This is a genomic window from Pseudomonas sp. TWI628 (genome assembly GCF_039673865.1).
Taxonomy (GTDB): domain Bacteria; phylum Pseudomonadota; class Gammaproteobacteria; order Pseudomonadales; family Pseudomonadaceae; genus Aquipseudomonas.
This window is the reverse complement of the sequence record NZ_JBDJMM010000004.1, coordinates 1-56,818: the sequence shown is the minus strand read 5'-3', so window position 1 is coordinate 56,818 and position 56,818 is coordinate 1. Positions and strand designations below refer to the sequence as shown.

Below are 56,818 nucleotides of genomic sequence, written 5' to 3'. Positions count from 1 at the left end.
CCAGCTCCCCTCCGGCCTTGAGCGCTGCGTACAGGTACTGCGCGCGCAGCCAGTCGTCCTCGGTGTCGATGTCCTGCACCAGGTGCCGGGGGATGATCACTGGCAAGCTGCGTTCGGAATAAAGGACCTCGTTCTGCAACCAGGCCTCCACCCGCCCCCAGTAGAACTGGCCGGCATCCTGGTAGGCCGGCGCCAGGTCCTGCGAGCGGGTCTCGCGGAACTGCGGATTCAGGGGCACTAACGCGCCCTCGGCATCCAGGGTCAGCGCCCGCTGGACAGGGAAGCCGAAACCGCTCACCGAAAAGGCGAAAGCGCGCTCAGGGTGCTGGCGCAGCAGCGCCAGCCCCTCGTGCAGGAAACGCTGCTGCAGGAAAGGCGCAGTGGCATAGATGCAACAGGCATGGGTCAGCACCTGGCCCTGGCGGGTCAGCACCTCCAGGGCATGGCTGACCACCGCATGGGTGGTCGCATGGTCGTCAGCCAGGTGCGCGGGGCGACGAAACGGCACCTGCGCGCCATGTTCCCGTGCCACCGCCTCGATTTCCGGGTCGTCAGTACTGACCACCACCTGATCGAACAAGCCGCTGGCGAGTGCCACACGGATCGAATGGGCAATGATCGGCAGCCCGGCAAAGGTCTTGAGGTTCTTGCGCGGGATCCGTTTGCTGCCGCCCCGGGCCGGAATGATCGCGACGTTGTTTTCCCTGCGCTCAGTCATGTCAGCAACCCGCGCAGGCTGTCGACCACATGATCCTGCTGTGCCTCGCTCAGGCCCGGATACATCGGCAGGCTCAAGGCGCCTGCGTAGTAACCCTCGGCCTGAGGGAAGTCCCCGGGTTTGAAACCCAGCTCGCGATAATAGGGCTGCAAATGGATGGGAATGTAATGCAGATTGACCCCGACCCCCGCCGCCCGCATCCCGTCGAAGACCTCCCGGTGCGAGCGCCGTATGCGATCGACCTGCAAGCGTACCACGAACAGGTGCCAGGCGGATTCGGCCTGCGGCTGGGGCGCCTGAAGGCTCACCGGCAGGTTCGCGAGCAACGCCTGGTAGCGGGCCGCCAACGCTCTACGACGAGCCAGGAAATCATCCAGCCGCGCCAACTGGGAAAGCCCCAGGGCAGCCTGCAGATCGGTGATGCGGTAGTTGAACCCCAGTTCGAGCTGCTGGTAGTACCAGGCACCATGGCTGTCTTCGCTCATCTGGCCGGCGTCACGGGTGATACCGTGACTGCGCAGCAGGCGCAGGCGCTGGCCCAGATCGCCACGATTGGTGAGGACCATGCCGCCTTCGCCTGTGGTAATGATCTTCACCGGATGGAAACTGAACACCGTCATGTCGGCGAATTCGCCGCAACCCACCGACTTGCCAGCATAGCGCGCGCCAACCGCATGGGCGGCATCCTCGATCAGCGTGAAGCCATAGCGACGGGCCAGCCCGGCGAGCGAACACATGTCGGCGCTCTGACCGGCGAATGCCACGGCGACCACCACCTTGGGCAGCCGCCCTTGCCGGGCTGCGCCCTCAAGTTTCAGTGCCAGCGCGGCGACATCGATGGTCCAGGTACGCGGGTCGATATCGACGAAATCCACGCTGGCGCCGCAGTAGCGCCCACAGTTCGCCGACGCAACGAAACTGATCGGGCTGGTCCACAACCAGTCTCCGCTGCCAAGGCCGGCGGCAAGGCAGGCCAGGTGCAGCCCGGCGGTGGCATTGCACACAGCCACCCCGTGCGCAGCGCCACAACGCTGGGCAATCGCCTGCTCGAAGCGCTCGATGAGCGGCCCCTGGGTCAACCAGTCAGACTGCAGCACCTCGACCACTGCGGCAATGTCAGACGCATCGACGCTCTGCCGGCCGTAGGGAATCAAGCTGGCAGCCCTGCGTGCAGGTCTGCCAGCTGGTCCTTGGTAAGGAAGGCGGTATTGGTATCGGAACGGTACTCGAAGTCCTCGGTAACCCAGCGCCCGGTTTCACCGACACGATCGACTGCGAAATCCACATCCGTATGGTTGAACCGGATCGATGGCACGATGGTGAAATGATCGTCAAACTCCACGGTCATCCGCGCATCATCCAGCGGGATCATCAATTCATGCAGCTTTTCCCCCGGACGTATGCCGACCACTTTCTGCGGCAAGTGCCCGGCCATGCCACTGGCCAGGTCGACGATACGGATGGACGGGATCTTCGGTACGAACACTTCGCCACCGTGCATGCGTGCAAAGCTGTCGAGCACGAACTGCACACCATGCTCGAGCGTGATCCAGAAGCGCGTCATGCGCGGATCGGTAATCGGCAGTTCGCGGGCGCCTTCTTCGATCAGGCGCCTGAAGAACGGCACCACCGAGCCCCTGGAGCCTGCAACGTTGCCATAACGCACCACGGCAAAACGGGTATCCTGCTGCCCGGCGAAATTGTTGGCGGCCACGAACAGTTTGTCGGACAGCAGCTTGGTCGCGCCATACAGGTTGATCGGGCTGGCTGCCTTGTCGGTGGACAATGCAACGACCTTCTGCACACCGTTCTCGATTGCTGCGGCAATGATGTTTTCAGCACCATTGACGTTGGTGCGAATGCATTCGGTGGGGTTGTACTCGGCGGCGGGCACGTGCTTGAGCGCCGCGGCATGGACGACATAATCGATACCGCGCATGGCCTGACGCACACGCTCGGCATCACGCACATCGCCGAGGAAGTAGCGCATGCACGGCGCATTGAAGCGCTGTTGCATTTCGTACTGCTTCAGCTCGTCACGGGAGAACACCACCACGCGCCGCGGTCGGTAGGCCTCAAGCAGCCGCTCGATGAAGCGGCGCCCGAACGACCCGGTTCCTCCGGAGATGAAAATGGACTTGTCGTCGAACATACGTCGATCCTAGGGGCAGCGCCATCGACTGGCGACGGCACCCGGTTGCAGGGTCAGGCGGGCGCGCAGCCTACAAATTTCTGACTCGCGCGCGTTGTATCCCAGCTCGAAGCAAGATACAGGCCAGCCCCGCAACCCGCCGCTTCAGCCGATCAGCCCGACCCAGTCCAGCGCCGCCTTGCTCGGCGCCAGTACCTGGCCCAGAGCAGCGCCCGGCCACTGCGCCGACCATTTGGCGCGCAGCGCCGCCAGCGCCGCCGGGTCCGTGGCCACCTGGCCGGAGTGAATCACCTGCACCTGCGGGGTCCAGACCGTCAGCAGACCGGCTGCGGCTGCTTTCAGGCACAGGTCGACATCGCCAAAGGCCTCGGCGAAGGTGGTTTCATCCAGGCCTTCCAGGGCCTGGTACACCTCGCGGCGGACCATCAGGCAGCTCGCCGAGACTGCCGGGCGGTTCTGCTCGACGGCCAGGCAGTTCAGGTAGCCCGGCGCATTGCCCGCCTCACCGGCGCACGCAGGCGTGACGCCAGCATCGGCATCCAGCAGCAAGCCGGCCTGGGCGAGCTTGCCGTCAGCATCCAGCAGCTTGGCACCGACCACGCCAACTTCCGGGCGCTGCGCCTGGTTCAGCAGTGCCTCGATCCAGTTGGCATTGACCACTTCGGCATCCGATGCCAGCAATACCAGGTAGTCGCCCTTGGCCTCGCCGCTGGCAGCGTTGCACAGTGCCGCCGGGCTCAGGCGCTCGGCGCTTTGCAGCACGCGCACTTTGCCACCCTCTTGCGGCTGTTGCGCCAGCCATTCGAGCAGCTGCGGCGACTGGCTGGCGTTGTCGGCGATCAGCACCTCGTAGCGGGCATAGCGGGTGCGCTGCAGGATGCTCTTCAGGCAACGCTGCAGCGCGTCCAGGTTGTCCTGACTGCGCAGCAGGATGCTCACCAGCGGCCGCTCGACATGCCGATAGTCGATACGCAACGTCCCTGCCACCGGGGTACTGACCTGGGCCTTGTAGCCACGGCTCGCCAGGTGCCGGATCAGGGCCTGGCGGGCATGCTCGCTGGCCGAGGCTTGCGGTGCCGGGGTAATCAGCAATGGCTCGTCCAGGTGGGCCAGGCCGTTGAGGCCGCCACGCTCGATCAGACGCAGCAGCAGGTCGAACTCCAGCGCCTGGCCGTACTGTTTGTCGAAGCCACCCGCCTCCACCAGCACCTCCCGACGCAGCAACCAATGGCGGGCCATCAGCGCGGGGTTGGTCTGCAGCAGGTCCAGGTTGACCCCCGGACGCAGCAGTTCACGCCAGGCGCCATCAGCCTGCTGCTGGATCTCGTCGACCGCGACCGCACGGCAATCCGGCGCGTTGAGCAGTTCGAGGCTGGCGCGCAACAGACCGGTCGCGGTGAAACGGTCACCGGCCTCGGCCAGCAGCAGCCATTCGCACGAAGACTGCCGGGCGAGCTGGTTGATACGCTCGACATAATCCTCGCGGCTGACCTTGATGAAATGCAGGGTGTTGTGCAACGAAGTGACCATCGGTGGTTCACCGGTGGTGAAGACCATGATCCGGAACGCCTTGCTCAGGCCGGCCAGCAGGCTGTCGAAGGTGTCCTGCAGCGCGACCTGGTTGTTGTCCAGGTCCAGCAGCAGGATGCCAAACTGAGGGCCGCCCTGGTGCAACGCCAGGTGTTCGTCGATCGCGGCCATTGCATCACCATCCGGCTTGCGCGCCTCCAGCCAGTCGAGCAGGCGGCCCGACTGCATGCTACCGAGCAGTTCGCGGCCGCTCTGCTTCAGCACGCCTTCCAGGCGCGCCAGCCAGGCGAACAGCGCCTCGCTCTGTTCGAGCTCATTGGTGTCGCGCAGGTGCACGGCCAGGCGACGCACTACCTCGCGGTTGAAGGCGTTGTGCTCCAAGGCAGCCCAAAGGCGGCTGCCGACGGTGCCCGGGGTGTCGCTGACATGCGCCTGCAACAGTTGCTCCTGGCGCAGCAGGAGCGGTTCCAGTTGCTGCAACTGCAAGCGACCAGCCGGCATGGCATGGATCAGGAATTCGAACGCTGTGAGCTGATCGAAGAACGCCTGGTTGTAGAACGGCATCTCGACATACTGGCTCGGTTCGAAGGTGCGTACCGGCGGCTTCAGCGGGTCGTTCCAGGCAGACCCCCAGACCAGGTCCAGGGTCACCGCGCGGCCCTTGAACAGGCCCTCGGCCATGGCGGCAAAGCTGTCCAGGGCAAGCTGACGCCGTGCTGCATGGTCCAGCCCCTCGATAGCGGTCGGCAGGCCGGCGAGGAAGTCGGCGAACTGTTCGCGCTCTGCCACCGACTTGGGGTCGGTGAAGGCCAGCACATGAATGACCTCGGTCTTGTGCTCGGAAACACCGTAGTTGGTTTCACGCACGGCATAGGCGATCGGCAGCACCCGCGCCTTGGCGTTGGTCAGCAGGAAGTACACATGGCCGATTTCCTGCCACTCGAAGCTGGTGCCCTCTGGCAGTAACTCGAACCACTGGCGCAACAGCGCAGTACGGGTGACGGCGAAAAACGGCGGGAGGAACTCGCCCATGTAATCCAGCAGGCGCTGCTCGGCGCGCGGGGCGTCGTAGTCTTCACGGACCTTCTTGTTGCGCCGGTAATAGTTCACCCGGGTGGCTTCGGCCAGGTAGTTCAGGCAGTAGCCATGGCATATGCCGTAGTCAGGGTTGGCCTCAAGGAAGTCCAGCGACTGGTTCAGCCCGTCGAACACCAGGAAGTCGTCATCGGCGGCGAAGGCCATGAACGGCGTGCTCACCCGGTTCACGCCATAGGTCAGCTTGGCCTGGAAGCCCAGGTAGGAAAACTGTGGCAGGTGCAGGTACTCGACGCCCGGGTACCCAGCTGCCATCGCCGCGGCCGATTCGGTCGAGGAATCCAGCACGAGGATCGAGCACGGGTAGTCGCTGTAGTACTGCAGCGTGCGCTGCAGGAACGCCGGCCGGTTGTGCGTCATCAGTACCAGCGTGAACCGCTCGCGCAGCGTGGCTGCCTGGTCTGCCGAGAAATTGCCTTGCATAGTCTTCACCACCATTGGCGTTGCCGCCGAAGAAATCGAACCGTTGTTGAGTGTCTCAGCGAACCCGGCGCAGGTAGCCGTCCGGTGCCACGGTGACCAGCAGCTTGTTCTGCAGCTGGTAGTCGATCTCGAAGCTGTCGTTGCCCTTGAGGTATTCCCAGACCGCGGTCTTGGGGTTGTCGCCATGGCCCCACGGGCGGTCGGGGAAGAAATCGGCCGGCATGTCTTCGACCACGGTGTCCATCACCACGCAGTAGCTGCCCACGGCCACCAGCGGCGCGTACAGCTCCAGCTCCTTGAGTACGTGGTCGTGGGTGTGGTTGGAATCGAGCACCAGGATGACCTTCTTGCCTTCGGCAAGCGCCCTGACCTGCGCGGCGATGCCGGCGTCGATGCTCGAACCTTCGATCATGCGCACGCGCTTGCTCATCGGGTGCGCCTCGATGGCCTCACGGTTGTGCGGGCGGATGTCGATGTCGATGCCCAGCACTTCGCCATGGCCCTGCAGTTCCAGCAAGGATGCGTAGTACAGGATCGAACCGCCGTGGGCGATGCCGCACTCGATGATCAGGTCCGGCTTGACCTGCCAGACGATCTCCTGCATGGCCATCATGTCCTGGGGCAGCTGGATGATCGGCCGGCCCATCCAGGAGAAGTGGTAGGTGTACTTGTGCGCAGCGGACTTGTTGAAGAAGTCACGGGATACTTGCTGCAGCGCCTGGTCTTCACCCTGGGCGGCGATTTGCGCGGTGCATTCGGCTTCGAAGGCCTTGATCGGCGAGTCGGTCATTGTGCGGTCTCGGTTGGCAGGTGTGTGAAATCAGCGCTGTCGACGGCGTGGTAGGTGAAGCGCCCAGCGGTCATGCGGCGGATTTCATCGAGGTAGTTGGAATTCATCACGAACAGGTGCGCACCGTCAGGCAAGGCGTCCAGCGCCTCCTGCGGCGAGCTCACCCGGGCGCCGCTGAGCGGCAGGTAACGGCCCTGCTTGGCCGGGTTGATGTCGATCACCCAGTCCACCGGCGCGCCGGCGCGTTGCAGGAACAGCGAATAGATCACGCCCTTGGACGACGCGCCCCAGATCGCCGAGCCGCGCCCGGCGTCGCGCTGGACGATGCCCACGGCGTGCTCCAGGCTGGCGCTGAAATCGGCCGGCAGGGTCAGGGTTGGCCCCGGTTCCAGCGTGGTACGCAGGCTGGCGAGGTCGGCGACGACGTACAGGTACTGGCCATCGAACAGGTGCCCGGCCTCGGCGACCGTGCCGAACAGGCGGCGCAGGTCGTCCAGGCGGAAGTAGTTGACGTGCTCGTAGAACAGGTCGAACCAGGCCTTGTGCTCGATGATCCAGTCCAGGCATGGCACCTCGATGTAGATCTGCCCGGCCCCGCCATTGGCGTCGGCGATGGCGGCCAGGAACGCGACCGGGTCCTGGATGTGCTCAAGCACATGGCGCAGCACGATGCCCTCGGCCCGGCGATCGAGCTCACGGGTGAACGGCGCCTTGACCACGCCCGGGTTGTCGCCCTCGTACGCCGGGTCGATGCCGGTGACGGCATAGCCACGCTCGCGCAGCAGCTCGAAGAACCAGCCTTTGCCGCAGCCCACCTCGATCAGGCTGCGCCCTTTGAAATGCCGGGCGATCACACCTTCGACGTCGTCCAGGTGGCGCTGGAAGCGCGCCGAGTGGCCCTGCTCGTTCTGGTAGTCGCTGTCATAGCTGAGCTGGTCGGCGTCGAAGGCGTCGTTGTAGACCAGGCCGGTGCGAGCATCCTGCACCAGGCGCATGTCGGCACTGGCCGAGGCGCGGGCCGACGCCGCATCGGCAAAGGTGCGGTTCTGCAACACCGGCAAGCCGGTGGCGCGGTACAACTCATGCTTCATCACAAGCTACTCCCAAGAGCGCCCGCAGCCGGCGGGCATCGCCCCAGAACGCCATGGGTTCGTGGGCCGGATAGGGGTAATGCCCCAGGTTCAACGCGATCTGCGCGCCGCGCTTGGCGATATGCGCTTCGACCAGGGTGCGTACGGCTATCGGCTGACCGCTGCAGCAATTGACCACGCCGCTGAAATCACGCTGATCGAGCAGCCCGGCCAGGTAACCCGCGGCCGTTTCGATGGGCAGGAAATCGCGCAGCTGTTCACCGCCCGACATGTCGAAACGCGGCAGGCCGGCGTCGATGGCGCCGTCCAGCGCCGCCAGCAGGCTGTTGCGGTTCTGGCCTTCGCCGAACAGGTAGAACAGCCGCACCCATTGCAAGGTAAACGGCTGCTGCCGGGCCAGGCTTTCGAGGAACAGGCGCAGGCTGTGCTTGGCCAGGCCATAGGGGTTGCCCGGCTGGCAGACCAGTGACTCGCCCAGCGCGCCGTCCTGCAGGCCGTATTCCAGGCAGGTGCCGGTGACCTGCACCTGGGCAACGCCCGCGTGCACCACACGCTGGATGAACCGGTAGTCGGCCATCAGGTTGTGCTCGAAGTGGAACAACCCCTGGTAATTCGGCAAGCCGGGCCAGGCCAGGTGCACCAGCGCATCGATACCTTCACACAGCGCAGCGACGTCCAGCTGCGGGTCATGGACATCGGCGCAGATGAACTCGACCTGATCGAACCACGGCAGCGCCTGGGCAGCTTCCACGTGGCGCGCAACGGCACGCACCTGATGGCCGCGCGCCAGAAGCGCACCGACCAGGTGCCGGCCAACAAAACCGCTGGCGCCGGTAACCAGCACGTTCATGCGGCTCACAGGACGGTCAGCTCCGGCACGGCGATGACGAAGCGCCCGCCCCATTCACGGACCTGCGCCTGCTGCTCGCTGACTTCCTTGAGCAGGTTCCAGGGCAACACCAGCACGTAGTCCGGTTGCTCGATGGCCAGCCGCTCGGGGGCCACCACTGGAATGCGGCTGCCCGGCAGAAACTTGCCTTGTTTGTGCGGGTTGGCGTCGGCCACCCAGGCCAGCAGGTCAGGCTTGACCCCGGCATAGTTGAACAACGTGTTGCCCTTGGCCGCCGCGCCGTAGCCGACCACACGCTTGCCTTCGGCCTTGGCCTGCAGCAGGAAGCGCAGCAGCTGGTGCTTGATGCGTTCGGCGGCCGGCGCCAGGGTGTTGTAGAACGCTGCCGTGGTCACCCCCACCCCCGCCTCGATGCCGAGCAGGTCATCGACACTGGCGCGTCGAACCTGCGGGCCGCCAGCGCGCTGTGCGAACACCCGCAGCGAGCCGCCATGGGTCGGCAGTTCGGTGACATCGAAGATTTCCAGGCCGTTGCGCAGGCACAGGGTGTTCACCGCCGTCAGCGACAGGTAGGAGTAATGCTCGTGGTACAGGGTATCGAACTGATGCTCGGCCATCAGGCAGAGCAAGTGCGGGAACTCGAACGTGGCGACACCATCGGCCTTGAGCAAGGTGGCGAAGCCGCGCAGGAAGTCGTTGATGTCCGGTACATGGGCCAGCACGTTGTTGGCCGCCATCAGGTCGGCCGACCAGCCCTCGGCCGCAAGCGCCTCGGCAGCCTGTTGGCCAAAGAACACCTCGCGGATTTCGAGCCCTTTTTCGCGCGCCGCCTGGGCGGTGCTGCGGGTGGGCTCCACGCCCAGGCAGGGGATACCGCGTTCGGCCACGTACTGCAGCAGGTAACCATCGTTGGCGGCGATCTCCACTACCCGGCTTTGCGGGGTCAGGCCGAAGCGCTCGACCATCTGCGCCACGTACTCGCGGGCATGGGCCAGCCAAGAGCTGGAGTAGGAGCTGAAATAGGCGTAGTCGGCATCGAACAGCGCATCGGCGCGGGTGTAGTCCTCGGTCTGCACCAACCAGCACTGCTCGCACACCGCGACCTTCAGCGGCACCCAGGCTTCAGCCGCGGCCAGTTGCTCGGCGCGCAGATAGGCGTTGGACGGCGGCGCGGTGCCAAGGTCGATCAGGGGCAGGCTCAGGCAGGTACCACAGCCACGGCAATTCATGGACAGACTCCGGTGAACGATGGGGCCAACCAGGGATGTTCGGCATCCCGGGCTGACAGATTCTTGACAGCCAGCGGCCAGGTGATGGCCAGCCTTGGATCGTGCACCGACAACCCGCCCTCGCGCCCCGGGGCATAGTCGGCGCTGTGCAGGTAGAGCAGTTCGGCCTCGTCGCTCAACACCTGAAAACCGTGGGCAAAGCCGGCCGGAATCAGCAGGCTGCGGCCGTCGCCGGCCCGCAGGTGCTCGGCGTGCCAGTGCAGAAAAGTCGGCGAGCCCTGGCGCAGGTCCACTGCCACATCCCAGACCTCACCGCTCAGGCAGGTGATCAGCTTGGCTTCCGGCGCATCACCGAGCTGGTAGTGCAGGCCGCGCACGCTGCCTTGGCCGACGGTATGCGAATGGTTGATCTGGCGCACATGGAACGGCGCCGCCAATGCCCCCAGGCTGGTTTCGCAGAACAGCCGGGCGAACTGGCCGCGGGCATCGCCGTGGCGCTTGTGCTGGACACTGAACAGGCCGTCGAGGGGCAAGGCATGCAGCAGCAGATCAGTCACGACAACTCCGCGTAGAGGTTCAGCTGGCCAAGGGTGAACGCGCGCATGTTGTCGCCGCGCTGCCAGGCCAGGTGCCAGTCCAGGGTGTGCTTGAGGCAATCGTGCAGCGACCAGCGCGTGCGCCAGCCCAGCAGCTGTCGCGCACGCGAGCTGTCCAGGCGCAGCAGGCCGGCTTCGTGCAGCTCGCTCGGCTCGACCTGCATGCCCGGCGCCGCCGGCCACTGGCGGGCGAGATGCGCCACCACCTCGCCGACGCTGCACATGTCCTGTTCACCGGGCCCGAAGTTCCAGGCACCCGCATAAGCCGGGCCTTGGCGATACAGGCGCTCGGCCAGTTGCAGGTAACCGGCCAGCGGCTCCAGGGCGTGCTGCCAGGGGCGCACGGCCTGCGGATAGCGCAGGGTCACAGGCGTACCCGCCGACCAGGCCTTGAGTACGTCCGGGATCAGCCGGTCGGCAGCAAAGTCGCCACCGCCCAGCACATTGCCGGCGCGTGCGGTCGCCATCGCCAGGCCGTGTTCGGCATGTTTGACTGCCGGGAAGAACGAAGCGGCATAGGATTGCGCCAGCAACTCGCAGCAGGCCTTGCTGCTGCTGTACGGGTCGTGCCCGCCAAGGGCTTCATTCTCGCGGTAGGGCCAGGGCCATTCCTGGTTGGCATAGACCTTGTCGGTGGTCACCAGCACGCAGGCGCGCACGCCACCGACCTGGCGTATGGCTTCCAGCAGGTTGAGGGTGCCCATGACATTGCTGGAGTAGGTGCCCAGCGGGTCGCGATAGGCCTCACGCACCAGCGGCTGCGCCGCCAGGTGCAGGACGATTTCAGGCTGCGCGTCGGCCACGGCTTCGAGCAGCGCGCCCAGGTCGCGCAGGTCACCGCGTACATCGGTGATCTCGCGGCCCACCTGGGCCAGCTCGAACAGGCTGGGTTCGGTTCCCGGGTCCAGGGCAAAGCCTGTGACCTGCGCCCCCAGTTCACGCAGCCAAAGGGCCAGCCAGCTGCCCTTGAAGCCGGTGTGGCCGGTCAGCAGGACACGCTTGCCCTGCCAGAATGCCGGGCTCAGTCCCACTGCTTCCATGGTGCCTCCCCGCTTAGCCAGAGCTGCTCCAGGTGGTTCTTGTCGCGCAGCGTGTCCATCGGGTGCCAGAAGCCGTCATGCTGGAAGGCATTGAGCTGCGCCGCTGCGGCCAGCCGGGCGAGCGGCTCGGACTCCCAGGACGTCTGATCGTCGTCGATGTAGTCGATCACCTTGGGCGACAGCACGAAGAAGCCGCCGTTGATCCAGCCGCCATCGCCACGGGGTTTCTCGACGAACCCGCGCACCTGCTCACCGTCGCGCTCCAGCGCGCCGTAGCGCCCTGGGGGCTGCACGGCGGTCACCGTGGCGAGCTTGCCATGGGCCATATGGAAATCCACCAGGGCGCCGATGTTCAGGTCCGAGACGCCGTCGCCATAGGTGAAGCAGAAGGCTTTTTCGCCCTCCAGGTAGCGTGCGGCACGGCGCAGGCGGCCACCGGTCATGGTCTCTTCACCGGTGTCGACCAGGGTGACGCGCCATGGCTCGCTGTAGTTCTGGTGCACGTCCATGCGGTTGGCGCGCATGTCGAAGGTGACGTCCGAGGTGTGCAGGAAGTAGTTGGCGAAGAAATCCTTGATCGCATAGCCCTTGTAGCCCAGGCAGATCACAAAGTCATGGATACCGTGGGCCGAGTACTGCTTCATGATGTGCCAGAGAATTGGCTTTCCACCAATCTCGATCATGGGCTTGGGCTTGAGATGGGACTCTTCGCTTATACGTGTGCCCAGTCCACCGGCCAGAATTACCGCCTTCATGTTGTCCCCTCTTGTTCGTCACCGGCCACCCATCGTGTGACTGCACGATTTATGGCGATATGACAGGGGGCTTGCAGGAAACGCGCCAGCTGGGGGTTTTTGTTGGGTGTGAGTTGTGTGGTGAGAAGTGTTTGGCGTGAGTTAGGTGGCGACTGGGAGATCGAGCGCCGCCCGCGCGGCGCATCGCGAGCAAGCTCGCTCCTACATTTGTTGCAACGTGGCCATGCCTGTGAGGCCATGGTTGTCAGCCTTGTTGGCATGACGGGATTTTGAGGTGGGCATTGATGCCGCTTCACAGACTTCAGCCATTCGCCAAGGCGGGCAACCATGGCCTTTCAGGTTCGGCACGTTGCAACAAATGTAGGAGCGAGCTTGCTCGCGATGCGCCGCGCGGGCGGCGCTCGATCGCACAGCCGTCACACAACCAAAGTCAGGCCCAATCAGCTCGGCATCCAGCCGCTATACCAATGCTGCACATGCTCTTCGCGCAGCACATAGTCACGTAGCACCTCCTGCTTCAAGCGGTCACCGAGGCGGTAGCTTTCATCCGGGTCGGCCAGATGCATGCGAATCGCATCCAGCCACTCCGCCGTCGAGTTGGTCTTGATTCGCGTGCACGGCAGGTAGCCCTCGTAGGCACGGGTGTCGGTGACGATCACCGGGTACCCGCACGCCCCATACTCCAGCAAGCGCAGGTTGCTCTTGCAGTCGTTGAAGATGTGATACTCCAGCGGCGCCAAGGCCAGGTCCAGGTTCAGGCTGGCGAGCTTGGCCGGGTATAGCTCCAGTGGCACCGGCGGATGGAACTCGCTGATGTAGGGCCGCAAGGCCGGCGGGCACATGCCGAAGAACACCCATTCGACCTCGTTCGCCAAGGTCTTGACCACATCGCTAATCACTTCCAGGTCGCCGGTGTGGCTGGTACCCCCTCCCCAACCCACCCGCGGTTTGCGCGAGGTCCGGCGCTGGCTGCGCAAGTGGGTCCAGAGCTCCTCGGCAAGCATGTTCGGCATCACCCGGATATCACTGTGGGCGTCATGCAAGGCATCAGCCAGGGCCTGGGTCGAGACCACAAGCCGATCACAACGCTCGATCCCCCGGCGCAGCGATTTTTCCAGATCTTTTGGCGTGTGCTTGAGATGGCCGTTCTTCTTCGGCACATCAATCACGTAATCGTCCAGTTCGTAGATGCAGAAGCCCTTGGAGAACGTCTTCAGCCGCTCGATCTCCTTGACGAAGCCTTCGGTATAACGCCCCTGCACAATCGCCACGTCCGGAGAGCAACGCTCCAGTTCGATGCTGGTGGGAATCTCGAAGTACTGTTGCTGGGTCACCCAGCCAGCCTTTTCCAGCTCCATCACCGGCTGGATCACCCGGTAATGGCCGACGGCGGTCTTGTTCATCGGCAAGGCCAGCACATGCGGCAACGGGCGGCTGACAAAGGGCGTCCAGGCGGCCTTGAGGCCAGGGTCCAGACAGAAGCTGGAGCCGTTGAGCGACAGATTCACGTTATAGGCCGGGTCACGCGCCACAACCGGCATCCAGGCTCGGAAGAAGGCATCATGCTGCTCCACCAGCCGTGCCTGACGCTCAGCCTCGCGCTGCGGATCGGGCGCTGGCGCTGCTGGAGGATCAAGGATCAGTCGCGCATCGGGCGCCCAGACCACGAGGTAACCTGCCTGCCCCAGGCGCAGCCCCAGGTCGACATCGCTGAAGGCAAGGCTGAAGACACTGTCGTTGAGACCGCCCAGTTCCAAGAACAGCTGCTTGCGTATCAGCAGGCAGTCAGCACCGACCACCGAGTAGTTCTGCGCCACCTGCAGACGCTGCATGTAGCCACCCGCCTCCATCGGCTCACCGACGAACGGGGAGCCCACCGCGCCACGCAGGCCCAGCACGCCACCAGCATGGACGACCAGGCCGTGGCCATTGCACAGCTTGGCGCCAACCGCGCCAACTTCATGGCGCTGACCATGGCTGAGCAAGGCGTCGAGCCAGTCCGGCTCGGTAGCCATGGTGAACGGGCTCAGCATCAGCAAGTATTCACCCCGGGCATGGTGCGCGGCCAGGTTCTGCACGGCAGCGAAGCTGCTTTCCTCGTTCAGCCTCAGCACCCGCAACTTGTCGCCGCCCAACTGCTCCAGGGCAGCCAGCCAGGCATGGGTATCCGCGCCCTGGCTGGCATTGTCGACGACGAGCACTTCGTAATGTGCGTAGGCAGTGTTCTGCAGCACGCTTTCCAGGCAGCGCTCCAGCGCCGGCAATTGATCCTGGGCGCTGAGCACCAGGCTTACCAGTGGCTGCGAGGCGTGCAAGTAGCGAATCTGATTGATCGCACCGCCGCTGTTGTGCAGACGATAGGCCACACCCAGACGCTTCAGGTGCGCCGCCAGTACCTGTGGATTTTCCTCGATCACTGCCGGTGAAGACAGCCAGGCGGCGTAACTGAACGCACTTTCACCCAGCACTTCCGGAATGTGCTCGATGGTCTGCGGGCCGCGGCTTTCAACCAGGCGCCAGAGCAGGTCGTGGGGCGCCAGTTCGCGGTAGCCGGCAGCAAAACCACCCAACGTGCGCAAAGCCTCGCAGGAAAACGCCAGCATGCGACCGGTATAGGGGTAGCCGCGCATCAGGTCGAGGTTGAAGTCCGGTTTGAACACCGGCTCCACCGACGCTTCGTTGCGCAGGCCGCCTTCATCGCCATAACAGCAGGCAATCTGTGGCCGTGACACGATCCGCTCGGCCAGCAGCATCAGGCTGAAGGCATTGAGCCGGTCGCCGGCACGCAGCAGGTAGACCCAATCCTCGGCGCCCCGCTGCGCGACCAGCGTGTTCAATTGCATGGCCCAGTCAGCCTGCAACGGCTGGCTGTCGACCCGGCTGCCCGGGTCAGCCGCAAGGCGCGCAGTGGAGAGCACCAGGGTTGCCTCGGCGCCATAGGCCTGGCCGGCGATGCTGTCCAGTGTCATTTGCAGGGCCAGGGCATCGCCTTCGCTGTCGATCACCACGGGGACGATGCGCGGGCGACGCGGCCAGTGCTCGCTCAGCCGCATCAGCCGCGCCAGCACCAGGGGGTCCTGGCGACAGGCCAGCCACTTGGCGTACAGCTCGGCGAAACTGTCGCTGTCGCTACCAACATGGGATTCCTGGATCGCCTGCAGGCAGCGCAGGGTGTGGACCAGGAACATGTTCTCCCAATTGCGCCGGGCGTCCCCCTCATTCCCCCGAAGGATCTGCACCCGCACCCAGCCGGAGAATGGCTCGCGCTCGGCGACGCGGGCCGCGAACATGTCGCGCAGGTGTTGTGCCTCGCCGACCGCTGCCGCCTTGACGTCGCTCTGGCGACGCAACTGGTCGGGATGAACCCGTTCCATGCAGTGCACGCCGGCCGTCACCCCAAGGTGCCCACGACGCAGCAGGCACACGAACAGCACGAAATCGAGCAGCGCCACAAAGCCTGGCGCCAGAGCCGGCAGCAACTCGCGCAGGTCGCTGGCGCGCAGCAGCACGCTACTGAGCCCGCCAATGAAGTTGAGCTGGCGGGTCTCGAAGAAATCCAGCAGGTCGTCGCCATTGAACACGGTGTCGCCAAAGGTGACCGGGCTGGTCTCAAGGCGCTGCGGCAGGATATGGTCCTCGGCATCCACCAGCTGGCGCCTGGCCGCGACCAGGCTGACATCGCCATGGGCTTCGAACAGCCGGACCTGGTTGGAAACGCAATCGGCCATCAGGCGATCATCGTCGCAGAGGAACTTGATGTACTGCCCCTGGCTCTGCTCAAGCCCCTGCTGCAGATTGCCGGCAAACCCCAGCGGTTGCGGGTTGCGCACGTAGACCAGCGGGTGGCGGGCAAGGCTGCGCAGCTCCTCGACCACCGCCTCGATCTGCGGGCCCCGACTGTCGTCGCAGACGATGACTTCAAGGTTGTCGTAATCCTGCGCCAGGGCACCGACCAGGGCGGCACGGAAGAACTCGGGGTTACAGGCGGGGATGACGAGGCTGACTAGGGGGGCTTGGCTCACGAGGAAATCTCTCGACAGGTGACTGCCCGCGGAGAATTCAGAACAGTCGCTACCAGGTTGAAACAACGCACCGCCCCCTCCCCCCGGTCAGGAGGAGGATGACGGCAACAGGCGCACTCACAATGCGTTGAACAGGCTCAGTTGGCTGATGCGCGCGAACGCTTGCTGGGAAGCTTCGAGCGTGGTCTTCTGCTGGGTAAGGCGGATCAGCACCTCGGCCGGGTCGGAATCACGGATCGACGACTGCGTGGTGCTGTTGGCAATGCTAAGGCTTTCGTTGGTGTTCTGCTGGATCTCCAGCGCCTTGCCTCGCGCACCGATATCGGTGACGGCGCGGCTGAGGGTGTCCTGACCGCTCTGAATGTTGGCAATGGCCGAATCCAGGTCGGCGCGCAGCTGCTGGTAGGCAGCATTGTCGCCATCGATCGGCTGACTCAGGGCCGTGCGCAGCTTGGCCACGCTGTCCAGCACGTTCTGGGTCTGGTGATTGTCGACATTGACCATGTACTGGTCACCGGACTGCTGCGGGGGGGTGGTGCTGAAGGTGAAGTCCACGCCCGCGGCCGAGGCGACGTTGCCAGCCATGGTGCCACTGGCCACCGGCCGGCTGTCGGCGGTCAGCGGCTGGGCGTACAGCTCGAAGTCGGTGGCGCTGGTGAACTTGATCACCGCCCCCCCGCTCGGGAACATGGCCTTGTACTTGCTCGGGTCGGTGACACTGATCGACGACACCTGGGCGCTCGACGGGTTGCCCGGGCTGCGAGTAGCAGTGATGGTGTCCGGCTTGCTCTGCAGGGTGAAGGTATGGCCAGCCACCACGGCGTCGGCGTTGTCGCCATCCTGCAGGTTGATGTTCAGGCGCAGGTCTACGCCACGGAAGCTGACCATCGAACCACCCGCAGTATTGGGGTCGAAGCTGCCACCCTGGGTAGCCTCGGCGGTGACGTCGTTGCCCAGGCTGTCGGTGATGCTGAACTTGGTGCTGCTGAGCATGGTGATGGTGTACGGCTGGCCACTTCTGAAGCGGTCGTTGTAGGTGACGCTGCCTGACACCTGGCCGTTGGACAGCTTCACCCGGCCATCATCCACCGGTGGAGCGGTCATGGTCGTGGACGTGCGGCTGGTGTTCAGGGCTTGCTCGAATACGCTGTAGCCGGAGCTGTTGCCGGCCATCTTGAGCATGTCACCGACCTGCAGTTCCTGCTGGGTCTGGTCGCCCTGGTAGGAATAAGTGCCATCGGCGTTGCGCACGAATGGCGCCGTGTCGGTCTTGGAGCCGGCGAACAGGTACTGGCCGTTCTCGTCACGGCTGTTCATCAGGCTCAGCAACTGGTCTTCCAGCTGGCCCAGCTCGGCCGCCTTGGCCTTGCGCTCGGTGTCGGTGTAGCCGGCGTTACCCGATTCGAGCGCCAGCTCGTTCACCCGCGTCAGGATCGTGTTGATCGAGTTGAGCGTGGTCTCGGTCTGGTTCAGCGAGTTGGTGATGTTGGTGGCGTTGGTCTTGTACTGCGCCAGCATGTCCGCCTGGTTGCCCAGCTGCAACAGGCGCGCTGCCCCTACCGGGTCGTCGGCAGCAGTGTTGACCCGTACGAAGGAACTGGCTTCCTCGTTGGTCTTGACCACGTTGGAATAGTTGCGCTGGTAGTTTGCCGCGCTGGAAGCATAGAACTGGGCCGTGGAAATACGCATGGGTCAGGACTCCTTAAAGCGCGGCGATCAGGGTGTTGAAGATTTCCTGCGCCGCCTTGATGATCTGCGACGACGCCGTGTAGTACTGCTGGTACTTGACCAGGTTGCCGGCTTCTTCATCCAGCTGCACACCGGACACCGAATCACGGGCACCGGTTGCCTGGGTCAGGATGACGCCGGTTGCCTGGGTGTCCATCTGGCCCTGCTTGGCCTGGGCCCCGACGTTTTCCACCAGCTTGCCGTAGGCATCGGTGATGCTGATGCCCTTGGTCGAACCAATGTCCATGGTCTGCTTGGTCTGCAGCTCCTGCAGGGACAGCGCGTTGCGGTTGTCCGAAGAACCGGCGCCGGTCAGCGACACGGTGAAGCTGTCGCCATCCTTGGGTGCACCGGCAACGTCCATCTCGAAGCTGAACGACTTCTGGTTGCCACTGGCGTCATTGATCGGGTTGCCCGCGGAGTCGATCATCGGCACATCGAACTTCAGGGTGTTGCTCTGCCCCGGGACGAAGGTGCCTGTGCCAATGCTGTTGCCCTTGGCATCGAAGGCTTCGTAGCTCTGCGGCGAGGTGGTTTCGTCACCGAACACCAGACGCACCGGCGTGGAATACTTGATGCCGGTCTGCAGGTCCTGGCGTTGAGCCGGGTCGGCGATATCCAGCACCGAGGTCAGCACGGGCTGGGTGATCACACCGGTACCGATATTGCCGCCACCCGAGGTAGCGGTCAGCGGCGCGGCCAGCGCCAGGCGCTTGGCGTCGGTGAGCACCACGCCGATCTCTGCCGAGGCATTGCGGGTCGGGGTGATCTTGAAACTGTCGCCCACCGCCGCAGTGCCGCTCTTGAGGTCGAGGCTGAAACCGTCGATGACCGGCGCCGGGTCGTCGTTGGTGCTGTAGGTGCCCATGTCGGTGCCGTCTGGCAGCTTCTTGACCTGGTACTTGTCAGTGCCAGGGCCGACGAAGGTCACCTGGTAGTCGCTGGTGCTCAGCTTGCCAGTGTCGCGGATGACCACGTTCAGCGCGGCGCTGCCGGTGTTGCCAACCTTCGGCGTGCTGCGTGCGGACATGGCGCTGGCGCTGTTGATATCGCCAAACAGCGCCGCACCGAACTCACCGTTCTTGTCGATGCCCTGACCGAGCTGCGAATTCAGCTGCTGCGACACCACCAGCGCGATACGCCCCAGCTCGTTCATCGCAGGTGCCAGCGTGTCGCTGCGGTAGCGCAGCAGACCGCCCATTTCGCCACCGCTGATGCTGCTGGTGACATCCATGGTGGTGCTGCCGCGGTCGAGCTTGACCGAGAACTGGGTCGGGTCGGTGGCGCTTGGCTCGGCGCTCATCTTGTTGGTGGTCTTGCCCAGCACCAGCGACTGGCCGTTCTTCAGGTAGACGTCAATACTGCCGTCACGCTCGACGGTCTGCACACCCACCAGCTCGTTGAGCTGGCGCACCGCCTCGTTACGCTGGTCGAGCAGGTCGTTGGGCTGGCCGCTGTTGGCCGAGACCTTGGAAATCTGATCGTTGTACTTCGCAATGCTGGAGGTCAGCTCGTTGATCCGCGAGGTCATCGAGCTGAGGTTGCCGTTGATGTTGCTGTTCTGCTCCTTGAACTGGGCAGACAGGCTGTTGAAGCGGCTGGCCAGGGCCTCGGCGTTGCTCAGCAACAGCTGACGGGAAGCGTCTTCGGTCGGCTTGTTGGCGGCGCTCTGCAGGGCGGAGAAGAAGTTGGTCAGCGCACCGGTGATACCGGTGTTGCTGTCGGACAGCAAGTTGTTGAGCGGCGTGACCTGGTTCAGGTAGGCGGTGCTGTCGCTGTTGAGCGAGGTGGCGGTCTGCAACTGGGCATCCAGGAAGGCGTTGTACACCCGGCGCACATCGCCCAGGGTGGTGCCGGTGCCCATGAACACCTGGCCTTCCTGAAGCGAACCCTTGGCTCGCTGGACGTTCTGCTGGCGGGAATAGCCGGCGACATCGGCGTTGGCGATGTTGTTGCCGGTGGTATGCAGCCCCGCCTGGGAGGCCGACAGTCCCGACATGCCAATATTGATCAGACTCGCCATGGTTCCATACCCTTAAAGTTTCGTTGTGGTACCGAGCATTGCGTAGCTCTCGTACGACTTCATCTGTCTTGCGATCTGCGAGATCTTGCTGGCGTAGTTCGGGTCGGTGGCGTACCCGGCCTTTTGCAGTTCTCGCACGAATTGTTCTGGGTTATCGGCCGACTTCACCGCATCTTGATAGCGCGAATTGCTCTGCAGCAGGCTTACCAGGTCGTGGAAACTGTCCTGGTACGAATCGTAGGAACGGAACGCCGCCGTCTCCTTGACGAACTGGCCGTCACGGAACTCGCTGGTGATCGCCCGCGCCGAATCGCCGTCCCAGTTACCGCTGGCCTTGATGCCGAACAGGTTGTGGCTGCTGCTGCCATCACTGTTGCGCATGACCGACTTGCCCCAGCCGGTTTCCAGGGCGGCCTGGGCCACCAGGTAACGCGGGTCGACACCAATGCGCTTGGCGGCCTGTTCGGCCATCGGCAGCATGGTGGCGACGAATTCGTCGCTGTCGGCAAAGGCCTTCTTCGGCGCCAGCGGCGGCTGCGCCACGGCGCGGCCGGTGATGCGCAGGCCGTTGTCCGGGATGGCGATGGCCTTGGCCACCTGCTGCCCGTCACGGGCCGGCACGGCGGCGGTATTGGTGGCCGCGGCCGGGCTGGTGGCCGAAGGCACGATACCGGCCAGCAAGCGGTCGGTGAGCTTGCCCGGCAGCGCCAGGCGCCGCGAGTTGAGCGCGGCAACGTCGTTGCGCGTGGCCGTGGCCTGGGTGGCCTGCACCGGGTCGGCCACCTTGTTGCCCCACAGCGTCGGCGCGTTGCCGTCGACACGCGGGAACGGGCTGGTGTTGACCGGGGTGCTCTTGTTCTTCGACAGCTGGCGCACCAGCACGTCCTGCAGGCCGATACCGCCCCCCTCGCGGGACATGCTCACGGCCAGCTGCTGGTCGTACATGTCGCGGTACTGCTTGACCGTCTCGCTGTTCATCGGGTTGTCGTCGGCCAGCACGTCGCTGGCCTTGCGCGAGGCCTTGAGCATCTCGCTGATGAACAGCGACTCGAACTCCTGGGCCACCTTGCGCACGTTGGCGTCGCTGTCGCGATCACCGTGCTTGAGCGAACTCAGGCGATTGAGGTCGGTGTAGGCACCGCTGTCGGCGTGGCTGGAGACCAGGCTTTTCGAATTCATCCGCGGCGTCCTCAGATCACGATCAGGTCGGCTTGCAAGGCGCCGGCCTGCTTCAGCGCTTCGAGGATGGCCATCAGGTCGCCGGGTGCCGCGCCCACCTGGTTCACTGCGCGGACGATCTCATCCAGTGTGGTCCCCGGGCCGAACTTGAACATCGGCTTGGCTTCCTGCTCGGCATTGACCCGCGAACGCGGAACCACCGCCGTCTGGCCATTGGAGAATGGCCCCGGCTGGCTGACGATCGGGTCTTCGGTGATGGTCACGGTCAGGCTGCCGTGGGTCACCGCCGCTGGCGAGACCTTGACGTTCTGGCCGATAACGATGGTGCCGGTACGCGAGTTGATGATGACCTTGGCCACGGCCTGGCCCGGGTCGATCTCGAGGTTCTCGAGGATCGACAGGTAATCGACCCGCTGGCTTGGGTCCATCGGCGCGGTGACCCGCACCGAGCCGCCGTCCACTGCTTGGGCCACGCCTGGGCCGAGCAGGTCGTTGACCTTGTCGACGATGCGCTTGGCGGTGGTGAAGTCCGGGCGGTTGAGGTTCAGGGTCAGGCTGTTGCCCTGGTTGAAGCCGCTCGGCACGGCGCGCTCGACCGAGGCACCGCCGGGAATACGGCCTGCCGACGGAACGTTGACGGTGATCTTGGAGCCGTCACGGCCTTCGGCATCGAAGCCACCGACCACCAGGTTGCCCTGGGCGATGGCGTAGACGTTGCCGTCGATACCCTTGAGCGGGGTCATCAGCAGGCTGCCGCCACGCAGGCTCTTGGAGTTGCCGATCGACGAAACGGTGATGTCCACCACCTGGCCCGGCTTGGCGAACGCCGGCAGGTCGGCATGTACCGACACCGCAGCGACGTTCTTCAACTGCACGTTGCCAGAGCCGGCCGGCACCTTGATGCCGAACTGCGACAGCATGTTGTTGAAGGTCTGCAGGGTGAACGGGGTCTGGGTGGTCTGGTCACCCGTACCGTTGAGCCCCACCACCAGGCCATAGCCGATCAACTGGTTGGAACGCACGCCGGAGATACTGGCAATGTCCTTCAGGCGCTCGGCGTGGGCACCGAACGCGCAGGACAGGAGCAGGGTCGCGGCAATCAGCTGCCTAAGGTTGAACATGTTCATCCGTACTCAGAAGGGCCAAAGCGGGCTCAGGAAGAAGCGGTCGAACCAACCTGGCTGGCTGGCATCGGCGAACGAGCCGGTGCCCGAATAGGTGATGCGCGCGTCGGCCACGCGGGTGGACGGCACGGTGTTGTCGGTAGCGATGTCGTCGGCACGGATCAAGCCGGCGATACGCACCAGCTCTTCACCGGTGTTCAGGGTCATCCACTTCTCGCCACGCACGGCGATGATGCCGTTGGGCAGCACCTCGGCCACAGTGACGGTGACCGAGCCGGTCAGGGTGTTGCCCTGGGTGGCCTTGCTGTCGCCCTTGGTGGTGCGGTCACCGCTGTAACCTGCTTCCAGCGAGAGGTCGCCACTGCCGAACGGGTTGTTGGTGTTCGGGTTGGAGCCGAACAGCGAGGTCAGGCCGATATCGGCCTTGCTGTTCTTCTGGATCTGCGAACCTGCGTTCTTGCTCGCCGAGGTGCGTTCGTTGAGGGTAATGGTGATGATGTCACCCACGCGGAACGCTTTGCGGTCGGTGTACAAGCCCTGCTCGAAACCGGCCTGGTAAATGGAACCGTTGTTGGCTGCCGCCGGCAGCGGGGTACGCGGCAAAACCGGCGCGTAATACGGGTCGTTCGGCTTGGGCGTCGGTGCGACGCAACCTGCCAACACAACCGCCCCCCCCAGGGCGAATACAGACAACAGACGTTTCATGACACTTACCTCACGGTGTAACGGGAGTAGAACCTGCACTAGGGCTATCAGAGCTGTTGAGTGACGAACGACAGCATCTGGTCGGCGGTGGAGATGACCTTGGAGTTCATCTCGTAGGCACGCTGGGTGGTGATCATGTTCACCAGCTCTTCCACGGTGCTGACGTTGGAGTTTTCCAGGGTCTGCTGCAGGGTGGTGCCGAAGCCGTTCAGGCCTGGGGTACCGACCTGTGGCGCGCCACTGGCAGCGGTTTCCAGGAACAGGTTGTCACCGATCGCCTGCAGGCCGGCCGGGTTGATGAAGTCGGCGGTCTGCAGGTTACCGATCACCTGTGCAGCCGGGTTGCCGGCGGTGGTGATCGACACGGTGCCGTCCTGGCCAACGGTGAAGGTCTGGGCGTCGTTCGGCACCACGATCGCCGGCTCCAGGGCAAAGCCTTGGGCAGTGACGATCTGGCCATCGGAGTTCAGGTGGAAGGTACCGTCACGGGTGTACGAGACGGTGCCGTCCGGCTGCAGCACCTGGAAGAAACCACGGCCGTTGACCGCCATGTCCAGCGGGTTTTCGGTGGTCTGCAGGCTGCCGGTCTGGAAGCTCTTCTGGGTGCCGACAATGCGCACACCGGTACCGACCTGCAGGCCCGACGGCAGCTCGCTGTCCTGGGTCGACTGCGCGCCTGGCTGACGCTTGATCTGGTACAGCAGGTCGGCGAACTCGGCACGATCACGCTTGAAGCCGGTGGTCGAGACGTTGGCCAGGTTGTTGGAAATGACGGTCAGGTTGGTGTCCTGGGCGGACAGGCCGGTTTTAGCGACCCAAAGAGCCGGAAGCATCAGTATTCTCCTCGTGCGCCTGTTTTACGGCACCCGTTCAAAGTTGGTTAGCCGATTTGCAAAACACGCGCCATGGCTTCATCGCCTTCCTTGGCCGCGTTCATCATTTTCACGTGCAGCTCGAACTGGCGAGACAGCGCCAGCACCGAAGTCATTTCTTCCACGGCGTTGACGTTGCTGCCTTCAAGGAAGCCCGACACCACCCGCACATTGACGTCGGCGGCAGCCGGCTGGCCGTTCTGGGTGTGGATCAGCCCGTCCAGGCCCTTGGTCATGCTCTTGATGTCCGGGTTGACCAGCTTGATGCGGTCGACCTCGGCCATCACCCTCGGGTCTTCGCCCATCGAGCGGATGCTGATGGTGCCGTCGGCACCGACTTCGACTTTCTGCTCTGGCGGAATGGCGATCGGGCCACCGTTGCCGATCACCGGCATGCCGTTGCCGGCACGCAGCACGCCGAGGGCGTCGATGTTCAGGCTGCCGGTGCGCACGTAGGCTTCGCTGCCATCGGGCGCCTGCACGGCGATGAAGCCCTTGCCGCTGACGGCCACGTCCAGGTCACGCCCGGTCTCGACCATCGGCCCTTCGCTGAAGTCGGTGGCCGGGCGTTCGGTCATGGCAAATGCCCGTGACGGAAAGCTGTCACCGAACACCGGCATCGAGCGCGCCTGTTCCAGGTCGCGCTGGAAGCCATTGGTGGAAACGTTCGCCAGGTTGTTGGCGTGGGCCTTCTGCGCCAGCGCGTTCTGGCTGGCGCCGGTCATGGCCACGTAAAGCATCTTGTCCACAGTCATCCTCCGCTGCACTGACGATCGTTTGCCGCTCGCCGTTGCTGTGCAGGCTCTAAAGCAAGTTCCGAACCAACTTTTTCAATTCATGAAAAAGCCCGTGAATACGGGCTTTTTCGGGGTTTTGCCATTGAGGTGCCGCCGGTTATCCGGCGCTGGCTTGCCGATCGCGGCAATCCTGTACCGGCCATCAAGGTTCGCGGCAACCGCCATTGCTGAACGGACCGGCAAACTTTCTCCAGCCCTCCCCCGGCGACCACTGCGAGCACACCAGCCGGCCATCCGCCTGGCTTTCCCAGCGCCACCAGGGCGCAGTGCCGGCCTGGGCCTGGTACAGGCACAAAGCGGCAAGCAATGTGATGACCAGCCTTTTCATGATCCCTCCTGCAGATACGACAGACCCCTTCACTGCAAAGGGGCCTGTCCACGCACGCTCAGCCAGCGACCATCAGGTCATCTGGATGATGGTCTGCATGATGGTGCTTTCGGTGGAGATGGTCTTGGCGTTGGCCTGGTAGTTGCTCTGCGCCTTGATCAGCTCGACCAGCTCCTGGGTCAGGTTGACGTTCGAAGCCTCCAGCGAGTTGGACTCGACGCTGCCCAGGGTGCCGGTTTTCGGCGAGTCGATACCCGGAATGCCCGACGAATAGGTCTCGGTCCAGCGCGTGCCACCGACCTGCTGCAACCCTTGCTCGTTGGCAAAGCTGGCCAGCGCCACCTGACCGATAGCGCGGGACTGCTGGTTGCTGAAGCTGGCGAACATCACGCCGGTGGAGTCGATCGACAGGCTCGACAGAATACCGGTGGCGTAGCCGTCCTGGGACTGCGACATGCGCGCAGTCTCGGTGTTGTACGAGCTGGTGCTGTTCATCGACAGGCGCATGCCGGCGGTGTTTTCCGCCGAACCGTTGGAGGCCCAGTTGCCCGATGCATCCTTGGCGGCCGGGATCCAGCCCTTGAGGGTGAAGGTGTTGTTGGTCACATCCCACTGGGCACCTGCCGGGGCACCTACCGGGATGCTGGCCGGGTCGGTGGCCATGGACGCCACGCTACCGTCGGAGTTGAACGTCATGGACGCTTCCAGCGGCGCAGTGGAAGTCGGATCCATCGGGTTGCGACCATCGATCAGGGTATACATGGTCCACTGGTTCGTACCGGTCTTGCGGTAGAACTGCTCCATGGTGTGCTCGTTGCCCTGGCTGTCGTACACCTTGGTCGGGAAGGACTTGGTGTAGGTGGTGTCATCCGCCGGGTCAAAGGTCGGGCCGGCAGGCGTGGCGCTTGGCAGCGGGATGATGGTCGCTTCGGAGTTCAGGTTGATGCCCTGGTCGATCAGGGTGGTGGCCTTCGGCGCGAGCGACGAGGTATCGATCTTCAGGTCGGTCAACACGCCGCGCTTGATGTTGCCGTTTTCGTCGGCGGCATAGCCCTGCAGACGCAGGCCGTCCGAGGTGACCACGTAGTTGTCCTTGCTGTTCTGGAAGGCGCCGGCACGGGTATACACGCGCGCGCCGTTGTCAGACAGCACGAAGAAGCCCTGGCCCTGGATGCCCATGTCCAGCACGTTGCCGGTGTTGTTGACGTCACCCTGACTGAACTGCTGGGAGATCGCCGCCAGGCGCACACCGTTGCCGACCTGGTTCTTGCCCACGCCCAGACGGTTGGCACCGGCGTACACGTCGGCGAATTCGGCGCGCGAGGACTTGAAGCCCGTGGTATTGACGTTGGCAATGTTGTTGCCGGTAACGTCCAGCTGTTTGTTGGCTGCGTACAGACCGCTAAGGCCGATATTGAAAGACATGCTGTTGCTCCTTTTTGCCGTTCTGTCGGCCTTAGATACCGATGGTTTGTACGTCGGACAGCGAAACCTTGCCCACACCCGCCAGGTTCAGCACCATCTCGCCGGTGGTGTTGAAGCTGACACTGGTGACCTTGGCTGGCAGCAAGGTATTCATCTGCACCGCCTTGCCGTCCACCGTGCTGGTGGCAGTGAAGGTGTAGGTACCCGGGTCGACTTTCTCGCCCTTGTTATTGGTGCCATCCCAGATGAAGTCGCCGTAACCGGCCGCCTGCTCGCCCAACTCGATGGTCTTGACGGTGTTGCCATCCTTGTCGGTGATGGTGATCTTCGCTTCGCTGATGGCCTGAGGCACGACGAACTGCGCGTTGAAGCTGCTGGTGGTATCGACCACAGCCTTGTCGTTCTGCACGATCACTGAGCGACCGACCAGCGAAGACGCCTGCAGCGCTTGCGACGAAGCCATGGCGCTGGTGATCGAACTGACCGATTCGTTCAGCGACGTGATGCCTTCGAGGCTGCTGAACTGCGCCAGCTGGGCAACGAATTCGCTGTTGTCCTGCGGATCCAGCGGGTTCTGGTTCTGCATCTGGGTGACCAGCAACTGCAGGAACGCATCCTTGCCGAGGGCCTGGCCACCGGTCGCGGAGCTGGTCGTGGAGGCTTTCTTGGTGCTGGAGCTGACACCTGACGCCGCGATGACGTCGTTGAGGTTCACACCGCTGGTGCTATCGACTGCCATGGTCTGGATTCCTTATCACTGACCCAGGGTCAGTACTTTCTGCATCATGTTCTTGGCGGTGTTCATCAGCTCGGCGTTGGTCTGGAACGCACGGCTGGCGGAGATCATGTCAGCCATCTCCTCGACCACATTGACGTTCGGGTAATAGACGTAGCCGTCCTTGTTCGCCGCCGGGTGATTGGGCTCGTAGCGCGCTTCCAGGTTGCTCTGGTCTTCGACGATGCCCTTGACCTGCACGCCCTGCCCTGCTTCGCCCTGATCCTCGAACAGCGACTGGCTGACGCCGCTTTGCGCGTTCTGGAAGGTGGTGGCGAACACCGGGTGGCGCGCACGGTAGGTCTGGTCGATGCTCGACGACACGGTTTCGGCGTTGGCGATGTTCGAGGCGACGGTGTTGAGGCGGGTGTTCTGCGCGCTCATGCCGCTGCCGGCAATGTTGAAAACACTGGAAAGGGACATGAATTACTCTCCGCGCAGGGCCGAAACCAGCCCTTTGAATTTACTGTTGAGCAAGGTGAAGCTGGCCTGGAAACCGATGGCGTTTTCCGTGTAGTTCGATTGCTCGATCTGGGCGTCCACGGTGTTCTGGTCGATCGACGGCTGGGTCGGCACGCGGTATTGCACGGTGTCGTCAGCCATCGCCAGGCCTTCGGCCTCGATGTGCCGGCTGTTGGTGCGGTCCATGGCGAAGCGGCCGCTTTGCTGCTTCTGGCTCTCGGCGGCGAGCACCGAAGAGAAGTCCATGTCACGCGCCTTGTAGTTGGGCGTGTCGGCGTTGGCGATGTTGTTGGCCAGCACTTCGGCGCGCTGGGCGCGGAAGCCCAGTGCCTTTTCGTGAATGCCAAGCGCCTTGTCGAAACTGATGCTCATGTCGGGGAAACCTTCGAAGGTTGGCCGGAATTTCGTTGAGCAAGGTATAGCAAGGGCTGTGCCACTTCCCCGAAAGCCCGAAAACACTGGGCTGCGACGCTGGTGGCTGATGGCGAGATGCCAGAAAAGCGGCAAAGTGCTTCCGCCTGGCGAAGCGAAAGCGGCAATTGCCGGGTGGCAAAAGCGGCAAAACAAAAAATTGACGTCAGCAAACAGAAAGGCCGGCAACTTGCGCTGCCGGCCTCTCGGGTCATTTGGCCTGGTAGATAATCCCCGGGCTGCACTGGACCATCTGGTAATGGTCCGGCAACCCGTTCAGCGCTTCCGAAGCGCCGAGGAACAGGTAGCCCCCGGGCTTCAGGGTGCTGTGAATACGCATCAGGATGTCCTTCTTCACCTGCGCCGAGAAGTAGATCAGCACATTGCGGCAGAACACGATGTCGAACTTGCCCAGGCTCGCATAGCTGTCGAGCAGGTTGAACGAGCGGAACTCGACGCGGCTGCGGATTGCCGGCTTGACCGCCCAGCGCCCCGGCGCCTTGGGGTCGAAGTAGCGCTGCAGGCGCTCCTGGGACAGGCCACGGGCAATCGCCAGGCTGTCGTACTCACCGGTCTTGCAATTGGTCAGCATCGAGCCGGACAGGTCGGTGGCAACGATCTGCGCACCCATCTTCAGCTGGCCCAGGTTGCTGCGCTCGAATTCGTCGATGGCCATCGAGATCGAATACGGTTCCTGACCCGACGAGCAGGCCGCCGACCACATGCGCAGGCGCTGCCCGGGGTTGTTCCTGATGAACTCGGGAATGACCTTGTTCTTCAGCACTTCAAACGGGTAGGTATCGCGAAACCACAGGGTCTCGTTGGTGGTCATCGCATCCACCACCAGCTCGCGCAGGCCGCCCCGCGGCTGGGTCTGGATGCGCTGCACCAGCTCACCCAGGCTCTTGATGCCCTGCTGCTCCATCAGCTTGTTGAGACGGCTGGAAACCAGGTACTGCTTATTCTCGCCCAGCAGGATGCCACAGGCTTTTTCCAGGAAGACCCTGAACTGTTCGAACTCCAAATTACCCGTAGACACTACTGCCGCCTCTTTTAAATCACTGGTGCCGGGAGCATGCCCCCGGGCTGCTTCAATGCGTTGCCTTGATCCGGTCGACCACGCGCTGGGCCAGATCGTCCGGTTTGAACTTGGCCAGGAAATCATCTGCCCCGACCTTCTTGACCATCGCCTGGTTGAATACCCCGGACAACGAAGTATGCAGGCAGATGTGCAATTTTTGCATACGCGGGTCGCTGCGGATCTCTGCGGTAAGCGTATAGCCGTCCATTTCCGGCATTTCAATGTCGGAGATCATCATCAGGAACTCTTCTTCCGGCTTCTTGCCCTCGTCAACCAGCTTGCGCAGGTAGTCCAGGGCCTGACGACCATCGTTGAGCGCCACCACGTCCACCCCCACCGTCTGCAGGCAACGGCTGACCTGCTTGCGCGCCACTGACGAATCGTCGACGGTCAGCACCCGCAGCAGCGTGGCCTTGTCCTGCACTTCGGCATCGACCACGCCGGCAGACACCGTTTCGGACGACGGCGCCACTTCGGCCAGCACCTTCTCCACGTCGATGATCTCGACCATGCGGTTGTCGACCCGGGTAACGGCGGTCAGGTAATGGTCGCGCCCCGTACCCTTGGGTGGCGGATGAATCTCTTCCCAGTTCATGTTGACGATGCGCTCCACCGAGTGCACCAGAAAACCCTGGGTCTTGGTGTTGTACTCGGTGATGATCACGAAGCTGTTGCGCGTGTCTTCCTGCAACCCCGGCAGGCCGGTCGCCATCGACAGGTCAAGAATCGGGATGGTCGCCCCGCGAATGTTGGCCACGCCTCGCACCACCGGGTGCGACTTGGGCAGCACGGTCAGCTCCGGGCACTGCAGCACTTCGCGAACCTTGAACACGTTGATGCCGTAAAGCTGCGCCCCGTTGAGACGGAACAGCAGCAATTCCAGGCGATTCTGCCCAACCAGCTGTGTGCGCTGGTTGACTGAATCCATTACCCCCGCCATGCCTGACTCCTTATGCTTTCTGCCTTTTTGGTGCTACGTGGTCACCAAGTCGGCACGGGCTTTGCTTTTTTGAGCGCCATGTACACGAAAACGACAAATTTCCGACGACTGACACACCTGCTGAGCGGCACGCTCGCCGTGCTGTGCCTGCTGGCACCCGGCGTTCGCACGCTGGCGGACGCGGTTACCTTGCCTGAACAGCTTATCGGTGTCACCCAAGGGTTTCTTGAATTCAGTGTCGAGGACTACCTGGCCACCACCCAGACCCCCGGGCGCTACGAAATCCAGGTCAACCCGCTCGACCCGCGCCTGCGCATGCCGCTGTGCAGCCAGGCGCTGGACGCCTCGCTGGAAAGCCCGGCACAACCGCTGGGCCGGGTGACGGTACGGGTACGCTGCGACGGCAGCGCGCCGTGGACCATCTTCGTGCCGGCGACGGTAAAGCTGTTTCGCGACGTGGTGGTGGTGACCCGCCCGCTCAAGCGCGAAAACGTCGTTGGCGAAGGCGACGTGGCCCTGCGCGAGCGTGATGTTGGCACGCTGCCCCAGGGGTTTCTCACCGACCTCGACCAGGCGGTAGGCATGAAGATGCTGCGCCCGACGGTGCTCGACCAGGTCCTCACGCCGCAGCATCTGGAGCAAGCTGAAGTGGTGCGCAAGGGCGACCATGTGGTGATCACCGCGCGCAGCGGCCCCTTGAGCGTGCGCATGCCTGGCGAAGCCTTGGCCAAGGGTGGCCAGGGCGAACAGATCCGTGTGCGCAACCTCAATTCGCAGCGGGTAGTGAAAGCCCGGGTGACCGGCCCCGGTCAGGTCGAGGTGGCCATGTAGATTGCGCTGGCGGTGAGGAACCGCTTTTCCTAAACTGTGTCAGAACACGGGTTCGCGAGCTTGCTGACAGGCAGCGATGCATTTACGCCTAAAGTTTCTTTCGGGTTGGCCGAAAACAAGGCAAGCGTCCAAATACCCAGAGGTTTCTGATCATGGTCATCGACTTCAGTCGTTTGAATAACTCTCCGTCCATCACGGGCGGCGTTCGTGGCAACGCCACGTCCGGCAACGCCGAGAAAACCGGCGAAACCCAAGAAGCGCCAAAAAGCGCCAGCGCCAGCACCAGCGGAGAAACGGTACACCTCAGCCAAGAGGCTCAGCAGTTGCAACAGGTCAGCGACAAGCTGCGCGACCAGCCCGTCGTCAACAGTGCCCGCGTGGCGCAGTTGAAGCAGGCGATCGCCGACGGCAGCTACCAGGTCGATGCCGGCCGCGTCGCCAGCAAACTGCTCGATTTCGAAGCCCAGCGCTGACCGTTCGGCGCGCTGACTTCACGGACGCTATGTAAAGCCAAGAGTTAGCCATGCACGACATCACTTTGCTGCAACTGATCGAAGACGACATCGCTCCGACCCAGGAACTGCTCGACCTGCTCCAGCAGGAGTCGATGGCCCTGCACAGTCGCGACATGGCGCCGCTGGAGGGCATTCTGGCCCGCAAGCAGTCGCTGATCGTCCTGCTCGAGCAGCAAGGCATGCGCCGCAACAACCTGCTCACCAGCCTTGGCCTCAGCGCCAACCGCGCCGGGGTGCAGGCATTGGCGGCGCAGTCGGACAACGGCGAGCTGATCCTGCAGCAGCTGGATGTACTGAACCAGTTGATGAATGACTGCCAGAGGGTCAACGAGACCAATGGCCGGATCATCCAGGTACAACAACACGTCACGGCCAACCAGATCAGAATCCTCCAGGGCGGTGAAGCACCGTCGCTCTATGACAGCCGTGGCACCACTTCTCCACTTGCCAAGCCCCGGGCGCTCAGCCAAGTGTGATTACTTCTATCAAGGCACAGAACATACTGGCAAAATGCCGTTACTTGCGTGTGTCGTTTTTGCCTGGAGATTGAAAACCCGTGTTCAATGAAACCGATGCCCCGCAACCGCCGAAGGTGCTGAACACGCCCTTGGAGATCGCGGCCAACCTGCGCCAGCTGCAAGACAGCCATGATCCGCTGATCATCACCTTCCATGAGCGCAGCCAGCGGTTCCAGAGCTATGTGGTGCATGTGGACCGTGACAGCAATGTCCTGGCGCTGGACGAAATGATCCCGCGCGATGGCGAAAAATTCATCGAGAACGGCGAACCGTTCCGCGTCGAAGGCTTCCATGACGGCGTGCGCATCGCCTGGGAATGCAACCACGAACTGAAGATCAGCGAAGTCGACGGCCACCGCTGCTACCGTGGCGCGATGCCCGAAGAGATGACCTACCACCAGCGCCGCAATGCCTTCCGCGCCGCGCTGAAGCTGTCGCAACTGGTCGACATCATTCTTGACGGCGGCTACCTCAAGGGTAACGGCGCCCTGCGCGGCAAGCTGCTGGACATCTCCGCCACCGGCTGCAAGCTGCGTTTTGAAGGTAATGTCGAGGACCGCCTGCAACTGGGCCAGGTGTACGATCGCTTCAAGGCCAGCAACCCGCTGGGCCTGGTCGATACCATGGTCGAGCTGCGCCACCTGCACTATGAAGAGCGGATCAACACCACCTTCGCCGGTGTGCGTTTTCATAACCTCAATGGCCAGGCACAACGCAAGATCGAGAGTTTTGTCTACCAGCTGCAGCGTGAAGCGCGGCGGTTCGACAAGGACGACTACTGAGTCGGCCATTGAATGCATAACGCCACCCATCGGGTGGCGTTGTTGTTTGTGCAGCCTAGTTCCTGGAAACCTCTACCGACTCTGCCGCCGTTGATTCAGCTTGCGGCTCGGCCTTCTGATCATCCTCGGTATCCTCAGCCGCCACCGGCGCCTGCATGACCTCCTGCACGGTCTGCTCATCCACCCGCGGGTCAAGCGCCGCCGACAATGGCGAACCGGCGGCCGGCATGGCCACGTGCCCCAACGGTGCATCCTGCACCTGGTGCAGCCCGGTAACCGCCTTCGGCCGGATACGCCACACCAGCACCAGAGCAAAGAACGCAAAGAACGCATAGAGCATCTGTGCGCCCAACACCTTCATCAGCACCCCCGCCGCCAACGGCCCGATACAGGCGCCCACGCCATAGGTGACCAGCAGCATGGCGGTCAGTGACACCCGCCGCTCGCTCTCTACGTGGTCATTGGAAAACGCCACCGCCAGCGGGTAGAGGCAGAACTGCAGCAGCGAAATCACGAAGCCGATCCCGAACAGCACCTCCAGCGGCACACTTGGCAGGATCGCCAGTGGCGCCGAAGCCAGCGCCAGACCTATCGCAACGCTGCGGATCAGCACCGCCCGGTCGTAGCGGTCGGACAACCAGCCCAATGGCCACTGCACCAGCAGCCCGGCAAAGATGCAACAGCCCATGAACAGACCGATCTGCTCGGTCGACATGCCCTGGCTGGAGGCGTACAGCGGCGCCAGGCCGTAGAACGAACCGACGATCAAGCCTGAACCCAGCACCGTGCTGAGCGACTGCGGTACCCGCTTGATGAAGAACTTCGGCTCCATGGGTGCCGGGCGCAGAGGCGCCGGGTGGATGCGCCGGGTCATCGCCACCGGCACCAGGCACAGGGCGAAGCACATGGCCACCAGCATCAGCAGTTCCGGACCCAGTTGCGGATGCACTACCAGAATCAGTTGGCCGAGTACCAGGCCAAGGTAGGACGCGATCATGTAGCCACTGAACACCGCCCCCCGATACTTTGCCTCGGCCTGTTCGTTGAGCCAGCTCTCGATGACCATGTACTGGCACATCATGCCCAGGCCGACGATCATCCGTAACCCGACCCATACGGGCAGCCAACTGGTCATGCCATGCCCCAGCACAGCCGCGCAGACAATGCCGGCGCACGTGGCGTAGGCCCGGATGTGCCCGACCCGACCGATCAGCCGGTGGCCGATCTTGCCGCCCACCGCCAGGCCGAAATAGTTGGCTGCCATCAGGGCACCCACCCAGAGACTGTCCACATGATCGGCCGCCAGGCGCAGCGCCAGATAGGTACTGAGCAGGCCCGAGCCGATCAACATCATCAAGGCGGCGAAATACAACGACTGAAAGGGCTTCCAGATGTTTCGCATACGTCCCGTCGAACTCCCAGGTCAGGTGGCGTTGGCTTGCTGGCAAGCATAAAAGCAAAATGGCCACGGCGCAGTCCCCTGCCAGACAAATAGCCGGACAGGGGCGCGTCCAGTGCCGATTGTGTCGCGATCAGGCCTGTGCGGCCAGCACGCGGCGCTCCCAGGGGGTGATTTCGTTGAAGAAGTCCGTCAGTTCCAGGGTCTTGCTGGCCAGGTAGCCATCGATGAACTCGCTGCCGAACAGTTCCCGCGCCAAGGCGCTGCGCTTGAGGCGTTCGAGGGCCGCATGCAAGGTGCACGGCAGGCTCAGGTGTTCCGGCACCTCGAATTCGCCCTGGATCGCCGGAGCGGGCTGCAGGCGCTGCGCGATACCGTGCAGGCCGGCGGCCAGGCTGGCAGCGATGGCCAGGTAAGGGTTGGCGTCGGCACCCGGCAGGCGGTTCTCGACCCGCCGCGCCACCGGGGCACTGGCCGGAATGCGCAGGCCGGCCGCGCGGTTGTCCTCGGACCAGCAGGCATTGTTCGGTGAGGCGTAAGGGTGGCACAGGCGCTGGTAGGAGTTGACGTTGGGTGCGAACAGCGCGGTGAAGTCGGCCATGCACGCCTGCTGGCCACCGATGAAGTGGTAGAAGGTGTCGGTCGGCTGACCTTGTTCATCGCTGAACACGTTGCGCCCGCTGGCGATGTCCACCAGGCTCTGGTGAATGTGCATGGAGCTGCCCGGGGTGTGCGCCAACGGCTTGGCCATGCACACCACGCTCAGGCCATGTTTGAGCGCCACTTCCTTGAGCAGGTGCTTGAACAGGAAGGTCTGGTCGGCCAGCAGCAGCGGGTCGCCGTGCAATAGATTGATCTCGAACTGGCTCACGCCCATTTCGTGCATGAAGGTGTCACGCGGCAGGCCCAAGGCTGCCATGCACTGGTAGACCTCCTGGAAGAACGGGCGCAGGCCATTGTTGGAACTGACACTGAATGCCGAATGGCCAAGCTCGCGGCGGCCATCCTTGCCAACGGGGGGCAGGAAGGGTTGCTGCGGGTCGGTGTTGGGGGCAAAAACGAAGAACTCCAGCTCTGTGGCCACCACCGGCGCCAGGCCAAGGGCAGCGTAGCGGGCGATCACGGCCTTGAGCTGCCCCCGCGTGGACAGCCCCGAAGGCCGCCCATCGAGCTCGTTGGCGTCACAGATGGCCAGCGCCAGGCCCTCCTCGCTCCACGGCAGGCGGTGGACCTGCGCGGGTTCCGCGACCAGCGCCAGGTCACCGTCGTCACTGCCGTAGAAACGCGCCGGCGGGTAGCCGCCCATGATGCATTGCAGCAACACCCCTCGGGCCATCTGCAGGCGGCGGCCTTCGAGGAAGCCTTCGGCGGTCATCACCTTGCCGCGCGGGACGCCGTTGAGGTCGGGGGTGACGCATTCGATCTGGTCGATGCCCTGGAGGAGCTCGGCCAGCGAGCGATGGGCGGCGGTGGTCATGACGCTTGTCCTTGTTGTTATAGGCTGACAACAACATAGGCTTGGGGTGTTTAAAATATCAAGCACCCTCGTTTTTGCCTGTGCCGGCCTCTTCGCGGGTAAAAACTATTCGCGCAAGGTCATGCCGTTGGCAGGCAACGGCAACGCGGTCTTGTACCTCACCTGCTTGAGGGCAAAGCTTGACCGAATGTTGGCCACCCCCGGCAACCGCGTCAGGTAATCGAGGAACCGCTCCAGCGCCTGGATGCTCGGCAACAGCACCCGCAACAGGTAATCCGGGTCACCGGTCATCAGGTAGCACTCCATCACCTCAGGCCGCTCGGCGATCTCCTCCTCGAAGCGGTGCAGCGCCTGCTCGACCTGCTTCTCCAGGCTGACATGGATGAACACATTCACATCCAGCCCCAGCACCTGCGGCGACAGCAAGGTCACCTGCTGACGGATCACGCCCAACTCCTCCATGGCCTTGACCCGGTTGAAGCAAGGCGTCGGCGACAGGTTTACCGACCTCGCCAGTTCCGCATTGGTGATGCGGGCGTTGTCCTGGAGGCTATTGAGAATGCCGATATCGGTACGATCGAGCTTGCGCATGAGACAAATTCACCGGTTTTTTGTGTTTATCCGGAATGTTTATCTCCCCCGTCAGACAAAGGCAATCAACTTGAGAGAAAAATTCTCCTGCCCTCCCACTAAGATGTAGATGACGCTGACCTACCAGTCACAAGCCGGTACTCAGCGGCGGCCGCTTCAGAGCTCACAAAAACAACATCCGAGCGAGCGTAAAAAGCATGAACGAGTACGCCCCCCTGCGTTTGCATGTGCCCGAGCCCACCGGCCGGCCAGGCTGCCAGACCGATTTTTCCTACCTGCGCCTGAACGACGCAGGGCAAGTCCGTAAACCCCCGATCGATGTCGACGCTGCCGACACCGCCGACCTGTCCTACAGCCTGGTCCGCGTGCTCGACGAGCAAGGCAACGCCCAAGGCCCATGGGCCGAGGACATCGACCCGCAGATCCTCCGCCAAGGCATGCGCGCGATGCTCAAGACGCGCATCTTCGACAGCCGCATGGTGGTTGCCCAGCGCCAGAAGAAAATGTCCTTCTACATGCAGAGCCTGGGCGAGGAAGCCATCGGCAGCGCCCAGGCGCTGGCGCTCAACCGCACTGACATGTGCTTCCCCACCTATCGCCAGCAGAGCATCCTGATGGCCCGCGACGTATCGCTGGTCGAGATGATCTGCCAGCTGCTGTCCAACGAGCGCGACCCGCTCAAGGGCCGCCAGCTGCCGATTATGTATTCGGTGCGCGAAGCTGGTTTCTTCACCATCAGTGGCAACCTGGCGACCCAGTTCGTGCAGGCGGTCGGCTGGGCCATGGCCTCGGCGATCAAGGGCGATACCAAGATCGCCTCGGCCTGGATCGGTGACGGTGCCACCGCCGAGTCGGACTTCCACACCGCCCTCACCTTCGCCCACGTCTACCGCGCCCCGGTGATCCTCAACGTGGTCAACAACCAGTGGGCAATCTCCACCTTCCAGGCCATCGCCGGTGGTGAGCAGACCACCTTCGCCGGCCGTGGCGTGGGTTGCGGCATCGCCTCGTTGCGGGTCGATGGCAACGACTTCGTCGCCGTGTACGCCGCCTCGCGCTGGGCCGCCAAACGCGCCCGTCGCGGCCTGGGCCCCTCGCTGATCGAATGGGTCACCTACCGCGCCGGCCCGCACTCGACTTCGGACGACCCGTCCAAGTACCGCCCGGCCGATGACTGGAGCCACTTCCCGCTCGGTGACCCGATCGCCCGCCTGAAGCAGCACCTGATCAAGATCGGCCACTGGTCCGAGGAAGAACACCAGGCCACTACCGCCGAGTTCGAGGCCGCGGTCATCGCCGCGCAGAAGGAAGCGGAACAGTACGGCACCCTGGCCAACGGCCACATCCCGAGCGCGGCCTCGATGTTCGAGGACGTGTACAAGGAAATGCCTGACCACCTGCGCCGTCAGCGCCAGGAACTGGGGGTCTGAGATGAACGATCACAACAACAGCATCAACCCGGAAACCGCCATGGCCACCAGCACACTGACCATGATCCAGGCCCTGCGCTCGGCCATGGATGTCATGCTCGAGCGCGACGAGAATGTGGTGATCTACGGCCAGGACGTCGGTTACTTCGGCGGCGTGTTCCGTTGCACCGAGGGCCTGCAGACCAAGTACGGCAAGTCGCGGGTGTTCGACGCCCCGATCTCGGAAAGCGGCATCGTCGGCACCGCCGTGGGCATGGGTGCCTACGGCCTGCGCCCGGTGGTGGAAATCCAGTTCGCCGACTACTTCTACCCGGCCTCCGACCAGATCGTCTCGGAAATGGCCCGCCTGCGCTATCGCTCGGCCGGCGAGTTCATCGCCCCGCTGACCCTGCGCATGCCCTGCGGCGGCGGCATCTACGGCGGCCAGACCCACAGCCAGAGCCCGGAGGCGATGTTCACCCAGGTCTGCGGCCTGCGCACGGTGATGCCGTCCAACCCGTATGACGCCAAGGGCCTGCTGATCGCCTCGATCGAATGCGACGACCCGGTGATCTTCCTTGAGCCCAAGCGCCTGTACAACGGCCCGTTCGACGGCCACCACGACCGCCCTGTCACGCCTTGGTCGAAACACCCGCAAAGCGCCGTGCCGGACGGTTACTACACCGTGCCGCTGGACAAGGCCGCGATCACCCGCCCGGGCAACGATGTCACCGTGCTGACCTACGGCACCACGGTCTACGTGGCCCAGGTGGCCGCCGAAGAGAGCGGTGTCGACGCCGAAGTGATCGACCTGCGCAGCCTCTGGCCGCTGGACCTGGAGACCATCGTCGCCTCGGTGAAAAAGACCGGCCGCTGCGTGGTCGTGCATGAAGCCACCCGCACCTGCGGCTTCGGCGCCGAACTGGTGGCGCTGGTGCAGGAGCACTGTTTCCATCACCTCGAAGCGCCGATAGAGCGCGTCACCGGCTGGGACACCCCCTACCCCCACGCGCAGGAATGGGCTTACTTCCCAGGCCCTTCGCGGGTAGGCGCGGCATTGAAACGGGTCATGGAGGTCTGAATGGGCACGCACGTCATCAAGATGCCGGACATTGGCGAAGGCATCGCGCAGGTCGAGTTGGTGGAATGGTTCGTCAAGGTCGGCGACGTGATCGCCGAGGACCAGGTGGTGGCCGATGTCATGACCGACAAGGCCACCGTGGAAATCCCTTCGCCGGTCAGCGGCAAGGTACTGGCCCTGGGTGGCCAGCCAGGTGAAGTGATGGCGGTCGGCAGCGAGCTGATCCGCATCGAAGTCGAAGGCAGCGGCAACCACGTGGATGTGCCACAGGCCAAACCCGTGGAAGCACACAGCGCGCCCGTCGCGCCCAAGCCCGAAGCGCCAGCGCCACAGCCGGTGGCCTACCAGGCCCCCGAGCAGCACGCCGAAGCCCCGATCGTGCCGCGCCAGCCGGGCGACAAGCCGCTGGCCTCGCCGGCGGTGCGCAAGCGTGCCCTGGATGCCGGTATCGAGCTGCGCTACGTGCATGGCAGCGGCCCGGCCGGGCGCATCCTGCATGAAGACCTCGACGCCTTCATGAGCAAGCCGCACAGCCCTGCCGGCCAGGTGCCGAGTGGCTATGCCAAGCGCACCGACAGCGAGCAGGTGCAGGTGATCGGCCTGCGCCGCAAGATCGCCCAGCGCATGCAGGACGCCAAGCGCCGGGTGGCGCACTTCAGCTACGTGGAAGAGATCGACGTCACCGCCGTGGAGGCCCTGCGCCAGCAGCTCAATGCCAAGCACGGCAACACGCGTGGCAAGTTGACCCTGCTGCCGTTCCTGGTCCGCGCCCTGGTCGTGGCCTTGCGCGACTTCCCGCAGATCAACGCCACCTACGACGACGAAGCCCAGGTCATCACCCGCCACGGCGCGATACACGTGGGCATCGCCACCCAGGGTGACAACGGCCTGATGGTGCCGGTGCTGCGCCATGCCGAGGCCGCCAGCCTGTGGGCCAATGCCAGCGAGATCGCGCGCTTGGCCAATGCCGCACGGACCAACAAGGCCAGCCGTGAAGAACTGAGCGGCTCGACCATCACCCTGACCAGCCTCGGCGCCTTGGGTGGCATCGTCAGCACCCCGGTGGTCAACACCCCGGAAGTGGCGATCGTCGGCGTCAACCGCATCGTCGAGCGGCCGGTGGTGATCGACGGCCAGATCGTCGTGCGCAAGATGATGAACCTGTCCAGCTCGTTCGACCACCGGGTGGTCGATGGCATGGATGCCGCGCAGTTCATCCAGGCCGTGCGTGGCCTGCTTGAACAACCTGCCTGCCTGTTCCTGGAGTGAGCATGTCCCAGACCATCGACACCACCCTGCTGATCATCGGCGGCGGCCCCGGCGGCTACGTCGCCGCCATCCGCGCCGGGCAACTGGGCATCCCCACCGTGCTGGTCGAAGGCCAGGCGCTGGGCGGCACCTGCCTGAACATCGGCTGCATCCCGTCCAAGGCGCTGATCCATGTGGCCGAACAGTTCCACCAGACCGCACGCTTCGCCGGGCAGTCGCCACTGGGCATCAGCGTCGACACCCCGCGCCTGGACATCGGCCAGAGCGTGGCCTGGAAGGACGGCATCGTCGACCGCCTGACCACCGGCGTTGGCGCCTTGCTGAAGAAGCACGGGGTCAAGGTCATCCACGGCTGGGCGAAGGTCCTCGACGGCAAACAGGTCGAGGTCGACGGCCAGCGCATCCAGTGCGAACACCTGCTGCTGGCCACCGGCTCGAACAGCGTCGAACTGCCGATGCTGCCGCTCGGCGGGCCGATCATTTCCTCCACCGAAGCCCTGGCGCCCAAGGCCCTGCCCAAGCACCTGGTAGTGGTGGGCGGCGGTTACATCGGCCTGGAACTGGGCATCGCCTACCGCAAGCTGGGTGCGCAGGTCAGCGTGGTGGAAGCGCGCGAGCGCATTCTGCCGACCTATGACAGCGAACTGACCGCGCCCGTGGCCGAATCGCTGAAGAAGCTGGGCATCGCCCTGCACCTGGGCCACAGCGTTGAAGGCTACGAGAACGGCTGCCTGCTGGCCAACGATGGCCAGGGTGGGCAGCTGCGCCTGGAAGCCGACCGGGTGCTGGTGGCCGTGGGCCGCCGGCCTCGCACCACCGGCTTCAACCTGGAATGCCTGGACCTGAAGATGAACGGCGCCGCCATTGCCATTGACGAGCGCTGCCAGACCAGCATGCGCAATGTCTGGGCCATCGGTGATGTGGCGGGCGAACCGATGCTTGCCCACCGCGCCATGGCGCAGGGCGAGATGGTGGCCGAAATCATCGCTGGCAAGAGCCGACGCTTCGAACCCGCGGCGATTGCCGCCGTGTGCTTCACCGACCCGGAGGTCGTGGTGGCAGGCAAGACGCCGGAGCAAGCCAGCCAGCAAGGGCTGGACTGCATCGTCGCGCAGTTCCCGTTCGCCGCCAATGGCCGGGCCATGAGCCTGGAATCGAAAAGCGGTTTCGTGCGGGTGGTGGCGCGGCGGGACAACCACCTGATCGTGGGCTGGCAGGCGGTGGGCGTGGCGGTATCGGAACTGTCCACGGCGTTTGCCCAGTCGCTGGAGATGGGCGCACGGCTGGAAGATGTGGCGGGCACCATCCACGCTCACCCAACGCTGGGCGAGGCGGTGCAGGAGGCGGCACTGCGCGCGCTGGGCCACGCACTGCATATCTGACACTGAAGCGGCCAAGGCCGATTTGACCCGCTGCGCCCCAGGCGCCGCGGGTCTTTTTTCGTTCGGTGCTATGCCACGTCAGACGCGGAAGTAACCCACCGACGAATCGAACGGCAGGCGCTTGAGCTCGACCTTGTTCAGGTCCAGCACGTCACGCAGCGCCTGGGTCTCGCCCGGGAAGTTGCGGTAGGCCACTTCGTCCAGCACCACGATCGCACCCTTGGGCATGTATGGCAGGAAGGTTTCCAGCGCCACCTTGGTCGATTTGTACAGGTCGGTGTCGAGAATCAGCATCGCCACCACCAGGTCCGGACGGGTCTTGACGAAGGCCGGTACGGTTTCCAGGATATCGCCCTTGACGATCTCGCAGCGCGGGATGCGGTTGACCGGACGGATCAGGTCGTTGGCATCGATCATGTCCTGGATCAGCGTCTCGTCGGTGTCGGAGAACATGCTTTCGTTGATGTCGGCTGGGTCCTGCTCGGCATCGATGCTGGCAAAGCCGCCGAAGGTATCGAAACCGATGATCGAACGGTTGATCGCATAAGGCTCGAGAATCATCGACAGCTGCATGTACAGCATCAACGAGTTGCCTTTGTACACACCGCACTCGACGATGGCGCCGGGAATGTCCTGGACCATCTTGAACAGTTCGATGCGCGACAGCGCAGCGGTCACGGCGATACGGTTGGCGAACAGGAACGGTGCATCAGCCACGTATTGGGCATCGACACGGCTCAGCACGCTGGCGCGCTTTTCGTTGTACTCGACCTCGGCAGCGGTCAGACGACGCTTGGTCATGGGTTAACTCCCTGGAATTGCGAAAAGTCGCTGGCATTGAAAAAGTCTTTGAAGCCGGCCTCTGCGTCCGAACAACCGTTGTCGACGTTCGGCGCGCCGCGCTTGTGCAGCAAGTCTTGCAGGTGGATCAGGCGGAAGTCCACGCTGAAGCGCACCTTGTCGGTAAAGTTGGCCACGGTGCCGTGCAGGTGGGCACCGGAGAAGATCAGCATCTCGCCACTGTTGGCCGCCACGCGCAGCTCGGCGCTGGTGTCGATGTCTTCCAGCGGCACCGGGTGCACCCGGGTCTCCTCGGTGATGTTCTGCGAGGCCTTGTGCCGCTGCACGTTGATCCAGTCGTTCAGGCTCCACTGGGCCGAACTGTTCTGCACCGGCCGCTCGAAATACGCCGGGTTGATCATCATGGTCTGTTCCGGCTCGATGCTGTACACCGGCATCCAGGTGTTCACCTGGCTTTCGACGCTGCCATACCAGGTATCACGGTGCGGTTTGTAGGCATAGCTCACGCCCGCATGCAGGTAGTCGTAGTTCGGTACCACGCGCACCCGCGGCACGTCGAAGATGTAGTCTTTCGGGTCGGCGCCGATCTCGCGGATGAAATCGCGGATCAGTGCCTTGGCCTCCGGGCCATTGGTGAACTGGCGCTTGAGCGCGGTGACGCGCTCGACGAAGGTCTCCACCGGCATCATCTTGTGCAGCGACTGGTGCTCGGTTTCGCCTTCGAATGCGGCGGTGATGCTCTGCCGGGCCAGGGCGCACAGTTGATGTGCGTTGCCAAGGCCGGTCTCGAGGAAGATGTCGCCCTTGAACAGCGCGCCCCGGTAGTCCGGCTTGTTTTTCACCTGGTTGACATAAAGATTCATACTTGCCCCTTCAGAACTCGTTCAGCCCCATGCGACTTGGTGATCGGCATGCCGGCAGGAAACTTTAAAGCCCGCGCGTACCGACGATCAGAATCCCTCGCCTGCAACGGCATACACGTCACGCACCTGCTCCACGCTGGGGAAGTTTTCGGTGATCAGGCCGCGCTGCATGCTCTTCTGCTGGGTGAACGGGTACTCGCGTTCGATGAACGTCGGTTCGCTGGCATTTTCATAGCGCCCGCTGATGGAAATCCGCAGTCGATCATCGCCTTCGCGAGAAGACCGATGAATGGTGAAGTTCGACATCAAGCAAACGCCACCCTTGCCGACACAGACAGGAACGAAGTCATCTTCCTTGAAGTGCTTTTGGTCGACCCGCAGCACATGCTGTTGCTGGTCGCCGCTAAGCAGGCCCAGCAGATGACTGCCGGGCATCACTTCCATGGTGAACAACTGCGGATCGATGTCCATGAACGGGATCCAGGTGGTGATGGTGTCCAGGCTGCCCTGCACCGAGGTCCAGTCCTGGTGCACGTCGAAGCCCTGGTAGCCCCCCGGGATCACCAGCTTCTTCGACATCAGGTGCAATACAGGAGTGGTCTGGAACAACGGGGTGACAATACCCAGGTCGGCAGCCGCGTCGCGCAGGCGCTCGGCGGTCATCAACCGGTAGACACCATACAGTTTGGAGCACATGCGCAGCGTTGCCAGGTAGAGCGCGACATTCGCGCCCAGCAATGCGGCCATGTTGCAGTGCAGGGCTTCGACGAGCGGGCCATCGGCGACAGGCAGCGCCAGGCGCTCAAGCTGCTGGGCGAAGGCCAGGTTGAAGTGGGCAAGGGTTTCATCCAGATGCAGCGGGTCGAAAATATCCTCGGCGACCAGGTAACCCTGCTCCCGGTAAAAGCGGATTTGATTTCGGTCAAGAATTTTTCCCATCGGCCCGGTGCCCTTTTTAGTTACGCCAGCGGAGGTGCTATCGTGGGCGGCAGTATACACAGCGTACCTTTGGCTCGGCTTGACCTGACTCAGCCTCGAACCTCCTGGATGCCATGATGCAAAAAGTTGTCATTTTCGGGGTGCTGGACACCGCCCAACTGGCGCACTACTACCTGAAGAAAGACCCTTCGGTGCAGGTGGTCGGTTTTACCGTGAACGAGCGCTACCTGCCCGAGTCGAGAATGTTCGAAGGGCTGCCGGTGGTACCGTTCGAAACCCTTCAGGACTACTTCCCAAGCAGCGGCTACAAGCTGTTCGCGCCCATGACCGGGCGCAGGATGAACCGCCTGCGTGAGTCGGTGTACCTGCAGGGCAAGGAAAAGGGCTATGACTTCATTTCCTATGTCAGCCCGCATGCCACGGTGAACGATAACGTCATCGGCGAAAACTGCTTCATTCTCGAAGACAACACGCTGCAGCCGTTCACCACCATCGGCAACAACGTGGTGCTGTGGAGCGGCAACCATATCGGCCACCATGGCGAAATTCGCGACCATGTGTTCTTCGCCTCCCACGTGGTGCTGTCCGGGCATTGCCTGGTCGAGCCCTACGTCTGGGTCGGCGTCAATGCCACCATCACCAACAACTGCACCCTCGGCGAAGGTACCTGCGTCGCCATGGGTGCGCTGATTTCGAAAGATACTCAACCTTGGCAGCTCTATGTCGGCGCCCCCGCGCGCGCCGTGAAAAGCAGCCAGGAACTGGATTTTTAGGTAGAGCATGGCCTGGAAAAAACTCGGCAGAACCTTCGACCCCGACCACGACTGGGTCGGCTCCCACGCCCAGGTGCCCACCGCGCTGGTGCTGGACGATGTGATTCGGGTGTTCATCTCCACCCGTGACAGCGCCGGCAAGAGCCTGTGCTACGCGGTAGACCTGGACAAACACGACCCGCGCATCGTCGTCGCCCGCCACCGCGAGCCGTGCCTGGGCTTCGGCGCCCCCGGCACCTTCGACGACGAAGGCGTGATGCCCAGCTACGCGGTGAAGAAAGACGGCCGCACCTACCTGTACTACAGCGGCTGGAACCAGCGGCTGACCGTCCCCTACCACAATGCCATGGGCGTGGCGGTCTCGGACGATGACGGCCTGCACTTCGAGAAACTGTTCGAAGGCCCGATCATGGACCGCACCGCCACCGAGCCCTACCTGGCCGTGACGCCCACCGTGCTGTTCGATGAAGGCCTGTGGAAGATGTGGTACGTCTCCGGTACCCGCTGGCTGGAGGTGGATGGCAAGTACGAGCCGTTGTACGTGATCAAGTACGCCGAATCCCGGGATGGCTTCGAATACACCCGCTTCCCGCAGCAATGCCTGCCATCGCGTTTCGACACCGAAGCGTTTTCCCGCCCTTGCGTGATCAAGGAAAACGGGGTCTACAAGATGTGGTACTGCTCGCGTGCATCGCAAGACTACCGCAACGGCGCCGGCGCCTACCGTATCCGCTACGCCGAGTCGCCCGACGGCCGCGCCTGGACCCGCCATGACGATGAGGGCATCGCCCCGTCGGCCGAAGGCTGGGACTCGCTGATGACCTGCTATCCGTTCATCTTCCAGAGCAACGGGCATACCTACATGCTGTACAACGGCAACCGATTCGGGACCAGCGGCTTCGGCCTGGCCCAGTGGAGTGATGATGAGTAACGAACAGCTGCAAGACGACGTCTACAAACTCGAATCCACTGCATCGGACCTGCAGTACGCCTTCCGTGACAAGTTGCGCGACCTGTACCTGAACAGCCCGCTGTCGGACGATGACGTGCTGTTCAACATCGGCCTGTATACCCGCAGCTCGGTGTTGGTGAAGTTCATCGTCTTGAGCGACCTGTACAAGCGCTTCAAGCATATCCCCGGCATGATCTGCGAATTCGGTACCTGGTACGGCCACAACCTGGTGTTGCTGGAAAACCTGCGGGCCATGTACGAGCCGTTCAACAAGCAGCGCAAGATCGTCGGTTTCGACACCTTCGAAGGCTATTCCGCGCCGGGCGACAAGGACCGCAAGGAAAGCGGCGTGTGGGTTGAAAACTCATACTCGACCAAGGCCAGCTACAAGGACTACCTGAACGAACTGCTGCAGGTGCATGAAGGCAACAACGTGCTCGGGCACAAGCGCGGTGTGCATCAGCTGGTGGCAGGTGACGTCTGCCAGACCGCACCGGAATTCTTCAAGACCAATGGCTCGGCCATCGTCGCCTTCGCCTACTTCGACATGGGCCTGTACGAGCCAACCCTGGCGGCACTCAAGGCGATCAAGGCGCATTTGGTCAGCGGCAGCGTGCTGCTGATGGATGAACTGACCTGGGCCGAATCGCCAGGCGAGGCGCTGGCCTTCAAGGAAGTGTTCAGCCCTGCCGAATACACCCTGGAAAAATGCGAGCTGTATCCTTCCAAATGCATCGTCACAATCAGGTAAGGCAGCGATGATTTCCACCGAGGCGTTCGACCTGCGCATGGCGGAACAGGGTTGGGTGATTTTCGAGAACGCCATCCCCCGGGCCATCGTCGAGCAGATGCGCGAAGACATTCACAAGGCCTATGCCATCTGCCGCGACTACCAGGTGAAGAACGGCATCGATCAGGACACCAGCTACACGGTGCACCACCTGATCGGGCAGTTCGACAGCTTTCTCGAGTGCCTGAAGGCTTACCCGATCTATGCCTTCATCGAGCGCTATTTCGCCGGCCAGTTCATCCTCAATTCCTATGGCGGCGCCATCAATACCCGCGCCAGCCAGTCTTACGCCCAGCGCGTTCACCGGGATATCCGCTCTTATTCCGGGGACATGCCGCTGCTGCTGAACACGTTGGTGATGCTCGACGACTTCACCGCCGACAATGGTGCGACCTGGATGCTGTCCGGCTCGCACAAGGCCGAAGCCAAGCCGACCGACGACTATTTCAAGGCACATGCCGAACAGGCAATCGCCCCGGCCGGCAGCATCCTGATGTTCAACTCCAATGTCTGGCATGCTGGCGGCAGCAACGTGACCGATCAGGTACGCCGCTCGGTCACGCCGATGTTCTCCAAGCCATTCATGAAGCAGCAATTCGATTACCCGCGCGCCCTGGGTTATGACCTGGGGCCTGAGCTGGACCCGATGATGCGCCAGGTCATCGGCTACAACGCACGGGTACCCGCAACCCTGGACGAGTGGTACCAGCCACCGGCCAGGCGCATGTACCACTCCAACCAGGGTTAACCATGTCACGCGACCTGAACACCGAGTACCAGGACACGGAAAACCGCCTGTACGCCTATGATTTCGACTACATCCACCGCGACTACATGATCAAGGCGCTGAGCGGGCAGTTTCGCCCGGGCAATGCCCTGGAAATGGGTTGCTACCACGGTGAGTTCACCCGCAAGCTGCTGCAGGTCTTCGATGATGTGACGGTGCTCGAAGGTGCCTCCGACCTGATCGAGATCGCCCGCCGCAACGTGGCCGATACACGGGCAACCTTCATCCTCGGGCAGTTCGAGGACGCCAACCTTGAGCGGCATTTCGACAACATCTTCCTGATTCACACCCTTGAACACCTCAGCGAGCCACTGCCGGTGCTGCAGAAAGTCCGTGAGTGGCTGGCGCCAGGTGGCCGGTTGTTCATTGTCGTGCCCAACGCCAATGCGGCGTCACGGCAAATTGCAGTAGGCATGGGGCTGATCGACTTCAACGCAGCGGTTACCGAGGGCGAGCGCAAGCATGGCCACCGCTGTACCTACAGCCTCGACACGCTGGAGCACGAAGCGTTGCAGGCCGGCTTTCAGGTAACCCAGCGTGGCGGCATCCTGTTCAAGCCAATGGCCAACTTCCAGTTCGATGCCGCCTTGCGCGCCGGCATCATCGACCAGGCGTTCTTCGACGGCTGCTACAAGATGGGCATGAAGTACCCCGACCTCACCGCGAGCGTCTACGTCGTCTGCGAGGCCTGAACCTCAGAGGTAATCGTAGGCCGCCAGGTGCGGCCCGATACCCTCGGCGCCGACTTCCATCAGGGCGTCGATGATCGACAGGTAGGGGGTGAAGCCTTCGCCGCGCTGTTGATAGGGCAGCGGGCGCATGCCGATGAAGCGCAGCTCGATGCCGGCTTCGGCGAACGCAGCCGGCTCGTACAGCGAACGCCCACCCTGGGCGTTAATGTAGCGGGTCGCGCCTTCCTGGCGGCAGATGTCCACAATCCGCTCCTGCGCCGCGAGCTGGGCATTGCCATAGCCCTCGCTGCTACTGACGATCTGCACCTTCTGGCCCATGAAGCCAGCCAGCACCTGAATCTGATGAGTCAGAAAACCCGCCAGGTTGGTGTCCTGATGCGTCAGGATACGCTCGACGACAGGGAACACCTGATCGAAACAGGGCGCCTTGCGGTAGGCCATCTCCACACAGCGCAGCATGCGCCGCTGCCACTGGGCAGCGGGGGCAATGTCGATCTGGTTGATCTTGCGGTTCTGCGAGGCCTGCAACAACGGCAAGGTAATCAGCCCCGGCGCCTTGTTGATCAGGATGCGGTTGCGGTTTACCCAGCCGCGGACGATGTAGTTCACATCGTCGTAGACCACGAAGCGGTCTGCGGCCTGCAACAGTTGCCAGTAGCCAATGTAGGGGAACAGGTAAGGCTGCATGACCGCCACTGTGCTCATGCAGCGGCCCCGGCGATCAGGCCGATGATGAAGTCGACGGTGGCATTGTCGAGGTCAGGATAGATCGGCAGGCAGATCACCTGTTCCACCACCTGATGCGCCACCGGCAGGTTGGCCGGGCTGGCCGACGGATACTCGCGGTACATCGGCAGGCCGCTGATCAGTGGCTGGAAATACCGCCGGCCGTGGATGTTGTGGGCTGCCAGGTGGGCGAACAGCGCGTCGCGGCCGAGCCCGAACTCGGGCCCCACCAGTATCGGGAAGTACGCATGGTTGGCGACCGCCTCGCCCACCCCGCTAATGCAGCGGATGCCAGCAATGCCGGCAAGGCCGGCACGGTAACGCTGGTCGATGCGCCGGCGTTTCTCCAGTGCTTGGTCCAGGCCTTGCAGTTGCAGCAGGCCGAACGCCGCATGAATTTCGCTGAGTTTGCCATTGGTGCCGGTCAGCTCCACGGTGGTGCCGTCGGCAGACAGGCCGAAGTTCTTCAACTGGTCGATGCGCCGTTTGCTCGCCGCGTCGCGACAGACAATGGCGCCGCCCTCGAAAGTGCTGAACACCTTGGTCGCATGGAAACTCAGGGTCGCCAGGTCGCCATGACGCAGCAGGCTACCGCCGGCATCCTGTGCGCCGAAGGCATGGGCAGCGTCGTAGATCACCTGCAGGCCGTGGCGCTCGGCGATCGCGCGTATCGCTTCGACATCACACGGGTGGCCGTAGCAATGTACCGGCAGGATCGCCGTGGTCTTCTCGGTGATGGCCGCTTCGATGCGCGCCGGGTCGAGGTTAAGGGTGTGCGGATCGATATCGACGAACACCGGCGTCAGGTTGTTCCACAGCAATGAATGCGCAGTGGCGACGAAGGAGTACGGCGTGGTGATCACCTCGCCGCTGAGCCCGGCCGCCTGCAGCGCGGTGATCAATGCCTGGGTGCCATTGCAGAACAGCGAAATGTGTTCGACGCCCAGGTACGCGCACAGCGCCGCCTCGAGCCGCTGGTGCATGGTGCCGCCATTGGTCAGCATGCGGCTGTCCCAGATTTCCTGCAGATAGGGCAGGAACGCGTCCAGCTCAGGCAGCGCGGGCTGGGTCACGTAAACCGCTTGCCGGTCGCTGGCTGGCAATGCTTGCGCGGACGCTGCCGATGGCTGCTCCCATGTCGTACGGGCTTGGGCATGCTTGGCCATGTCTAGATTGCCTTGTCGAACTCATGCCGCGCCCAGAAGTCGCGCATGATCGCCCAGCAGCGCCGGGATTCACCTTGGGCAGCGGCGCCATAAAGCACCTGGCACTGCTCGCCGTGGATGCGGAAACTGCTCAGCGGCTGAATCAGGTAGACCGTGTTGCCGCGCAGGGCGAGGTTGAGGAAGATCGCCACGTCCGAGGCCCAGGCAATGGGTTGCTGGTCGACCGACATGAAGTCAGGGGTAATGCCCAGCATGTCGGCGCGACGGAACATCACCGTGCTTGGTTCGCCGACGAAGTTGATCTGCGACTGCATCAGCGCGGTGCCCAGCGACAGGCCTTCAATCAGCGAATCATCCGCCACCGGGGCCTGGGTCGCAGCGATATCGGCCAGTGGTTCACCGTACTGGTCGATGCGCTGGCGCTTGGAGGTCACCAGGGTAACGTCCGGGTAGCGGCGGAAGCTGTCGAGCATCCGCTCCACGCACTCGAGGTCCAGCAGGTCGTCGTCGTTGAGGAACTTGACGAACTCGCCCCGCGCTTCGTTCAGGCAGAGCACGTGGTTCAGGCGGCCAATATCCTTGCCGGCATCCGGGTTGCGCACATAACGCACACGCGGGTCGTGCTGGCTCAGGTCGGCGCATATCCGTTCGATTTCATCGGTCGGGCAGTCGTCGCACACCAGGATTTCCAGGTTGCGGTAGGTCTGGTTCAGCGCGCTGCCCAAGGCGTCGTACAGGTGCTCGGTCTTGTAGGTCGGCATGACGATGCTGACCAGTGGCTGCGCATCCGCCGCCAGCTGGCGCGGCGTCTTGCGGAACTCCAGCACCAGTTGCCCCGGCATGGGAGCGTCCAACCCGCTCAGTTGCGGATCGCTGCTGGCGCCCGCTTCGGTGATGGCCACCGGTTCCAGGCCGACCATCGTGCAGATCCGCGTCAGCTCTTCGGCGTCGAAGGTCCAGGCGTGCTGGCGGATAGCCATGTTCAGCCATTCGCCACGACCGATGCCCGGGGCCTCGGGGTGGCCGCGATTGCTCAGGTAATCGTCGATCAACGCTTCGAGGTCAGTGCAGACCAGGCGGATTACCCCACCCGGTTGCAGCGCCCGGCGGCATTCATGCAGCAGGCGGATAGCCTGGTTGCGCCCCAGCCGCTGGAGAAAATGGGCGCTGTAGATTCCTGCCAGCGTACCGTGTTCCCACGGCAATGCCTGACCCGGCGCCCACTGCACGTCAGCGCCCACGGCATCCAGGTCGATATTGATAAAACCCTGGCGTGGGTGATCGGCGCAACCTAGATTCAAGTAGATGGGGGGCATGGTGCTCGCTTCGAAGGGATCATCGGGACGTACTGCAGCAACCGCTGTATCGGCCGCAATCTTCCAGGCATGACTGTGAATTTTAGAAGACGTCAGCATGCCGCAGGCATGATCGCCAAATCCCCTTCACGGCACAAGGCCGCCCCTACGGACGGGCGCAAGGCAACGATTCACTCGGCAATAGCATTTTTCCCCGAGCCCTTTGCCCGGTACAAGGCCTGGTCGGCCCGGGCCAGCAGATCCTCCTGGCCCTCTCCTGCCTGCCACTGCACCACGCCATAGCTCATGGTCAGGCGGCAATCGCCCACCGGCTCCATGCGCTCCATCACCCGGCGCAACTGCCCCGCCAGCTCCAGTGCCTCGCCCAGCGTGGTCTGCGGCAGCACCATGACGAACTCGTCGCCGCCCCAGCGCGCCAGCAAGTCAAGTTCACGCAGGCTGGTGCTCAGGTTCTCGACCACCCGGATCAACGCCGCATCGCCACGGGCGTGGCCATAGCGGTCATTGATCGGTTTGAAATCATCCAGGTCCATGGCAATCAGCGCCAGCGGCTGGCGGAAGCGCTTGGCCCGTTCGCACTCCTGCTGCAAGGTCTTCTCCAGCTGGTAGCGATTGGCTATGCGCGTGAGCGCGTCGCGTTCGGCGAGGATGCGGTTCTCGTCAAGCTGGCGCTGCAGCTGCTGGTTGACCCACGACAGCTCGCGGGTGCGCTCGGCCACCTGGGCTTCCAGCGAATGATTCTTCTGCTCCAGCTGCTCGACCAGGCGCTTGCCCGCATCGATATTGCGGTGCGCACCGAGCATGCGCGCCACCGAGCCGTCCTCGTTGCGGTCGATGATATGGCCGCTGTCCTCGACCCACAGGTAACTGCCATCGTGGCAGCGGCAGCGGTACTCGATGAGATAGCGCTCGTTGCGCTGGCTGATGTAGGCCTCGAAGTGCGCCATCACCCGTGGGTAGTCCTCGGGGTGGATCACGCTTTCCCAGGTCAGTACGGTGTTGGCCATGGAATGGCTTTCGTAGCCGAGCATGGCGTACCAGCCCGGATTGCGGTAGACGTAGCCGGTATTGGCATTCCAATCCCAGATACCATCGCTGATCAAGCCGAACAACGTGGCCAACTGCTGTTCACTGAAGCCGGCAGCTGCCGGCATTGCTTCCTGACTCATGGACGCTCTCCCTGGTGTCCAGCAACTGCGCCCCGATGAAGGTGCTGCCGACAGTGCTTGTGTTTGCCGCAGGCGGCAACGTGCTTGCTCTGACAGGCAAGCATATGCCTGGCGGCCGACGACCGGAATAGCCCCAACGTCCTATTTTTGTGGCCTGCACGGCTGGCACAGGCTTCGCTATGAACCGCCACGCGTGGGTTATTTCGGAAATCTGCGTTGTTACCCAGCCCGGCGGGTTTTACCCTGAGCGGGCCTGATGAATGTTCAAGGAACCCACATGCACTATAAAAGCGCGATGCACGCATTCACCGAGGGTGTCCGCGCAGTTCTGCCACTCACCACCGGCATGCTGCCGTTCGGCCTGATTACCGGGGTTACGGCCATCGGCGTGGGCATGTCGCCGCTCGACGCGATGGGCATGACCCTGCTGTTCTATTCCGGCTCCGCGCAGATGGTGGTGCTGCAGCTGATGCAGAGCGGCGCGTTACCGCTGACCATGGTGGTCACCGCGTTGGTGATCAACCTGCGCTTCCTGATGTACAGCGCAGCCCTGGCCCCGCACCTGAGCGATCTGCCACGGCGCAAGACCTGGCCATTGTCCTTCCTGCTTTCCGACCAGTCGTTCGCCCTGTGCAGCCTGAAATTCGGCGCCGGCGGCCTCGGTCGATTTGCCTTTCCCTACTACCTGGGCACCGCCTTGCCGATGTGGTTCGGCTGGAACCTGGCGGTGCTGGCCGGCGTGTACCTGGGGGCCGGCATTCCGGAGTCCTGGTCGCTGGGTTTTGCCATTCCACTGTCATTCCTGGCGCTGCTGGTGCCGAGCATTCGTAACCCGGCGATGCTGGGCGCAGCGGTGGTTGGCGGCGCGCTGGCCGTGCTGGCACACGACCTGCCCTACAACCTTGGCTTGCTGGTCGCCTCGCTGGGCGGCGTGATCAGCGGGCTGAGCATCGAACAGCTGCGCAAGGGCGCACGCGTGACAGCGGAGGCGCCATGATCGACCTGAATCCCTGGATCACCTTCGCCCTGATTGGCCTGGGCACCTTTGCGATACGGCTGTCGTTCATCGAGTTCTACGGTGCATTGCGCATTCCGCCGCTGTTGCGCCGTGCGCTGGTCTACGTGCCGGCCAGTGTATTGGCCGCGCTGGTGCTGCCGGCCGTGGTGTTCAAGGCCGGCCAGCCTGGGGTCGACTGGAGCAACCCGCAGATACCGGCCGCGATTGTCGCCGGGCTGGTCGCCTGGCGCTCGCGCAGTACGCTGCTGACCCTCGCGGTTGGCATGGGGGTGTTGTGGGGGTTGCAGTATTGGGGGTTCTAGCGGTCGGGCACCACACTGAAGCGGTTGCGCCCACTGCGCTTGGCCTGGTACATGGCCTTGTCGGCCAGCGCCAAGGCATCCTCGGCAGTTTGCGGGTCATGCCCGGAATGGTTGAGGTAGACACCGATACTGGCGCCAACGGCCACTTCAACACCCTCCACCGCAATCGGCGCCGACAGCTCATCACACAGCTTGCGCGCAATATCCCGGGCTGACGCCTGGTTGGCCACGGCCTGGGCGATGACCACAAACTCGTCACCGGCCAGCCTGGCCACCGTGTCGTCCGCACGCATGATCGCCAGCATGCGCCCCGCAGCAACCTGCAGCACGGCATCGCCCACCTCGTGGCCATGCTGGTCGTTGACTTGCTTGAAGCCATCCAGGTCGATGAAGAACAAGGCAAACGCAGCCCGCTGCTGCAGGGCGCAATCCAACTCTCCATACAACGCCGCGCGGTTGGGCAGCCCGGTCAGCGGGTCGAGCGTGGCCTGGTCGAGCAGGGTCTTTTCCTTGCGCTTGCGTTCGGTCACATCCAGCGACATGACGAAAAAGCCCTCCACCTTGCCGTTGCGGATATCAGGCACATAGGACGCGTGCCAGATCCGCGTGTCATCGGGGCTGTAACGCACGTTGTCAGCCTCCACCCGCTCGCCAGCCAACGCCTTGTGGAAGCAAGGCAGCAGCTGCTGGTACACGTCCGCCGGCAGCACATCCTGCACCTTGCGGCCTTTGAGCTGGATCGGCTCGACGCCGAAGACCTGCCGGTACACGGCATTATTGAAGCGGTATTCGAGGTTGGTGCCGATCTGCGCGATCAGCACCGGGATATTGTCGGCAATGGCCTGCAGGGTTTCCTGGCTGCGTGCCAGCTCTTCGGTGCGCTGCGCCACCTGCTGCTCCAGGGTCGCCTGGTAGCGCTGCAGTTGCTGCTGGCGGCGCTTGCGTTCGCTGATGTCGCGCACGAACACGACCAGTTGCTCGGTAACACCGCGCGCATTGCGCAGCGCCGACACGCTCAACTCGCTCCACAGCGCGCCATTGCCGGGGGTGACCAGCCGTACTTCGATGACCAGCGAATCCTGCTCACCGGCAACGATTCGCTGCCAAGGCTCGTCCAGTTTGGCCAGGTCCTGCGGGTCGATCAGCTCGCCCAGCCGGGTCAGCACCAGCCACTCCTTGGCCCTGCCCAGCAACTGGCAAAATTCCCGGTTGGGCTCGAGGATACGCCCGTCAAGAGCCACCAGGGCCTTGCTCGTCGGGCTACTGTCGAACACCCGGTGAAAACGCGCCTCGGAAGACACCAATGCGCCCTGCTCCGCCTGCTGCACCGCGCTGCCCGAGTCGATGGCCAGGCTGCGGTGCAGCATCTCGCGCTCGACGATTCGCGCCAGGTCGCGCAGGTGCGCCAACTCGGTTTCCGACACCTGGCGGGGCCGGCTGTCCAGCACACACAAGGTGCCCACGGTCAGCTCGCCGGCAAAGCGTAGCGGCACACCGGCATAGAAGCGGATGCGCGGCCCAGCGGTCACCAGCGGGTTGTCCTCGAAACGCGGATCGGCGCTGGCATCCGGGATCACCAGGATGTCTTCGGCATGCAGGGCATGGGCACAGAACGCCATATCGCGCGTGGTCTCGGCCACATCGATGCCCTGGCGCGACTTGAACCACTGGCGATTCATGTCGACCAGCGACACCAGGGCCATGGGCACATCGAGCAGCACGCTGGCCAACCGGGTGATGCGGTCGAAGGTTTCCTCGGCCGGGGTATCGAGAATGTTCAGGCTCTCGAGGAAACACAGGCGGGCTGCCTCGTTGAGAGGCGACGGGGCAATTTGCATGACAACGCGCTCGATAAAAATCCTGACCCGCAAACGATAGCGCTGCAACGCTCAAGCGCAAGCCTTTCATCTCTTCTATCGAATCGCTCAAGCCGTATAATCGCGTTTTTTTGTAAGCCTAAGACGTATTTTCATGAAGAAACTGCTTTGCGCCGTCGCCCTCGCCTTCGCCGCCATCCCCGCTGCCTTCGCCACCCCACCCGCCACCTTCACCGAAGCCAAGGTGGTTGCCAAACAGAAGATCTACCTTGACCAGGGCAACAGCGCCATGGGCGAGTTGTACTGTGGCTGCAAGTGGACCTGGGTCGGCAAGTCCGGCGGCCGGGTCGACCTGAAATCCTGTGGTTATGAAACCCGCAAGCTGCAGACCCGCGCCGAGCGTACCGAGTGGGAGCACATCGTCCCGGCCTGGACCTTCGGCCACCAGCGCCAGTGCTGGCAGAACGGCGGGCGTGAACAATGCGTGGATACCGACCCGACTTTCCGTTCGATGGAAGCCGACCTGTTCAACCTCTACCCGTCCGTGGGCGAAGTGAACGGTGACCGCAGCAACTTCAACTACGGCATGGTTTCTGGCGTTGCCCCGCAGTACGGCCAGTGCGCTACCAAGATCGACTTCCAGCAGAAAACCGCCGAGCCACGCGACGAGGTCAAGGGGCTGGTGGCACGCACCACGTTCTACATGTTCGATCGCTACAAGCTGAGCATGTCGCGCCAGCAGCAGCAGGTGCTGATGGCCTGGGACAAGCAGCATCCGGTGACGGCCTGGGAGAAGCAGCGTGACCAGCGCATTGCCGCGATCATGGGGCACAACAACCCGTTCGTGACCGGCGAGCGCAAGTGGGCGCTGGGGTATACGCCGAAGGGTGCTGCCGCGGTGCCGACGACGGCGGTGAAAGAGACGGCCAAGCCGACGCTGGCCAGTACTGCGGCGAGCGGTGCGGTGGTCGGTAACCGCAATAGCCATGTGTATCATTTGGCCAGCGGTTGCCCGGGGTACAGCCAGGTTTCGCAGAAGAACCAGGTGGCGTTTGGCAGTGAGGCCGAGGCGTTGGCGGCGGGGTACCGCAAGGCGGGGAATTGCAAGTAAGGGTGTGAGAGGGTATGAGGGCTTGCAGGTGTACGCCTTTACATCTTCTGCGGCTGTGAGATCGAGCGCCGCCCGCGCGGCGCATCGCGAGAGGGTGTCAGAAATTTTGTGTTCGGGCATAACATGAGTAAGAGGTGCATGTATGCCAACCAAAAAGAAACCCTTGCGTGACCTGCCCAAAATCCCCAAAGAGCTGCTGGA

The 56,818-nt window shown here is 63.3% G+C and carries 53 protein-coding genes (1 of these 53 cut by a window edge); 16 read left to right on the top strand and 37 right to left on the bottom strand.

The window, feature by feature from the left end:
* The 26 genes from pseF to ABE528_RS04065 form a co-directional block, all read right to left on the bottom strand.
* Positions 1-718 carry the 5' portion of a pseudaminic acid cytidylyltransferase gene (gene pseF / locus ABE528_RS04190; protein ID WP_346652299.1) on the bottom strand. It extends 8 nt beyond the left edge of the window, so the window shows 718 of its 726 coding nt (coding positions 1-718); its start codon is at positions 716-718; the stop codon falls past the left edge of the window.
* Positions 715-1,872 carry a UDP-4-amino-4,6-dideoxy-N-acetyl-beta-L-altrosamine transaminase gene (gene pseC, locus ABE528_RS04185; RefSeq protein WP_346652298.1) on the bottom strand — a complete coding sequence of 386 codons (1,158 nt, stop codon included), beginning with the start codon at positions 1,870-1,872 and terminating at the stop codon, positions 715-717. The genes pseF and pseC overlap by 4 nt, the downstream gene beginning before the upstream one ends.
* Positions 1,869-2,870 (bottom strand): UDP-N-acetylglucosamine 4,6-dehydratase (inverting), encoded by a 1,002-nt coding sequence (gene pseB, locus ABE528_RS04180; RefSeq protein ID WP_346652297.1) that lies wholly within the window; start codon positions 2,868-2,870, stop codon positions 1,869-1,871. Before pseB ends, pseC begins: the two co-directional genes overlap by 4 nt.
* A 144-nt stretch (positions 2,871-3,014) precedes the next feature.
* Positions 3,015-5,918 carry a TIGR00180 family glycosyltransferase gene (locus ABE528_RS04175; RefSeq protein WP_346652296.1) on the bottom strand — a complete coding sequence of 968 codons (2,904 nt, stop codon included), beginning with the start codon at positions 5,916-5,918 and terminating at the stop codon, positions 3,015-3,017.
* Between the two features lie 55 nt (positions 5,919-5,973).
* Positions 5,974-6,708: a cephalosporin hydroxylase family protein gene (locus tag ABE528_RS04170; RefSeq protein ID WP_152958825.1), complete on the bottom strand. Its 735-nt coding sequence runs from the start codon at positions 6,706-6,708 to the stop codon at positions 5,974-5,976.
* Positions 6,705-7,799, bottom strand: coding sequence for a class I SAM-dependent methyltransferase (locus tag ABE528_RS04165; RefSeq protein WP_346652295.1), 1,095 nt, complete (start codon positions 7,797-7,799; stop codon positions 6,705-6,707). Before ABE528_RS04165 ends, ABE528_RS04170 begins: the two co-directional genes overlap by 4 nt.
* On the bottom strand, positions 7,789-8,649 hold the full coding sequence (locus ABE528_RS04160) for an NAD(P)-dependent oxidoreductase (protein WP_152958949.1): 861 nt from the start codon (positions 8,647-8,649) through the stop codon (positions 7,789-7,791). Before ABE528_RS04160 ends, ABE528_RS04165 begins: the two co-directional genes overlap by 11 nt.
* Before the next feature lie 5 nt (positions 8,650-8,654).
* Positions 8,655-9,878: a class I SAM-dependent methyltransferase gene (locus ABE528_RS04155; protein ID WP_152958823.1), complete on the bottom strand. Its 1,224-nt coding sequence runs from the start codon at positions 9,876-9,878 to the stop codon at positions 8,655-8,657.
* A complete protein-coding gene (gene rfbC, locus ABE528_RS04150) occupies positions 9,875-10,435 on the bottom strand; it encodes a dTDP-4-dehydrorhamnose 3,5-epimerase (RefSeq protein ID WP_346652294.1) in 561 nt (186 codons plus the stop codon). Before rfbC ends, ABE528_RS04155 begins: the two co-directional genes overlap by 4 nt.
* Complete coding sequence (gene rfbG, locus ABE528_RS04145; RefSeq protein WP_346652293.1) at positions 10,432-11,514, bottom strand: CDP-glucose 4,6-dehydratase; 1,083 nt, start codon at positions 11,512-11,514, stop codon at positions 10,432-10,434. The genes rfbC and rfbG overlap by 4 nt, the downstream gene beginning before the upstream one ends.
* Entirely contained in the window at positions 11,496-12,269 is a 774-nt protein-coding gene (gene rfbF, locus ABE528_RS04140) for a glucose-1-phosphate cytidylyltransferase (protein ID WP_346652292.1), read from the bottom strand. Before rfbF ends, rfbG begins: the two co-directional genes overlap by 19 nt.
* Positions 12,270-12,709: 440 nt before the next feature.
* Positions 12,710-16,291, bottom strand: coding sequence for a glycosyltransferase (locus ABE528_RS04135; protein WP_346652291.1), 3,582 nt, complete (start codon positions 16,289-16,291; stop codon positions 12,710-12,712).
* A 117-nt stretch (positions 16,292-16,408) separates the two neighbouring features.
* A complete protein-coding gene (locus ABE528_RS04130; protein ID WP_152958820.1) occupies positions 16,409-17,980 on the bottom strand; it encodes a flagellar hook-associated protein 3 in 1,572 nt (523 codons plus the stop codon).
* Positions 17,981-17,993: 13 nt separating this feature from the next.
* Positions 17,994-20,042 (bottom strand): flagellar hook-associated protein FlgK, encoded by a 2,049-nt coding sequence (flgK, locus tag ABE528_RS04125; RefSeq protein ID WP_152958819.1) that lies wholly within the window; start codon positions 20,040-20,042, stop codon positions 17,994-17,996.
* 12 nt (positions 20,043-20,054) lie between these two features.
* Positions 20,055-21,221 carry a flagellar assembly peptidoglycan hydrolase FlgJ gene (gene flgJ, locus ABE528_RS04120; RefSeq protein WP_152958818.1) on the bottom strand — a complete coding sequence of 389 codons (1,167 nt, stop codon included), beginning with the start codon at positions 21,219-21,221 and terminating at the stop codon, positions 20,055-20,057.
* A gap of 11 nt (positions 21,222-21,232) precedes the next feature.
* Positions 21,233-22,342 (bottom strand): flagellar basal body P-ring protein FlgI, encoded by a 1,110-nt coding sequence (locus tag ABE528_RS04115; protein ID WP_110636808.1) that lies wholly within the window; start codon positions 22,340-22,342, stop codon positions 21,233-21,235.
* Positions 22,343-22,354: 12 nt separating this feature from the next.
* Positions 22,355-23,050 (bottom strand): flagellar basal body L-ring protein FlgH, encoded by a 696-nt coding sequence (gene flgH / locus ABE528_RS04110; protein ID WP_152958817.1) that lies wholly within the window; start codon positions 23,048-23,050, stop codon positions 22,355-22,357.
* A gap of 47 nt (positions 23,051-23,097) precedes the next feature.
* Positions 23,098-23,883, bottom strand: a complete 786-nt coding sequence (gene flgG, locus ABE528_RS04105; protein WP_079229153.1) for a flagellar basal-body rod protein FlgG — start codon at positions 23,881-23,883, stop codon at positions 23,098-23,100.
* Between the two features lie 47 nt (positions 23,884-23,930).
* Positions 23,931-24,671, bottom strand: a complete 741-nt coding sequence (gene flgF, locus ABE528_RS04100) for a flagellar basal-body rod protein FlgF (RefSeq protein WP_346652290.1) — start codon at positions 24,669-24,671, stop codon at positions 23,931-23,933.
* Positions 24,672-24,861: 190 nt separating this feature from the next.
* Positions 24,862-25,047 carry a hypothetical protein gene (locus tag ABE528_RS04095; protein WP_152958815.1) on the bottom strand — a complete coding sequence of 62 codons (186 nt, stop codon included), beginning with the start codon at positions 25,045-25,047 and terminating at the stop codon, positions 24,862-24,864.
* A gap of 72 nt (positions 25,048-25,119) precedes the next feature.
* A complete protein-coding gene (gene flgE / locus ABE528_RS04090; RefSeq protein ID WP_152958814.1) occupies positions 25,120-26,472 on the bottom strand; it encodes a flagellar hook protein FlgE in 1,353 nt (450 codons plus the stop codon).
* A gap of 31 nt (positions 26,473-26,503) precedes the next feature.
* Complete coding sequence (gene flgD, locus ABE528_RS04085; protein ID WP_152958813.1) at positions 26,504-27,211, bottom strand: flagellar hook assembly protein FlgD; 708 nt, start codon at positions 27,209-27,211, stop codon at positions 26,504-26,506.
* A gap of 15 nt (positions 27,212-27,226) precedes the next feature.
* Positions 27,227-27,670, bottom strand: coding sequence for a flagellar basal body rod protein FlgC (gene flgC, locus ABE528_RS04080; RefSeq protein WP_027921143.1), 444 nt, complete (start codon positions 27,668-27,670; stop codon positions 27,227-27,229).
* Between the two features lie 3 nt (positions 27,671-27,673).
* Positions 27,674-28,081, bottom strand: a complete 408-nt coding sequence (flgB, locus tag ABE528_RS04075; RefSeq protein WP_079229156.1) for a flagellar basal body rod protein FlgB — start codon at positions 28,079-28,081, stop codon at positions 27,674-27,676.
* A 250-nt stretch (positions 28,082-28,331) separates the two neighbouring features.
* On the bottom strand, positions 28,332-29,159 hold the full coding sequence (gene cheR, locus ABE528_RS04070; protein ID WP_346652289.1) for a protein-glutamate O-methyltransferase CheR: 828 nt from the start codon (positions 29,157-29,159) through the stop codon (positions 28,332-28,334).
* A 52-nt stretch (positions 29,160-29,211) separates the two neighbouring features.
* Entirely contained in the window at positions 29,212-30,141 is a 930-nt protein-coding gene (locus ABE528_RS04065) for a chemotaxis protein CheV (protein ID WP_152958812.1), read from the bottom strand.
* A gap of 78 nt (positions 30,142-30,219) precedes the next feature.
* Between ABE528_RS04065 and flgA the strand changes: the two genes are divergently transcribed.
* The 4 genes from flgA to ABE528_RS04045 all read left to right on the top strand — a co-directional run bounded on the left by flgA (position 30,220) and on the right by ABE528_RS04045 (position 32,787).
* On the top strand, positions 30,220-30,972 hold the full coding sequence (gene flgA / locus ABE528_RS04060; RefSeq protein WP_152958811.1) for a flagellar basal body P-ring formation chaperone FlgA: 753 nt from the start codon (positions 30,220-30,222) through the stop codon (positions 30,970-30,972).
* 152 nt (positions 30,973-31,124) lie between these two features.
* On the top strand, positions 31,125-31,445 hold the full coding sequence (gene flgM / locus ABE528_RS04055; RefSeq protein ID WP_152958810.1) for a flagellar biosynthesis anti-sigma factor FlgM: 321 nt from the start codon (positions 31,125-31,127) through the stop codon (positions 31,443-31,445).
* A gap of 50 nt (positions 31,446-31,495) precedes the next feature.
* Positions 31,496-31,963, top strand: coding sequence for a flagellar protein FlgN (locus tag ABE528_RS04050; protein ID WP_152958809.1), 468 nt, complete (start codon positions 31,496-31,498; stop codon positions 31,961-31,963).
* Positions 31,964-32,043: 80 nt separating this feature from the next.
* A complete protein-coding gene (locus ABE528_RS04045; RefSeq protein WP_346652288.1) occupies positions 32,044-32,787 on the top strand; it encodes a flagellar regulator YcgR PilZN domain-containing protein in 744 nt (247 codons plus the stop codon).
* A gap of 55 nt (positions 32,788-32,842) precedes the next feature.
* On the opposite strand, the gene ABE528_RS04040 is transcribed toward ABE528_RS04045, so the two are convergent.
* The 3 genes from ABE528_RS04040 to bkdR form a co-directional block, all read right to left on the bottom strand.
* Complete coding sequence (locus ABE528_RS04040) at positions 32,843-34,189, bottom strand: MFS transporter (protein WP_346652287.1); 1,347 nt, start codon at positions 34,187-34,189, stop codon at positions 32,843-32,845.
* Positions 34,190-34,319: 130 nt separating this feature from the next.
* Positions 34,320-35,561 carry a glutamine synthetase family protein gene (locus ABE528_RS04035; RefSeq protein ID WP_346652360.1) on the bottom strand — a complete coding sequence of 414 codons (1,242 nt, stop codon included), beginning with the start codon at positions 35,559-35,561 and terminating at the stop codon, positions 34,320-34,322.
* A 207-nt stretch (positions 35,562-35,768) separates the two neighbouring features.
* Positions 35,769-36,254: a Bkd operon transcriptional regulator BkdR gene (gene bkdR, locus ABE528_RS04030; RefSeq protein ID WP_060476959.1), complete on the bottom strand. Its 486-nt coding sequence runs from the start codon at positions 36,252-36,254 to the stop codon at positions 35,769-35,771.
* Between the two features lie 197 nt (positions 36,255-36,451).
* On the opposite strand from bkdR, the gene ABE528_RS04025 reads away from it, so the two are divergent.
* Genes ABE528_RS04025 through lpdA form a run of 4 tightly spaced genes read left to right on the top strand, consistent with a single transcriptional unit; the run spans position 36,452 to position 41,395 of the window.
* Entirely contained in the window at positions 36,452-37,684 is a 1,233-nt protein-coding gene (locus tag ABE528_RS04025) for a 3-methyl-2-oxobutanoate dehydrogenase (2-methylpropanoyl-transferring) subunit alpha (RefSeq protein ID WP_346652286.1), read from the top strand.
* Position 37,685: 1 nt separating this feature from the next.
* Positions 37,686-38,744 (top strand): alpha-ketoacid dehydrogenase subunit beta, encoded by a 1,059-nt coding sequence (locus ABE528_RS04020; RefSeq protein WP_152958806.1) that lies wholly within the window; start codon positions 37,686-37,688, stop codon positions 38,742-38,744.
* Positions 38,745-40,013: a dihydrolipoamide acetyltransferase family protein gene (locus ABE528_RS04015; protein ID WP_346652285.1), complete on the top strand. Its 1,269-nt coding sequence runs from the start codon at positions 38,745-38,747 to the stop codon at positions 40,011-40,013.
* Positions 40,014-40,015: 2 nt separating this feature from the next.
* Positions 40,016-41,395, top strand: a complete 1,380-nt coding sequence (gene lpdA / locus ABE528_RS04010; protein ID WP_346652284.1) for a dihydrolipoyl dehydrogenase — start codon at positions 40,016-40,018, stop codon at positions 41,393-41,395.
* A 78-nt stretch (positions 41,396-41,473) separates the two neighbouring features.
* Here lpdA and ABE528_RS04005 read toward each other — a convergent pair whose 3' ends face one another.
* From ABE528_RS04005 to ABE528_RS03995, 3 genes are all read right to left on the bottom strand, one after another.
* Positions 41,474-42,196 carry a TylF/MycF/NovP-related O-methyltransferase gene (locus ABE528_RS04005; RefSeq protein ID WP_152958803.1) on the bottom strand — a complete coding sequence of 241 codons (723 nt, stop codon included), beginning with the start codon at positions 42,194-42,196 and terminating at the stop codon, positions 41,474-41,476.
* Positions 42,193-43,059 (bottom strand): hypothetical protein, encoded by an 867-nt coding sequence (locus ABE528_RS04000; RefSeq protein ID WP_346652283.1) that lies wholly within the window; start codon positions 43,057-43,059, stop codon positions 42,193-42,195. Before ABE528_RS04000 ends, ABE528_RS04005 begins: the two co-directional genes overlap by 4 nt.
* An 87-nt stretch (positions 43,060-43,146) precedes the next feature.
* Positions 43,147-43,998 (bottom strand): phytanoyl-CoA dioxygenase family protein, encoded by an 852-nt coding sequence (locus ABE528_RS03995; RefSeq protein WP_346652282.1) that lies wholly within the window; start codon positions 43,996-43,998, stop codon positions 43,147-43,149.
* A gap of 116 nt (positions 43,999-44,114) precedes the next feature.
* Between ABE528_RS03995 and ABE528_RS03990 the strand changes: the two genes are divergently transcribed.
* From ABE528_RS03990 to ABE528_RS03970, 5 genes are read left to right on the top strand one after another with little or no spacing between them, the layout of a single operon-like run.
* Complete coding sequence (locus ABE528_RS03990) at positions 44,115-44,771, top strand: acetyltransferase (RefSeq protein WP_346652281.1); 657 nt, start codon at positions 44,115-44,117, stop codon at positions 44,769-44,771.
* A 7-nt stretch (positions 44,772-44,778) separates the two neighbouring features.
* On the top strand, positions 44,779-45,702 hold the full coding sequence (locus tag ABE528_RS03985; RefSeq protein WP_152958799.1) for a hypothetical protein: 924 nt from the start codon (positions 44,779-44,781) through the stop codon (positions 45,700-45,702).
* The gene (locus ABE528_RS03980; protein ID WP_346652280.1) at positions 45,695-46,474 is read left to right on the top strand and encodes a class I SAM-dependent methyltransferase; all 780 of its coding nucleotides are present in this window, start codon (positions 45,695-45,697) and stop codon (positions 46,472-46,474) included. Before ABE528_RS03985 ends, ABE528_RS03980 begins: the two co-directional genes overlap by 8 nt.
* A gap of 7 nt (positions 46,475-46,481) precedes the next feature.
* Entirely contained in the window at positions 46,482-47,261 is a 780-nt protein-coding gene (locus tag ABE528_RS03975) for a phytanoyl-CoA dioxygenase family protein (RefSeq protein WP_152958797.1), read from the top strand.
* Positions 47,262-47,263: 2 nt separating this feature from the next.
* Positions 47,264-47,992: a class I SAM-dependent methyltransferase gene (locus ABE528_RS03970; RefSeq protein WP_152958796.1), complete on the top strand. Its 729-nt coding sequence runs from the start codon at positions 47,264-47,266 to the stop codon at positions 47,990-47,992.
* Positions 47,993-47,995: 3 nt separating this feature from the next.
* Here ABE528_RS03970 and ABE528_RS03965 read toward each other — a convergent pair whose 3' ends face one another.
* The 4 genes from ABE528_RS03965 to ABE528_RS03950 form a co-directional block, all read right to left on the bottom strand.
* Positions 47,996-48,697: a WbqC family protein gene (locus ABE528_RS03965; protein WP_346652279.1), complete on the bottom strand. Its 702-nt coding sequence runs from the start codon at positions 48,695-48,697 to the stop codon at positions 47,996-47,998.
* Complete coding sequence (locus ABE528_RS03960; RefSeq protein ID WP_256669415.1) at positions 48,694-49,884, bottom strand: DegT/DnrJ/EryC1/StrS family aminotransferase; 1,191 nt, start codon at positions 49,882-49,884, stop codon at positions 48,694-48,696. Before ABE528_RS03960 ends, ABE528_RS03965 begins: the two co-directional genes overlap by 4 nt.
* Before the next feature lie 2 nt (positions 49,885-49,886).
* A complete protein-coding gene (locus ABE528_RS03955) occupies positions 49,887-51,200 on the bottom strand; it encodes a glycosyltransferase (RefSeq protein ID WP_346652278.1) in 1,314 nt (437 codons plus the stop codon).
* A 170-nt stretch (positions 51,201-51,370) separates the two neighbouring features.
* Positions 51,371-52,369 (bottom strand): sensor domain-containing diguanylate cyclase, encoded by a 999-nt coding sequence (locus tag ABE528_RS03950; protein WP_152958794.1) that lies wholly within the window; start codon positions 52,367-52,369, stop codon positions 51,371-51,373.
* Between the two features lie 277 nt (positions 52,370-52,646).
* Between ABE528_RS03950 and ABE528_RS03945 the strand changes: the two genes are divergently transcribed.
* Positions 52,647-53,366, top strand: a complete 720-nt coding sequence (locus ABE528_RS03945; protein ID WP_346652277.1) for an AzlC family ABC transporter permease — start codon at positions 52,647-52,649, stop codon at positions 53,364-53,366.
* Positions 53,363-53,689 carry an AzlD domain-containing protein gene (locus tag ABE528_RS03940; protein ID WP_152958792.1) on the top strand — a complete coding sequence of 109 codons (327 nt, stop codon included), beginning with the start codon at positions 53,363-53,365 and terminating at the stop codon, positions 53,687-53,689. The genes ABE528_RS03945 and ABE528_RS03940 overlap by 4 nt, the downstream gene beginning before the upstream one ends.
* Here ABE528_RS03940 and ABE528_RS03935 read toward each other — a convergent pair.
* Entirely contained in the window at positions 53,686-55,527 is a 1,842-nt protein-coding gene (locus ABE528_RS03935) for a diguanylate cyclase (RefSeq protein ID WP_152958791.1), read from the bottom strand. The two genes, ABE528_RS03940 and ABE528_RS03935, sit on opposite strands and share 4 nt — an antisense overlap.
* A gap of 133 nt (positions 55,528-55,660) precedes the next feature.
* On the opposite strand from ABE528_RS03935, the gene ABE528_RS03930 reads away from it, so the two are divergent.
* Positions 55,661-56,617 carry an endonuclease gene (locus ABE528_RS03930; RefSeq protein WP_346652276.1) on the top strand — a complete coding sequence of 319 codons (957 nt, stop codon included), beginning with the start codon at positions 55,661-55,663 and terminating at the stop codon, positions 56,615-56,617.
* Positions 56,618-56,818 lie beyond the last annotated feature (201 nt).

Bases quoted from the DNA above. Each gene is read 5' to 3' on its own strand.
- pseB (WP_346652297.1), bottom strand. From the start codon at position 2,870: ATGTTCGACGACAAGTCCATTTTCATCTCCGGAGGAACCGGGTCGTTC.
- ABE528_RS04175 (WP_346652296.1), bottom strand. From the start codon at position 5,918: ATGCAAGGCAATTTCTCGGCAGACCAGGCAGCCACGCTGCGCGAGCGG.
- ABE528_RS04170 (WP_152958825.1), bottom strand. From the start codon at position 6,708: ATGACCGACTCGCCGATCAAGGCCTTCGAAGCCGAATGCACCGCGCAA.
- ABE528_RS04165 (WP_346652295.1), bottom strand. From the start codon at position 7,799: ATGAAGCATGAGTTGTACCGCGCCACCGGCTTGCCGGTGTTGCAGAAC.
- ABE528_RS04160 (WP_152958949.1), bottom strand. From the start codon at position 8,649: ATGAACGTGCTGGTTACCGGCGCCAGCGGTTTTGTTGGCCGGCACCTG.
- ABE528_RS04155 (WP_152958823.1), bottom strand. From the start codon at position 9,878: ATGAATTGCCGTGGCTGTGGTACCTGCCTGAGCCTGCCCCTGATCGAC.
- rfbG (WP_346652293.1), bottom strand. From the start codon at position 11,514: ATGGAAGCAGTGGGACTGAGCCCGGCATTCTGGCAGGGCAAGCGTGTC.
- rfbF (WP_346652292.1), bottom strand. From the start codon at position 12,269: ATGAAGGCGGTAATTCTGGCCGGTGGACTGGGCACACGTATAAGCGAA.
- ABE528_RS04130 (WP_152958820.1), bottom strand. From the start codon at position 17,980: ATGCGTATTTCCACGGCCCAGTTCTATGCTTCCAGCGCGGCAAACTAC.
- flgK (WP_152958819.1), bottom strand. From the start codon at position 20,042: ATGGCGAGTCTGATCAATATTGGCATGTCGGGACTGTCGGCCTCCCAG.
- flgJ (WP_152958818.1), bottom strand. From the start codon at position 21,221: ATGAATTCGAAAAGCCTGGTCTCCAGCCACGCCGACAGCGGTGCCTAC.
- ABE528_RS04115 (WP_110636808.1), bottom strand. From the start codon at position 22,342: ATGTTCAACCTTAGGCAGCTGATTGCCGCGACCCTGCTCCTGTCCTGC.
- flgH (WP_152958817.1), bottom strand. From the start codon at position 23,050: ATGAAACGTCTGTTGTCTGTATTCGCCCTGGGGGGGGCGGTTGTGTTG.
- flgG (WP_079229153.1), bottom strand. From the start codon at position 23,883: ATGCTTCCGGCTCTTTGGGTCGCTAAAACCGGCCTGTCCGCCCAGGAC.
- ABE528_RS04095 (WP_152958815.1), bottom strand. From the start codon at position 25,047: ATGAAAAGGCTGGTCATCACATTGCTTGCCGCTTTGTGCCTGTACCAG.
- flgE (WP_152958814.1), bottom strand. From the start codon at position 26,472: ATGTCTTTCAATATCGGCCTTAGCGGTCTGTACGCAGCCAACAAACAG.
- flgD (WP_152958813.1), bottom strand. From the start codon at position 27,211: ATGGCAGTCGATAGCACCAGCGGTGTGAACCTCAACGACGTCATCGCG.
- flgC (WP_027921143.1), bottom strand. From the start codon at position 27,670: ATGTCCCTTTCCAGTGTTTTCAACATTGCCGGCAGCGGCATGAGCGCG.
- flgB (WP_079229156.1), bottom strand. From the start codon at position 28,081: ATGAGCATCAGTTTCGACAAGGCGCTTGGCATTCACGAAAAGGCACTG.
- ABE528_RS04065 (WP_152958812.1), bottom strand. From the start codon at position 30,141: ATGGCGGGGGTAATGGATTCAGTCAACCAGCGCACACAGCTGGTTGGG.
- flgA (WP_152958811.1), top strand. From the start codon at position 30,220: ATGTACACGAAAACGACAAATTTCCGACGACTGACACACCTGCTGAGC.
- flgM (WP_152958810.1), top strand. From the start codon at position 31,125: ATGGTCATCGACTTCAGTCGTTTGAATAACTCTCCGTCCATCACGGGC.
- ABE528_RS04050 (WP_152958809.1), top strand. From the start codon at position 31,496: ATGCACGACATCACTTTGCTGCAACTGATCGAAGACGACATCGCTCCG.
- ABE528_RS04040 (WP_346652287.1), bottom strand. From the start codon at position 34,189: ATGCGAAACATCTGGAAGCCCTTTCAGTCGTTGTATTTCGCCGCCTTG.
- ABE528_RS04035 (WP_346652360.1), bottom strand. From the start codon at position 35,561: ATGACCGCCGAAGGCTTCCTCGAAGGCCGCCGCCTGCAGATGGCCCGA.
- bkdR (WP_060476959.1), bottom strand. From the start codon at position 36,254: ATGCGCAAGCTCGATCGTACCGATATCGGCATTCTCAATAGCCTCCAG.
- ABE528_RS04025 (WP_346652286.1), top strand. From the start codon at position 36,452: ATGAACGAGTACGCCCCCCTGCGTTTGCATGTGCCCGAGCCCACCGGC.
- ABE528_RS04020 (WP_152958806.1), top strand. From the start codon at position 37,686: ATGAACGATCACAACAACAGCATCAACCCGGAAACCGCCATGGCCACC.
- ABE528_RS04015 (WP_346652285.1), top strand. From the start codon at position 38,745: ATGGGCACGCACGTCATCAAGATGCCGGACATTGGCGAAGGCATCGCG.
- lpdA (WP_346652284.1), top strand. From the start codon at position 40,016: ATGTCCCAGACCATCGACACCACCCTGCTGATCATCGGCGGCGGCCCC.
- ABE528_RS04005 (WP_152958803.1), bottom strand. From the start codon at position 42,196: ATGACCAAGCGTCGTCTGACCGCTGCCGAGGTCGAGTACAACGAAAAG.
- ABE528_RS04000 (WP_346652283.1), bottom strand. From the start codon at position 43,059: ATGAATCTTTATGTCAACCAGGTGAAAAACAAGCCGGACTACCGGGGC.
- ABE528_RS03995 (WP_346652282.1), bottom strand. From the start codon at position 43,998: ATGGGAAAAATTCTTGACCGAAATCAAATCCGCTTTTACCGGGAGCAG.
- ABE528_RS03990 (WP_346652281.1), top strand. From the start codon at position 44,115: ATGCAAAAAGTTGTCATTTTCGGGGTGCTGGACACCGCCCAACTGGCG.
- ABE528_RS03985 (WP_152958799.1), top strand. From the start codon at position 44,779: ATGGCCTGGAAAAAACTCGGCAGAACCTTCGACCCCGACCACGACTGG.
- ABE528_RS03980 (WP_346652280.1), top strand. From the start codon at position 45,695: ATGAGTAACGAACAGCTGCAAGACGACGTCTACAAACTCGAATCCACT.
- ABE528_RS03975 (WP_152958797.1), top strand. From the start codon at position 46,482: ATGATTTCCACCGAGGCGTTCGACCTGCGCATGGCGGAACAGGGTTGG.
- ABE528_RS03970 (WP_152958796.1), top strand. From the start codon at position 47,264: ATGTCACGCGACCTGAACACCGAGTACCAGGACACGGAAAACCGCCTG.
- ABE528_RS03965 (WP_346652279.1), bottom strand. From the start codon at position 48,697: ATGAGCACAGTGGCGGTCATGCAGCCTTACCTGTTCCCCTACATTGGC.
- ABE528_RS03960 (WP_256669415.1), bottom strand. From the start codon at position 49,884: ATGGCCAAGCATGCCCAAGCCCGTACGACATGGGAGCAGCCATCGGCA.
- ABE528_RS03955 (WP_346652278.1), bottom strand. From the start codon at position 51,200: ATGCCCCCCATCTACTTGAATCTAGGTTGCGCCGATCACCCACGCCAG.
- ABE528_RS03950 (WP_152958794.1), bottom strand. From the start codon at position 52,369: ATGAGTCAGGAAGCAATGCCGGCAGCTGCCGGCTTCAGTGAACAGCAG.
- ABE528_RS03945 (WP_346652277.1), top strand. From the start codon at position 52,647: ATGCACTATAAAAGCGCGATGCACGCATTCACCGAGGGTGTCCGCGCA.
- ABE528_RS03940 (WP_152958792.1), top strand. From the start codon at position 53,363: ATGATCGACCTGAATCCCTGGATCACCTTCGCCCTGATTGGCCTGGGC.
- ABE528_RS03935 (WP_152958791.1), bottom strand. From the start codon at position 55,527: ATGCAAATTGCCCCGTCGCCTCTCAACGAGGCAGCCCGCCTGTGTTTC.
- ABE528_RS03930 (WP_346652276.1), top strand. From the start codon at position 55,661: ATGAAGAAACTGCTTTGCGCCGTCGCCCTCGCCTTCGCCGCCATCCCC.